General features: G+C 65.2%; 52 protein-coding genes and 1 riboswitch (2 of these 53 only partly in view). Of the genes, 29 read left to right on the top strand and 23 right to left on the bottom strand.

The features are described from left to right. On the bottom strand, positions 1–356 hold the 5' portion of the coding sequence (locus M1D93_RS06015) for a DUF4383 domain-containing protein (protein WP_461174241.1). The gene continues 106 nt to the left of window position 1, outside the view; the window shows 356 of its 462 coding nt (coding positions 1–356); its start codon is at positions 354–356; its stop codon lies beyond the left edge, outside the window. 149 nt (positions 357–505) lie between these two features. On the opposite strand from M1D93_RS06015, the gene M1D93_RS06020 reads away from it, so the two are divergent. Then, positions 506–1819: a cell division protein PerM gene (locus M1D93_RS06020; RefSeq protein ID WP_461174242.1), complete on the top strand. Its 1314-nt coding sequence runs from the start codon at positions 506–508 to the stop codon at positions 1817–1819. A gap of 34 nt (positions 1820–1853) precedes the next feature. On the opposite strand, the gene M1D93_RS06025 is transcribed toward M1D93_RS06020, so the two are convergent. After that, positions 1854–2285 carry a hypothetical protein gene (locus M1D93_RS06025; protein ID WP_461174243.1) on the bottom strand — a complete coding sequence of 144 codons (432 nt, stop codon included), beginning with the start codon at positions 2283–2285 and terminating at the stop codon, positions 1854–1856. A gap of 39 nt (positions 2286–2324) precedes the next feature. Between M1D93_RS06025 and purN the strand changes: the two genes are divergently transcribed. Next, positions 2325–2903, top strand: coding sequence for a phosphoribosylglycinamide formyltransferase (gene purN, locus M1D93_RS06030; RefSeq protein ID WP_461174244.1), 579 nt, complete (start codon positions 2325–2327; stop codon positions 2901–2903). A gap of 274 nt (positions 2904–3177) precedes the next feature. Further along, complete coding sequence (locus M1D93_RS06035) at positions 3178–4032, top strand: endonuclease domain-containing protein (protein ID WP_461174245.1); 855 nt, start codon at positions 3178–3180, stop codon at positions 4030–4032. 27 nt (positions 4033–4059) lie between these two features. Here the strand turns inward: M1D93_RS06035 and M1D93_RS06040 are convergent, their stop codons facing one another. Further along, on the bottom strand, positions 4060–5412 hold the full coding sequence (locus M1D93_RS06040; protein WP_461174246.1) for an MFS transporter: 1353 nt from the start codon (positions 5410–5412) through the stop codon (positions 4060–4062). 142 nt (positions 5413–5554) lie between these two features. Here M1D93_RS06040 and purH point away from each other — a divergent pair, with 142 nt between their 5' ends. Further along, positions 5555–7240 carry a bifunctional phosphoribosylaminoimidazolecarboxamide formyltransferase/IMP cyclohydrolase gene (gene purH, locus M1D93_RS06045; RefSeq protein WP_461174247.1) on the top strand — a complete coding sequence of 562 codons (1686 nt, stop codon included), beginning with the start codon at positions 5555–5557 and terminating at the stop codon, positions 7238–7240. 235 nt (positions 7241–7475) lie between these two features. Here purH and M1D93_RS06050 read toward each other — a convergent pair whose 3' ends face one another. Together M1D93_RS06050 and M1D93_RS06055 are read right to left on the bottom strand one after the other, a co-directional pair. After that, a complete protein-coding gene (locus M1D93_RS06050) occupies positions 7476–7670 on the bottom strand; it encodes a hypothetical protein (RefSeq protein WP_461174248.1) in 195 nt (64 codons plus the stop codon). A gap of 4 nt (positions 7671–7674) precedes the next feature. Then, on the bottom strand, positions 7675–8640 hold the full coding sequence (locus tag M1D93_RS06055) for a trypsin-like serine peptidase (RefSeq protein ID WP_461174249.1): 966 nt from the start codon (positions 8638–8640) through the stop codon (positions 7675–7677). 332 nt (positions 8641–8972) lie between these two features. Here M1D93_RS06055 and M1D93_RS06060 point away from each other — a divergent pair, with 332 nt between their 5' ends. Further along, on the top strand, positions 8973–11192 hold the full coding sequence (locus tag M1D93_RS06060) for an NADP-dependent isocitrate dehydrogenase (protein ID WP_461174250.1): 2220 nt from the start codon (positions 8973–8975) through the stop codon (positions 11190–11192). Between the two features lie 147 nt (positions 11193–11339). Here the strand turns inward: M1D93_RS06060 and M1D93_RS06065 are convergent, their stop codons facing one another. The 9 genes from M1D93_RS06065 to M1D93_RS06105 all read right to left on the bottom strand — a co-directional run bounded on the left by M1D93_RS06065 (position 11340) and on the right by M1D93_RS06105 (position 22944). Continuing rightward, positions 11340–11861: a hypothetical protein gene (locus tag M1D93_RS06065; RefSeq protein ID WP_461174251.1), complete on the bottom strand. Its 522-nt coding sequence runs from the start codon at positions 11859–11861 to the stop codon at positions 11340–11342. Continuing rightward, positions 11858–13081, bottom strand: coding sequence for a serine/threonine-protein kinase (locus M1D93_RS06070; RefSeq protein WP_461174252.1), 1224 nt, complete (start codon positions 13079–13081; stop codon positions 11858–11860). The genes M1D93_RS06065 and M1D93_RS06070 overlap by 4 nt, the downstream gene beginning before the upstream one ends. Before the next feature lie 295 nt (positions 13082–13376). Continuing rightward, positions 13377–15017 carry a beta strand repeat-containing protein gene (locus tag M1D93_RS06075; protein WP_461174253.1) on the bottom strand — a complete coding sequence of 547 codons (1641 nt, stop codon included), beginning with the start codon at positions 15015–15017 and terminating at the stop codon, positions 13377–13379. An 88-nt stretch (positions 15018–15105) separates the two neighbouring features. Further along, positions 15106–15819 (bottom strand): hypothetical protein, encoded by a 714-nt coding sequence (locus M1D93_RS06080; RefSeq protein WP_461174254.1) that lies wholly within the window; start codon positions 15817–15819, stop codon positions 15106–15108. Between the two features lie 415 nt (positions 15820–16234). Continuing rightward, the gene (locus tag M1D93_RS06085) at positions 16235–17329 is read right to left on the bottom strand and encodes a Gfo/Idh/MocA family protein (RefSeq protein WP_461174255.1); all 1095 of its coding nucleotides are present in this window, start codon (positions 17327–17329) and stop codon (positions 16235–16237) included. Between the two features lie 252 nt (positions 17330–17581). Next, complete coding sequence (locus tag M1D93_RS06090; RefSeq protein ID WP_461174256.1) at positions 17582–18679, bottom strand: substrate-binding domain-containing protein; 1098 nt, start codon at positions 18677–18679, stop codon at positions 17582–17584. Positions 18680–18729: 50 nt separating this feature from the next. Further along, positions 18730–20016: a multiple monosaccharide ABC transporter permease gene (gene mmsB, locus M1D93_RS06095; RefSeq protein ID WP_461174257.1), complete on the bottom strand. Its 1287-nt coding sequence runs from the start codon at positions 20014–20016 to the stop codon at positions 18730–18732. A gap of 44 nt (positions 20017–20060) precedes the next feature. Next, positions 20061–21623 carry a multiple monosaccharide ABC transporter ATP-binding protein gene (gene mmsA / locus M1D93_RS06100; protein WP_461174258.1) on the bottom strand — a complete coding sequence of 521 codons (1563 nt, stop codon included), beginning with the start codon at positions 21621–21623 and terminating at the stop codon, positions 20061–20063. A 130-nt stretch (positions 21624–21753) separates the two neighbouring features. After that, complete coding sequence (locus tag M1D93_RS06105; protein WP_461174259.1) at positions 21754–22944, bottom strand: ROK family transcriptional regulator; 1191 nt, start codon at positions 22942–22944, stop codon at positions 21754–21756. 203 nt (positions 22945–23147) lie between these two features. Between M1D93_RS06105 and M1D93_RS06110 the strand changes: the two genes are divergently transcribed. Continuing rightward, the gene (locus tag M1D93_RS06110; RefSeq protein WP_461174260.1) at positions 23148–23942 is read left to right on the top strand and encodes a nitrilase-related carbon-nitrogen hydrolase; all 795 of its coding nucleotides are present in this window, start codon (positions 23148–23150) and stop codon (positions 23940–23942) included. Here M1D93_RS06110 and M1D93_RS06115 read toward each other — a convergent pair. Beyond that, a complete protein-coding gene (locus M1D93_RS06115) occupies positions 23921–25561 on the bottom strand; it encodes a PucR family transcriptional regulator (RefSeq protein ID WP_461174261.1) in 1641 nt (546 codons plus the stop codon). The genes M1D93_RS06110 and M1D93_RS06115 overlap by 22 nt on opposite strands. Positions 25562–25670: 109 nt before the next feature. Here M1D93_RS06115 and M1D93_RS06120 point away from each other — a divergent pair, with 109 nt between their 5' ends. After that, a complete protein-coding gene (locus M1D93_RS06120; RefSeq protein WP_461174262.1) occupies positions 25671–27194 on the top strand; it encodes an amino acid permease in 1524 nt (507 codons plus the stop codon). A gap of 20 nt (positions 27195–27214) precedes the next feature. Next, positions 27215–28942, top strand: coding sequence for a flavin monoamine oxidase family protein (locus M1D93_RS06125; RefSeq protein ID WP_461174263.1), 1728 nt, complete (start codon positions 27215–27217; stop codon positions 28940–28942). Here the strand turns inward: M1D93_RS06125 and M1D93_RS06130 are convergent. From M1D93_RS06130 to purU, 3 genes are all read right to left on the bottom strand, one after another. Next, positions 28931–29458, bottom strand: coding sequence for a gamma carbonic anhydrase family protein (locus M1D93_RS06130; RefSeq protein WP_461174264.1), 528 nt, complete (start codon positions 29456–29458; stop codon positions 28931–28933). The two genes, M1D93_RS06125 and M1D93_RS06130, sit on opposite strands and share 12 nt — an antisense overlap. An 85-nt stretch (positions 29459–29543) precedes the next feature. After that, on the bottom strand, positions 29544–30203 hold the full coding sequence (locus M1D93_RS06135; RefSeq protein WP_461174265.1) for a class I SAM-dependent methyltransferase: 660 nt from the start codon (positions 30201–30203) through the stop codon (positions 29544–29546). Positions 30204–30242: 39 nt separating this feature from the next. Then, on the bottom strand, positions 30243–31103 hold the full coding sequence (purU, locus tag M1D93_RS06140) for a formyltetrahydrofolate deformylase (RefSeq protein ID WP_461174266.1): 861 nt from the start codon (positions 31101–31103) through the stop codon (positions 30243–30245). Positions 31104–31146: 43 nt separating this feature from the next. After that, a riboswitch (ZMP/ZTP riboswitch) is annotated at positions 31147–31232 on the top strand. A gap of 146 nt (positions 31233–31378) precedes the next feature. Here purU and glyA point away from each other — a divergent pair. The 10 genes from glyA (at position 31379) to M1D93_RS06190 (ending at position 40740) form a co-directional block, all read left to right on the top strand. Further along, complete coding sequence (gene glyA, locus M1D93_RS06145) at positions 31379–32677, top strand: serine hydroxymethyltransferase (protein ID WP_461174267.1); 1299 nt, start codon at positions 31379–31381, stop codon at positions 32675–32677. Between the two features lie 4 nt (positions 32678–32681). Continuing rightward, positions 32682–33587 (top strand): bifunctional methylenetetrahydrofolate dehydrogenase/methenyltetrahydrofolate cyclohydrolase, encoded by a 906-nt coding sequence (locus M1D93_RS06150; RefSeq protein WP_461174268.1) that lies wholly within the window; start codon positions 32682–32684, stop codon positions 33585–33587. A gap of 207 nt (positions 33588–33794) precedes the next feature. Further along, entirely contained in the window at positions 33795–34712 is a 918-nt protein-coding gene (locus M1D93_RS06155) for an ABC transporter ATP-binding protein (RefSeq protein WP_461174942.1), read from the top strand. 28 nt (positions 34713–34740) lie between these two features. Continuing rightward, a complete protein-coding gene (locus M1D93_RS06160; protein WP_461174943.1) occupies positions 34741–35592 on the top strand; it encodes an ABC transporter permease in 852 nt (283 codons plus the stop codon). Next, positions 35589–36422, top strand: a complete 834-nt coding sequence (locus tag M1D93_RS06165; protein WP_461174269.1) for an ABC transporter permease — start codon at positions 35589–35591, stop codon at positions 36420–36422. The genes M1D93_RS06160 and M1D93_RS06165 overlap by 4 nt, the downstream gene beginning before the upstream one ends. Before the next feature lie 62 nt (positions 36423–36484). Then, positions 36485–37045, top strand: coding sequence for a hypothetical protein (locus M1D93_RS06170; protein ID WP_461174270.1), 561 nt, complete (start codon positions 36485–36487; stop codon positions 37043–37045). Positions 37046–37055: 10 nt separating this feature from the next. Next, the gene (locus tag M1D93_RS06175; protein ID WP_461174271.1) at positions 37056–37889 is read left to right on the top strand and encodes an exodeoxyribonuclease III; all 834 of its coding nucleotides are present in this window, start codon (positions 37056–37058) and stop codon (positions 37887–37889) included. 20 nt (positions 37890–37909) lie between these two features. Beyond that, a complete protein-coding gene (trpS, locus tag M1D93_RS06180) occupies positions 37910–38953 on the top strand; it encodes a tryptophan--tRNA ligase (RefSeq protein ID WP_461174272.1) in 1044 nt (347 codons plus the stop codon). A 61-nt stretch (positions 38954–39014) separates the two neighbouring features. Further along, positions 39015–39650 (top strand): 2'-5' RNA ligase family protein, encoded by a 636-nt coding sequence (locus tag M1D93_RS06185; RefSeq protein ID WP_461174944.1) that lies wholly within the window; start codon positions 39015–39017, stop codon positions 39648–39650. Between the two features lie 37 nt (positions 39651–39687). Further along, positions 39688–40740 (top strand): YihY/virulence factor BrkB family protein, encoded by a 1053-nt coding sequence (locus tag M1D93_RS06190; RefSeq protein ID WP_461174945.1) that lies wholly within the window; start codon positions 39688–39690, stop codon positions 40738–40740. 39 nt (positions 40741–40779) lie between these two features. On the opposite strand, the gene M1D93_RS06195 is transcribed toward M1D93_RS06190, so the two are convergent. The 5 genes from M1D93_RS06195 to sdhC all read right to left on the bottom strand — a co-directional run bounded on the left by M1D93_RS06195 (position 40780) and on the right by sdhC (position 45213). Then, on the bottom strand, positions 40780–41556 hold the full coding sequence (locus M1D93_RS06195; protein ID WP_461174273.1) for an alpha/beta hydrolase family protein: 777 nt from the start codon (positions 41554–41556) through the stop codon (positions 40780–40782). Between the two features lie 164 nt (positions 41557–41720). Next, the gene (locus tag M1D93_RS06200; RefSeq protein ID WP_163164230.1) at positions 41721–42503 is read right to left on the bottom strand and encodes a succinate dehydrogenase iron-sulfur subunit; all 783 of its coding nucleotides are present in this window, start codon (positions 42501–42503) and stop codon (positions 41721–41723) included. A 1-nt stretch (position 42504) separates the two neighbouring features. Next, positions 42505–44304, bottom strand: a complete 1800-nt coding sequence (gene sdhA, locus M1D93_RS06205; RefSeq protein WP_461174274.1) for a succinate dehydrogenase flavoprotein subunit — start codon at positions 44302–44304, stop codon at positions 42505–42507. Positions 44305–44412: 108 nt separating this feature from the next. Then, the gene (locus M1D93_RS06210) at positions 44413–44874 is read right to left on the bottom strand and encodes a succinate dehydrogenase hydrophobic membrane anchor subunit (protein ID WP_050055919.1); all 462 of its coding nucleotides are present in this window, start codon (positions 44872–44874) and stop codon (positions 44413–44415) included. A 3-nt stretch (positions 44875–44877) separates the two neighbouring features. Further along, positions 44878–45213, bottom strand: coding sequence for a succinate dehydrogenase, cytochrome b556 subunit (gene sdhC / locus M1D93_RS06215; RefSeq protein ID WP_043794536.1), 336 nt, complete (start codon positions 45211–45213; stop codon positions 44878–44880). 311 nt (positions 45214–45524) lie between these two features. Between sdhC and M1D93_RS06220 the strand changes: the two genes are divergently transcribed. From M1D93_RS06220 to M1D93_RS06270, 11 genes are all read left to right on the top strand, one after another. Then, complete coding sequence (locus tag M1D93_RS06220; RefSeq protein ID WP_461174275.1) at positions 45525–46658, top strand: mannose-1-phosphate guanylyltransferase; 1134 nt, start codon at positions 45525–45527, stop codon at positions 46656–46658. A 74-nt stretch (positions 46659–46732) separates the two neighbouring features. Beyond that, positions 46733–47932 (top strand): amidohydrolase, encoded by a 1200-nt coding sequence (locus M1D93_RS06225; RefSeq protein ID WP_461174276.1) that lies wholly within the window; start codon positions 46733–46735, stop codon positions 47930–47932. A gap of 106 nt (positions 47933–48038) precedes the next feature. Then, positions 48039–48473 carry a MarR family winged helix-turn-helix transcriptional regulator gene (locus tag M1D93_RS06230; RefSeq protein ID WP_461174277.1) on the top strand — a complete coding sequence of 145 codons (435 nt, stop codon included), beginning with the start codon at positions 48039–48041 and terminating at the stop codon, positions 48471–48473. Positions 48474–48523: 50 nt separating this feature from the next. Beyond that, positions 48524–48952: an organic hydroperoxide resistance protein gene (locus tag M1D93_RS06235; RefSeq protein ID WP_461174278.1), complete on the top strand. Its 429-nt coding sequence runs from the start codon at positions 48524–48526 to the stop codon at positions 48950–48952. After that, complete coding sequence (locus tag M1D93_RS06240; RefSeq protein ID WP_461174279.1) at positions 48949–49968, top strand: NADP-dependent oxidoreductase; 1020 nt, start codon at positions 48949–48951, stop codon at positions 49966–49968. The genes M1D93_RS06235 and M1D93_RS06240 overlap by 4 nt, the downstream gene beginning before the upstream one ends. Positions 49969–50224: 256 nt before the next feature. Then, complete coding sequence (locus M1D93_RS06245) at positions 50225–51334, top strand: BMP family lipoprotein (protein ID WP_461174280.1); 1110 nt, start codon at positions 50225–50227, stop codon at positions 51332–51334. A gap of 178 nt (positions 51335–51512) precedes the next feature. Beyond that, positions 51513–53093 carry an ABC transporter ATP-binding protein gene (locus M1D93_RS06250; protein ID WP_461174281.1) on the top strand — a complete coding sequence of 527 codons (1581 nt, stop codon included), beginning with the start codon at positions 51513–51515 and terminating at the stop codon, positions 53091–53093. Further along, the gene (locus M1D93_RS06255) at positions 53086–54459 is read left to right on the top strand and encodes an ABC transporter permease (RefSeq protein WP_461174282.1); all 1374 of its coding nucleotides are present in this window, start codon (positions 53086–53088) and stop codon (positions 54457–54459) included. Before M1D93_RS06250 ends, M1D93_RS06255 begins: the two co-directional genes overlap by 8 nt. Then, positions 54456–55781, top strand: coding sequence for an ABC transporter permease (locus M1D93_RS06260; RefSeq protein WP_461174283.1), 1326 nt, complete (start codon positions 54456–54458; stop codon positions 55779–55781). Before M1D93_RS06255 ends, M1D93_RS06260 begins: the two co-directional genes overlap by 4 nt. Beyond that, positions 55768–56193, top strand: a complete 426-nt coding sequence (locus M1D93_RS06265) for a cytidine deaminase (RefSeq protein WP_461174284.1) — start codon at positions 55768–55770, stop codon at positions 56191–56193. The genes M1D93_RS06260 and M1D93_RS06265 overlap by 14 nt, the downstream gene beginning before the upstream one ends. Next, on the top strand, positions 56190–57457 hold the 5' portion of the coding sequence (locus M1D93_RS06270; protein WP_461174285.1) for a thymidine phosphorylase. The gene runs 61 nt beyond the window's last position; 1268 of the gene's 1329 nt are visible here — the first part of the coding sequence; its start codon is at positions 56190–56192; its stop codon lies beyond the right edge, outside the window. Before M1D93_RS06265 ends, M1D93_RS06270 begins: the two co-directional genes overlap by 4 nt.

The raw sequence follows: 57457 nt of genomic DNA on the forward strand, positions 1-57457 counted from the left end.
AAATTCGCCGCTGAGTCCACTCCGACAATGAGCCCGAAGATAGCCAGGACGATGTACAGCGCGCCTGCCCCCATCAGGAAATTCCGTGCTCCATGTTCTGTGCGGGACATAGCCCAGCCGGTTGCGCCGACGGCCAGCTGGACAATGTTGAGCAGCATGGACACCTGGAACAGCCCCAGGAACATGGCGTGCGAAGCCGGTCCGAGGAACATCAGCTCGCTGTATTGCATAGTGACGCCTGGGATAAAGCCCAGGACTCCCACCAGCATCAAAACAATTCCCACTCCCATGCCCACGTTCTGGACGTCTGCCCGTCCAAAGTGAGCGCCGTGCGCATGGTGGGATGCGGTAGTCATTTCTTGCCTCCAACCACTAATTGTGGACGGTTAAATTTTACGGCTGGTGGAGGTGAAAAGCGCCGGTGCCAGGCTCCTGGAGCTATAGCTCCGGGTTGGCGCCTGTCGGTCCCGGACCGCGCGGTGCCGCCGTGACACCATGGAAAACGATGAAACTGCGCGCTGATCAGACCGGAGACCGTGGCCTTCCCATGCCCTTGTGGCTGCAGGGAGCCTTGGAGACGGCCCAGGCCGCCATCATCTCGGCGCTGGTGGTGCTTGCTCCGATCCTTGCTGTCTGGGCTACCGCCGGGTTCCAGGACGGCGCCGTCGATTTTCTGGCGCGCCTGGCCGGGCAGTCCTGGCTGCTGGTCCACGGGGTGCCACTGGAACTCGTTGCTGCAGGCTCCGGCACTGCCGCCAATCCTGGGTCCGGACTGCTCACGCTCATTCCGCTTGGCCTGACCTTGATCCCTTTCCTGCTCGCCTGGCGCGCAGGCCGCCGGCTGGCCCGGGCCTCCTATACGGACCAGTTGTGGCAGGCGCTCCTCGGTTCCTGGCTGGTGTATTCGGCCTTCGGAGCGGCAACAGGCTTCATCTGCCGGACGCCCGACGTCGGCATTAATCCTTGGCACGCGATGTTCATCCCGCTCATTCCCTACGCCCTCGGCATGGTGATCGGCGCCCGCCGGGAGGCCGGATCCTGGAGCCGGTTGATCGGGGTCGACGCCGTGGACTGGATTTCCCGCACCAGCCAGCATTCGCGCTGGGCCGGGTCCTACCTCGCCTCCGCCGCCAAGGCCGGATTCGTGGCGGTGATGTCATTCCTGGCGCTGGCCGCGCTGCTGCTGGCTGTTGACCTGTTCATCCACTGGAACCTGGTGGTGGCGGTCTATGAAGCGCTCGACGCCGGGGCGGTGGGAGGTGCCGCCCTCACCATTGCGCAACTCGGGTTCCTGCCCAACCTTGTCGTCTTTGCCCTGGCCTGGACATCCGGCTCCGGCTTCGCCCTGGGCTTGGGTTCCCAGGCGGGCCCGCTGGGCACTGCTGTTGGCCCACTGCCTTCCATACCGGTGCTGGCCGCGATCCCGTCCGGACCCCTGGATTATGCCTTTGTTGCCTTGATCGTCCCGGTTTTGGCCGGTGTCCTGGCCGGCTGGTGGTTCCTCCGCGAAGGGGAAAACCACTTCGATGAGTGGCTTGCCATCAAAATCCGCGCGCGCTGGTTCACGGCAACCGTTTCAACGCTGGTGCTTGGGGTCCTGTGCGGGCTGGCTGCTGGGCTGCTGACCGCCGGCCTGGCCTGGCTGGCGCGCGGCTCTGCCGGGATCGGGCGCCTCACGGACATCGGTCCCGACCCGCTCTGGACCGGAGTCTGGGTGGCGGCAGAGGTGGGTGCCGGCGTCGTGATGGGGTACGCGGCAGGACCCTGGCTCGAACGCGAGCAGGCACCAACGGAAGCGGATGCCGAACTGGTCCGGTAGTTTGGGCGGCTGCCGCCTGCACGGGTCGGGCCGGCTAGGGGAGCTGCGAGGGCAACGATCCTTCCAGCTGCACCCGGCATGCCGACTGCGCCTGGTCCGTCAGCGCCCGGCCAACACACGCCTGGTAATCCCGCACTACGTCGAAGAACAGTGCTGTGACCAGGATCAGCAGCACCATGATCGCGGACACTACCAGCCCCGAGATGGTGCCGATGAGGACGAGCGGCGACTCTTTGAGCCGTGCTGCCCGGACCAGCAACACCACGCCGAGAGCAATGCCGGCGGCTGCCAGGACTGCGGAGAGCCAGAGGTAGCTGACGTCCAGCTGATAGACGAAGAAGGCGCCCAGCACCGCCACCACGAAGATCCGGAACAGGGTGTGGGTCTTGGCGAGCGAGGCCTTTGCTGCCTCGCTGAGCGGCTGTTTTGTGCGCTGCTGCCCCGCCGGTTCCGGTGTTGTGTTCATGTTTTCCAGCCTACGCGAGGCTGCCCATAAGCTAGTGCCATGCGTATCGTCGTCCTCGTCTCCGGAACCGGGTCAAATCTTCAGGCAGTTATCGACGCGGTTAAGTCAGGGGAACTGGATGTCGAAATCGCCGCGGTGGGGGCCGACCGGCCCGGTACCTTCGGGGTGGAACGCTCCGCAGCAGCCGGCATCCCGACTTTTGTGGTCGACTTCAAGGCCTACCCGGACCGGGCAGAGTGGAATGCCGCGCTGACCCAGGCCGTAGCCGCGTTCGAGCCGGACGTGGTGGTTTCCTCCGGCTTCATGCGGATCGTCAGCCCGGAATTCATCGACGCGTTCAACGGCAAATACCTCAACACCCATCCTGCGCTGCTCCCGGCCTTCCCGGGCGCGCACGGGGTGCGGGACGCGATGGCCTACGGCGTGAAGGTCACAGGCTGCACCGTTCACTGGGCCGACGCCGGCGTGGACACCGGGCCCATCATCGCGCAGGAAGCCGTGGCCGTCGAGGAATCCGACACCGAGGAAACCCTGCACGAGCGCATCAAGGTGGTGGAACGCAGGCTCCTGGTGTCCACACTGGCGGCCCTCGCCGCCACCCTGCGCTCCCACGCCTGATCCCTCCTCCCGACCCAACTAAGTAGCGCTAAGTGTCGTTTTCAGCCCTCATAACGACACTTAGCGCTACCCAGTTGGGCATGGGCGGGCAAGGCTGTGGATAACCTCTGCGGCATTCCGCCACGCCTGCCACGATGGGCGGATGAAGGTTCCAAGCCAACTGCCTGACCCTCTGGCATCTTTGCCTTTCACCTTCCAGGAAGCGGTCGACGCCGGGATCAGCCGACGACGTCTGCGTCACCATGGCTTGCTTTGGCCAAGCCGGGGAATCCGGGTGCCGGATGCCAGCGACGCGTCACACCTCGCCCCGCGCATCCGTCCCTATACTTTGGTCACTGAATTTGCGGCCGCTTCACACGCCTCGGCCTTTCTCCTGTGGGAGTTTCCGGGCTTCCTCCCGGGCAGTGATGAGCCACTGCTGCATATCTCGCGGCCTGACACCGTTGCCATCATGCGTCGGCCCGGTGTGAAGGGACACCGCGGGCAGTTTTTCGCTGACGAGATCGTCAATCATGCCGGGCTGCTGGTCACTTCGCGGGTGAGGACTTGGCTGGACTGCTCCCGCAAGATGAGCATCGAAGAGCTGACCGTGGTCGCGGACCACTTGCTTCGCGTTCCACGGCGGGACTTCGAGGGCAGGTCAGGACCCCATGCAACGCGGGAGGATCTCGACGACATGCTCGACCGGCACAAGGGGACGCCCGGAATCAGGAAGGCCCGGGTTGCCCTCGACCGGGCGCGGGTGGGATCGGATTCCGCCCCTGAAACCAGGCTGCGGCTGGCACTGGAGGACGCGGGCCTGCCCGAACCTTGGCTGAACATGCCCACCGAGCTGGGTGCCGGCGTCGTGCGCCAGCCTGACTTGAGCTATCCGGAACAGAAGGTGGCGGTGGAGTACGACGGCGAGGGCCACTCCGAGGCGGTGCAGATCGTCCGCGATATTGCCCGTGAAGAGGACTTCGCCCGTGCCGGCTGGTTGGTCGTGAGGATTTCGAAGCGGCACATGGAGAGGGATGCCCGGCCGGCGGTGGCCAAGGTCCGTTCAGCGCTGCTGCTCCGGGGCTGGTTACCCGGCAAGGAAAACCAGGTAGCGCTAAGTGTCGTTACGAGGGTTGAAAACGACATTTAGCGCTACCTAGTTGGGAGGGGGAGGGGCTTATTCGAGGCGGCGCTGCTTGGTTTCGGGGGAGAAGAACGCCATCCACAGCACTGCAAGGAGCACCAGCCCGCCGGCCAGGGCGAAGGACGTCGCCAGGCCGAGCTCGGGCCAGAAGTAGTTCGCGAAGATCAGGGGCCCGAAGCCTGCGCCGAGCCGGGAGAACGTGGAGGCCCACCCGAAACCGGTCCCGCGCAGCTCGGTGGGGTAAAGCTCAGAGACATAGGCATACAGCACCGGGATGGCCACCTGCACGACGAACCCGAACACCAGGAGCCAGAACACGGCAGCGGTGGGGATATCCACCACGATCGCCACGATCACCAGGGTCAGCGCCGACAACGGTCCGGTGATGGCAAGGATCCACTTGCGGCCCACCCGTTCCACCAGCAGCGCCGCCACAATAACGCCCAAAAGCCCGACGGCCGCCATGGATGCGGTGGTGACGAACGCCTTGTACTCGGCGAACCCGGCCCCAATCAGGATCCGCGGCATCCACGTCAGGGACAGGTAATAGACCAGCAGGATCGAGAAGAACAGGGACCAGGCCGTGGCCGTGATCTTCCAGTTGAACTGCCACACCAGGCGCAGCTGGTGCCACGCGCTGCCGGCGGAGAGCCGTGGCACTTCCTTGGCATCGGGCAGGCTGTAGGCGCGGGCTTCCGCCCCCGTTGCTGCCACCAGGCCATCGATGACTTTGGCCGCTTCCTCGCGCCGGCCCTTGCGAATCAGGAACAGCGGGGACTCCGGGACGCTCCGGCGGACCCAGAACACCAGCAGTGCCGGCAGGACCATCACCAGCATGGTCAGCCGCCAGTCTCCGTACAGGGCAACGAGCCCGGCCGACACAAAACCTGCCAGGGCTGCTCCCACCGGCCACCAGCCGTCCATCGCGGTGAGAACCTTGCCGCGCTGCTTTCGGGGAGTGAACTCACCTACCAGGGCGTAGTCCACGGGGATGCAGCCGCCCAGGCCGAAGCCCGCCATGAACCGGAACACACAGAACCAGATGAAGTCGGGCGAGAAGGCCCCCAGCACGGTGAAGAGGGAGAAGATCAGGAGCGTGGCCGTGAACGCTTTCTTGCGCCCGATCGTGTCCGCGATGGTGCCCCAGATAAAAGCCCCAAGGGCCATCCCGATCAGGTTGGACGTGCCCACCCAGGCCGCCTCGCCGGGGGTAAGGGCCCAGTGCGTGGAGAGCAGCGGAATGAGGATGCCGTTCAGGGCCACGTCCCAGGCATCAAACATAAAACCAAGGCCGCCGATCACAAAGATCCTGCCCTGGACTTTCCATCGCCAGGGCAGTTCCTGGACCACCTGCTCGCCGCTCGGCACAGTGGTGTAAGTATTCATCGCAGCCTCCTGAAAGAACTCTAGCGGGGGCCCGCCGGCCTTCACACTTCGGCCTTCACCGGGGGCAAACTGCACTTCGCGATAAACTGGCCCTATCCCCACCAACCGCGGTACTGTTCCGCGACATAAGACGGAGACATTTGTGAGCTTCACGCAGCATGAGCGCGTAACCATCGACCGTGTTCCCATCCGCCGGGCCCTGATCTCGGTTTACGACAAGACCGGTCTGGAGGAGCTCGCCCAGGGCCTGCATGCAGCGGGAGTGAAGCTGGTGTCCACCGGTTCCACGGCCAAGAAGATCGCCGCCGCCGGCATCCCCGTCCAGGAGGTCGAGGAAGTCACCGGTTCGCCGGAAATGCTGGACGGCCGCGTCAAAACGCTGCACCCGCGGGTTCACGGCGGCATCCTTGCCGACCGCCGCGTCCCGGCGCACATGGACACGCTCACCAAGATGGAGATCGAACCTTTCGATCTGGTGGTGGTGAACCTCTACCCGTTCGTGGAAACCGTCAAGTCCGGCGCGACCCAGGACGACGTCGTGGAACAGATCGACATCGGAGGCCCCGCCATGGTGCGCTCCGCCGCCAAGAACCACGCCGCCGTCGCCATTGTGGTGGATCCATCCTTCTACGGCCAGGTTGTCACCGCGGCCGCCGAGGGCGGCTTTGACCTGAACACCCGACGGCGGCTGGCCGCCAAGGCGTTCGCGCACACGGCCTCGTACGACAATGCAGTGGCCACCTGGACCGCGAGCCAGTTCCTGGATGAAGACGGCGACGGCGTCATCGACTGGCCCGCCTACGCCGGCCTCTCGCTGGAACGCTCCGAGGTGCTGCGCTACGGCGAGAACCCCCACCAGCAGGCAGCCCTTTACGTGGACAAGGCCGCTCCGGCCGGCATCGCGCAGGCTGACCAGCTGCACGGCAAGGCCATGAGCTACAACAACTTTGTGGACGCCGACGCCGCGCTTCGCGCCGCCTACGACTTCAGCGAACCTGCCGTGGCCATCATCAAGCATGCCAACCCCTGCGGCGTGGCCGTGGGCTCCGCGGATGCCGCTGATCCCATCGCCGACGCACACGCCAAGGCCCACGCCTGCGATCCCGTCTCCGCATTCGGCGGCGTCATCGCAGCCAACCGCACCGTGACCGCCGGCATGGCAAACACCGTCAAGGACATCTTCACCGAGGTTGTCATCGCCCCGGGCTTCGAACCTGAGGCGGTGGAGATCCTGTCCCAAAAGAAGAACATCCGCCTGCTTGCCCTGCCTGAAGGTTATGGCCGCTACCCGTCGGAGATCCGCCAGGTTTCCGGCGGCGTCCTGGTCCAGGTCAGCGACAAGGTGGACGCCGACGGCGACAACCCCGCCAACTGGACCCTTGCTGCCGGCGAAGCCGCCGACGAAAAGACCCTCGCGGACCTGGCCTTCGCCTGGACCGCCTGCCGTGCGGCCAAGTCCAACGCCATCCTCCTTGCCCAGGACGGCGCCGCCGTGGGCATCGGCATGGGCCAGGTCAACCGCCTGGACTCCTGCCGGCTGGCCGTGGAGCGGGCCAACACGCTTGGCGTGAAGGTGGAGTCCGACGTCGAAGGTGCCGGCGGTGCCTCGAACGCCGACGCGAGCGGGGCACCCCAGCGGGCCCAGGGCGCCGTGGCAGCGTCGGACGCTTTCTTCCCGTTTGCTGACGGCCTGCAGATCCTGGTCGACGCCGGCGTCCGCGCCGTCGTCCAGCCCGGCGGTTCCGTCCGCGACGAGGAAGTCATCGCTGCAGCGAACGCCGCCGGCGTGACAATGTACTTCACGGGCGCGCGCCACTTCTTCCACTGATCCCCACCGGCCCCCTAACCTCGCAAGCTCGGCCAGGGAACCCTGCCGGCGTGGGCCCAACCGGCCCCCTAACCTCGCTGCGCTCGGCCAGGGAACCCTGCCGGCGTGGGCCCAACCGGCCCCCTAACCTCGCAAGCTCGGCCAGGGAATCCTGCCGACGTGGGCCCTAAAAGGGACTTAACGACGACGGCGCCAGCCCCCGCGAAGGGGACGGGCGCCGTCGTTGTTGGGAGGCTTAGTCCTGGTCAGGAGTTGCGGACTCCGGTTCGCCGGTGTCCGCACCCTTCTGCTCGGGCCGTGGACCCTTCTCGGGAAGCCGCAACTCCCGGGGCTTGGCCTCCGCCATCCGCTGCTCTGTCCAGTACTCGAGGATCTCGTCGTGCGTCTGGTTCACATCGCTGCGGCTGACCGGATCCTCTCCGGTTGGCACGCTGTCAGGACTTGGCTGCACTGTTGTACGTTGCCTCGATGACGCTGCCCCAGTACGGGCCGTACATCACTGCGGAGTTTTTGTAGCCGTAGCTGTTGACCGAGTTCTGGACGCCCGAGGAACTGGTGCCGATGAACCACGGACCGCCTGATGATCCACCGGTCATGTCGCAGGGAATTCCCTGGGTGCCGAACTGCGGGTTGTTCGGATCGTTGTTGGCCGTACCGGTGCAGCTCTTCAGGGTCTCTCCATTGAACGGCGAGGCAGCGGGGTAACCGAACGACTTGTAGGTCAAGCCGCGTTCCTGGTTGAAGGCCACGCCGGAACCTCCCACAACGTCCGTCAGGTTCTTCTTGTTGAGCCGGTTCATCACGGCGAAGCCGGTGTCGTAGGCCATGTCCCCGCCGGCAACCCACTGCGTGGGGGCGAGGTAAGCGCGGGCCGTCCATTTGCCGTAAGGAGCGGCACCGTTCTCATATGCCGGGACGAAGATGAAGTTGGTGGCGTAGGCGCCCGGACCCTCGTTCAGGCAGTGCCCGGCCGTGGCAACAGTGCTCTCGTTGGTTGAGGACACGGCGTTGCCGGAGCAGACGTAATTGGAACCGCCCAAGGTGAAGAACACCTTGCCGACGTGCTTGACCGGAGTTTCACTGGCCCCGATCAACGCCTTGCCCTTGGTGGCCTTGACCTCGCTGCCCTTGCCCTTCTCCACGATGGAGGCGCTCGAGCGGTTGCCGCGGTTCAGCGCCTTGCCGGCCAGGACATCGCCGGGGATGGCGTTTTTCATCTTCTCCGCCGTCCAGTATTCGGCCACTCCGGTGCTGTCAACGGTGATGCTGACAACAGAAGGGTCCTTTTTTGTGTCCTCGGCGGCAGGTGCGGCGGTAGCTCCGCCGGCCGCGCTCAGTACCAGAACGGCAGCTGCCGAGAGGCTCAGGAAGCCATGGGCCAGAGACCTGGTGGTTGTCATTGTTGTCCTGTCTGAAACGGAGTGCGGCCCCCAGTACGGGCCAGAAGTGACCTAGCGAATTTATCGTTATATGACAAGTATGTAAATAGTAGTGACGTATCATGTACGGCTTGCCTGAGCCTCTAGTCACTGGCCGGGACCCAAAGCACCCGCCGCGGCAGGGCACCGGGGCGAGTGCCGCCGTCGGCCGTTCTCCATCGCTGTAATCCTGCTCACCGCACGGTAATCCAACGGAGCCGGTAGGGTTCAACCCCGCGTCCTCGGGTAAGTTGTACATGGTGAAATAGACCGAATTTTCACAACCAAGCCGACCCACAGGGAGACGCCCGCGCATGTCCAAGATTATCTACACCCACACCGACGAAGCGCCGATGCTGGCTACCTATTCGTTCCTGCCGATCATCGAGGCGTTCGCCTCGACAGCAGGTGTGGAGGTGGAGACCCGCGACATTTCGCTCGCCGGCCGCATCATCGCCGTGTTCGGTGACTACCTCACCCCGGAACAGCAGATCGGTGACGCGCTTGCTGAACTGGGTGAACTGGCGAAGACGCCGGAAGCCAACATCATCAAGCTGCCCAACATCAGCGCCTCCATCCCGCAGCTGAAGGCTGCCATTTCAGAGCTGCAGCGCCAGGGCTACGCGCTGCCGGACTACCCGGACAACCCGTCCTCCGACGAGGAAACGGCCGTCCGTTCCCGCTACGACAAGATCAAGGGCTCGGCAGTGAACCCGGTCCTGCGTGAGGGCAACTCGGACCGCCGCGCACCCCTGTCGGTCAAGAACTACGCCCGCCAGAACCCGCACTCCATGGGCGCCTGGACCGCCGATTCAAAGACGAACGTCGCCACGATGGGCCAGGACGACTTCCGCTCAAACGAGAAGTCGGTTGTCATCGAGTCCGAGGGCACCATCGCCATCCAGCTGGTCCGTGAAGACGGCTCGGTGAAGGTCCTGAAGAAGGCGTTCCCTGTGCTGGCCGGCGAGGTCATCGACGGCACCGTAATGCGGGCCGCAGCGCTGGACGAGTTCCTGAAGGCACAGGTTGCCCGCGCCAAGGAAGAAGGCGTGCTCTTCTCCGCCCACCTGAAGGCCACCATGATGAAGGTCTCCGACCCCATCATCTTCGGCCACGTGGTCAAGGCCTACTTCTCGGAACTCTTCGAGACCTACGGCAAGCAGCTCGCCGCCGCCGGCATCAGCCCCAACAACGGCCTCGCCGCCATCCTGAGCAGCCTCGAGGACCTTCCCGAGGACGTGCGCGAAGGCGTGCAGAACCTCATCAAGAAGGGCCTCGAAGAAGGTCCCGCGCTGGCCATGGTGGATTCCGACAAGGGCATCACCACGCTGAACGTTCCCTCCGACGTCATCGTGGACGCATCCATGCCCGCCATGATCCGCAGCTCGGGCCACATGTGGGGCCCGGACGGCAAGGAAGCCGACACCCTGGCCGTCCTGCCAGACAGCTCCTACGCAGGCATCTACCAGGTGGTCCTCGACGACTGCCGTGCGAACGGCGCCTACGACCCCACCACCATGGGAACCGTCCCGAACGTGGGCCTGATGGCGCAGGCCGCCGAAGAATACGGCAGCCACGACAAGACCTTCGAACTCCAGGAAGCCGGCACTGTTCAGATCGTGGATGGCTCCGGCAACGTCCTGATCGAACACCAGGTCTCCGAGGGAGATATCTGGCGCGCCTGCCAGACCAAGGACCTGCCCATCCGCGACTGGGTCAAGCTGGCCGTAACCCGTGCCCGCGCCTCCCAGACCCCGGCCGTGTTCTGGCTGGATGAGGAACGCGCCCACGACGCCAACCTCATCGCCAAGGTCAACGAGTACCTGAAGGACCACGACACCGAGGGCCTCGACATCCGGATCATGTCCCCGGTCAAGGCCATCGCCTTCACCCTGGACCGCATCCGCAAGGGCGAGGACACCATCTCGGTTTCCGGCAACGTCCTCCGCGACTACCTCACGGACCTGTTCCCCATCCTCGAACTGGGCACCAGCGCCAAGATGCTCTCCGTTGTTCCGCTGATGAACGGCGGCGGACTGTTCGAGACCGGCGCCGGCGGATCCGCCCCGAAGCACGTCCAGCAGCTGCTCAAGGAAAACCACCTCCGCTGGGACAGCCTCGGTGAGTTCCTTGCCCTGGCCGTCAGCTTCGAGCACCTTGCCACCACCACGGGCAACGCCCGCGCCCAGGTCCTGGCCGACACCCTGGACCGGGCCACCGGTACCTTCCTGCTGGAGAACAAGTCACCCAGCCGCCGCGCCGGGGAGCTGGACAACCGCGGCAGCCACTACTTCCTGGCCCGTTACTGGGCCGAGGAACTGGCCAAGCAGACGGACGACGCCGAGCTGGCCGCCTCGTTCAGCTCCGTCGCCGGGGAGCTCTCCTCCAAGGAGGAGACCATCGTGGGCGAGCTGGCCGAGGTCCAGGGCTCGCCGGTGGACATCGGAGGCTACTACAACCCGGACGACGCGAAGGCCTCGGCCGTGATGCGCCCGTCCGCCACGCTGAATAAGGTCCTCGCCACCCTGAGCTAGGGGAGTGCTGCGGCAGCAGCTGAACCGGCAGTGCGAAAGAGGCGGTGCCCCGGGTTTGTTCCCGGGGCACCGCCTCTTTGCTGTTTGGCTGGGACTTCGGCGTCGCGCACTGCTGAAGGGGCCGTCGTCGTGCGTTTATGGCCGGGTTTAGTCTTTGCCTTTGCCCTTGCCTTCGTTGCCGTTCTTGTCGTCGTTGTTCCCGGTTTCCGGCGCGGGGGCCGGAGCCGGCTCGGGAGCGGGTGCCGGCTCGGGAGCCGGCGTACCGGTCGAAGGTGGAGGTGTCTGCGCCGCCGCCTGGTCCGCTGTAGGTTTCGCGTCTTCTGCTGCCTGCGCTGCCGCCGCAACAGCCTCTTCCAGGTCTGCCCGGACGGCCGCCGCGATGGTGGTGATGGTCCTGCGCCGCTCCTCGGTAATCTGGCCTTTATCCTGGGCCGCAGCCAGCTCAGCCTCAAGACCTTCGAGGGCCTCCATGGCTGTAGCGGGATCGTTCCTTGCGGAAGCCTCGCTAACTTCCAGAACCCGCGCCTGGAGTTGCCGTGCAGCGGATGGCTGCAGGCCTGCATCGCTGGGACCGCAGCCGGCCAACAGTCCGGCCGCCAGCACCGCAGCCGTCCACGTTATGAACCGCTGCTGCCTGCCACCCGGGTTACGCGCCAAATGCAACCTCACGGTTCCACGCTCTTCTGAAGCTCCTCAAGGTGGTCGCCAAGGACGCCTGTCACCGTGGGGTAGGGTACGACGTCGGGCGTGGACTGGGTGGACAGGCTCGCCAGCACGGCCGCTACGGCCGCGGATATCAGCACGACCGCCAGAAGCACTGCCAGCCACAGGCGGCTGCGCCGGGATCCAGCGGGCCGCTCCTTGGTGCGCTGTTTGCCCTTGGGCTTTTGTTCAGGGGAGACAGACGAAGCCACGTCCCCTGAACCTGCTGCCTCGCGCAGTTCCTCCACCGACTCCTCGGCTGTGATGGAAGGCGGGTGGAACGGCATTGCCGGCAGGACCCTCGTAGTCTCCGGAGCGAGCTCTCCCGGCGTTGACGCCGGCGAAACCAATGCCTGCCTGAGGGCGGTCTCAATGTCCGCGGCGGCGGGACGCTCCAGCGGTTCGATGGCTGTCATGGAGCGGATCAGGTCAGACCATTCGGACGGCAAGTCCTCCGGAATTTCCGGCGCACGATGAAGCCGGGCGACGGCAGATTCCACAGCGCCGCCGGGATATTCGATGGTGCCCTTGATGCACTCAAGCAGCACAAGGCCGAAGGAGTAGATGTCTGAGGCCGAGGACAGCGGCTGGCCCAGGGCTTGTTCGGGGCTGAGATACGCGGCAGTACCAACCATGGTTCCCGTAGCCGTCAGCCGGGTCGAGTCCGCGATCCGGGCAATGCCGAAGTCCGTGAGCTTCGGGCGCAGTGGCTCGCCGGGGCGGATCTGCACCAGCAGGATGTTTGCCGGCTTTATGTCGCGGTGGATGATTCCAAGACCGTGAACATAAGCCAGGGCATCAGCGATACCGGCACCAATCACTGCGAGTTCCTCAAGCGGGACCCGGCTGTGCCGGATCCTGGTGCGCAGGTCCTGCCCGTCCACGAGTTCCATGGTGAGGAATGGTCTCGGCTCGTCAGGGACGCGGGTGTCGATCCCGGCGTCGAACAGCGTCACCAATCCCGGATGATTCAGGGTGGCCAGAAGCTGGATCTCTGCTTCCTGGCGCTTCAATTCATCAGCGTCCGGTGCCTGCGGGGCAAAGAGCTTCAGGGCAACGTCCCGGCCCAGATTTTCGTCCCGGGCGCAGTAAACGGAGGACATTCCACCGCGGCCAATAACTTCACCCAACCGATAACGTCCGCCGACCACTTCATTCTTGATGGAGCTAGGCGATTCCGCCACCATGACCCGTTCCTCCCGGTGCGCTGCGGCACTGTCGTACAACAAATTATACGGGCGGTGGTGTAAACGGAAGATTGGCCGCGGCCTCCGTTCTGTGACACGCCGACGGTCCGGCGGCGAACCCTGTTACTCTTTCGCCGCCGGACCACCGGCCACAAGGACATGTGTGCTGAAGACATGTTTGCGTGATTTTGTGTTGTTGATTCTTGTGTTTTGCAGGCCCTCCTTCCGCTCAGCCTGCTTGCTGCTGCCGCTTCAGGCGCATGCTGCAGGCGCGGTCAACAACTGGTCAGGTGTCCTAGGAAACCTCGCGCTTGCGGAGGAGGACGATGATCCCTGCCGCCAGGAGCAGCAGGGCCAGCGGAACCAGGGAGGTGTCCACACCCGTGTTGGCTAGAGCGTTGGCACCCTGGGTAGCGACTCCCCGGGCAGGAGTGCTGCGAGGGGTGGTGTCGACGGCGATCGCGCCGCCAACTGCGGTGGAGCCGGCAGGTGCTGCTGAGAAGCCGCCGGCACCTGCAGTGCCGGTGCTGGAACCGTTGTTCGAGCCGGTGGTGTCGGTGCCATTGCCGGCCCCGTTATCGGTGCCAGGGGTGTTCGTGCCGGGAGCGTTAGTCCCGGGGTCAATGGCTCCGGTGCCTCCCGTGTTGCCGTCACCCGGAGTGCCGGTGCCGGTGCCGGGGTTCTCCGTGCCATTGCCGTCACTGCCCAGCCCCGAGCCGAGGTGCAGCCCCAAATCGACGACGGCGCCCAGTCCACCCGTGCTACCGGTGCCGCCGGTGCCAATACCCACCACTGCATCTACGACGGCGTCGAGTCCGCCGGTGGTGGTGCCGTCGGTAGCGTTGCCGCCGAGGTTGACGTCGACCAGGGCGTCTACGAGGGTGCCGCTGGTTCCATCTGTGCCGCCGAGGTTGACGTCGACGAGGGCGTCGAGTCCGCCGGTGGTGGCGCCGTCGGTACCGTTGCCGCCGAGGTTGACGTCGACGAGGGCGTCGAGTCCGCCGGTGGTGATGCCGTTGGTACCGTTGCCGCCGAGGTTCACGTCGACCAGGGCGTCTACGAGGGTGCCGGTGCTGGTGCCGTTGGTACCGTTGCCGCCGAGGTTCACGTCGACCAGGGCGTCTACGAGGGTGCCGGTGCTGGTGCCGTTGGTACCGTTGCCGCCGAGGTTCACGTCCACGACTGCGTCAAGTCCACCGGTGCTGGTGCCGCTGGTTCCATCTGCACCGCCCAGGTTGACGTCGACGAGGGCGCCGTGTCCGCCGGTGGTGGTACCGTTGCCGCCGAGGTTGACGTCCACGACTGCGTCAAGTGCACCGGTGCTGGTGCCGCTGGTTCCATCTGCACCGGCCAGGTCGACGTCGACGACTGCATCCACAGCGGCGACGGGTCCGCCGGTGGTCCCGTTAATTCCTGCGCCTGTCCCAAGGTCAACCGCTGCGTCTGCTGCGACGGCAAGATCGGCGGCGGCCGGCGTAGTGCCGCCGGTGACGGAATTGCCGAGGCCGAGGTCGACGACGGCCGCTGCGGCGAGGTCGGGGCCGCTGGTTTGGCCGGTTCCGTTTCCAAGGTCAACCGCTACGTCTGCTGCGAGTGCGAGATCGGTAGCGGCCGGCGTAGTGCCGCCGGTGACGGAATTGCCGAGGCCGAGGTCGACGACGGCCGCCGCGGCGAGTCCGGAACCATTCGCTCCGGTGCCAGTGACGCCGTCGAGCGCCACATCGACTACGGCGGCGACGGCCGTTGACTCTGACGGCGTTGGGCCACCCAGCAGGCCCAACGACGCCTCGTCAGCGGACGCCGCCGAGATGAGGGCAGATGCGGAAAGATCCGATCCACTGGTGGTATCCGCGGCGTTCGCCGCGGTGCATCCGAAGGCTAAAAGCCCGCCGGCAAAGAGGGTGCCGAGCATCCCCCTGCGAAGGTTGGAACTCATGATGATGTCTCCTGAAAAGTTGAGGTAAGGGTGCGTGTCAGCAACCTGGAACACCGTGTTCTGCCGGAAAGGAGCAGACGGGTCTCAACTAGTCAGGAGAGGAACCGGGGTCGAACGACACCGGCGCGGGGACGTGTTCAGGGGTTTCACCGGCAGGGACAGCACCGGGAAGAGGAAGATCAAAATCGAAGGAGCTTAGCCATGCCGCAGAACCCGAGGAGCCGCCTGCGGAGGTGCCGCTTCCGACACCGGAACCCGGGGCAGCTGGAGCCAGGGTAGGGACGGGCGAAGGGCCCGCCGTGTCCTGCTGCCCGGCCTCACCGCCGGATGCTGCGACTGCAGCCGACAGGGCGGTAGAAGTACCCGCAAGGGCAACCGCACCGACAGGGGAGGTGGCCAAACCCTGTCCTTCGAAAGCCTCCGTAACGGGAATGCCCGAACGGGTTGGGCTTTCGAAAGTTGCGCCCAAATCCTCGGCAGCAGCCTGGCCTACTGTCGGGTCGGATGTGGCGCCCTCGAAGGGATACGCATCAACCGAAACGACGGGCAGGTCAGGAACCGCCACGGGAAGGGGCACGGTGCCTGTCACCAGGTCAGAGACGGGCTGCAGAACGGGTTCAAGAACCGGAACGGCGTCGACAACAGGAGGAACCACAGCGTCAACAACGGCCGTGGTTGCTCCGCCGGCGACTCCAGCGATCGGAACCGAGACCGCCGTGACGGCATCGGCGGGAACCACCTGGTTCACCACCGGTACTGCTGAGACGATGTTGTCTGCGAGCCCTGACAGCTGACCTGCCACTGGCTGAAGCAGCCCGCTAGAGGGCGCCGCAGCAGGGTGTGTGGCAGGAGCCGCGGGTGCCGGGCCGGAAAGTTTGTCGGTGACCGAAGACACCGAACTGGTAACGCCGCCCAAGAGGGAAGTTGTGTCAGAAAGCGCGTCTGCAGAAGCGGCTGAAGATGAGAACGTCAGCCAGGTAAGGGTCGCTGCGCCGGCGAGGAGCACAGGACGCAGGGCACGCCACGGAGAACGAGCCTTAGCCATGCGTACCACCCCCAGTACCGTTGCAATCGACGGATGCCTACAGGGTAAGTCCAAATGTTTCTGAAAGTCTAGGAAATTAACAAACCAGGTTGACTAAATGCGGCTGTTCTTCTTAGCCCAAATGACAGCCTCCGGGAAGCCTGTCACGGCTATGACTTTCCTGCTGCGCACTTTATGGTTGTGTCACCTTCGTCGTTTGCCGCTCATCGTTTGGATAGCTGACCCCGAGCTGCGCCCGCACTCCGTCAAAGAGGCGCATTGTGTTCAACGTGTCCTCGAGGGGCATCACCGGGCTCTCCGTAAGGCCCTGTTGAATGCACCGCGTCACCTCACGCAGCTCGTACGTGTATCCGCGGCCCACCACGTTGAAGGTTTCGACCCGGCGTTCGTCCCACCCCGTTCCGATGATCAGTTCCCGCGGGTTGTTGATGGATCCGATACTCTGCAGGAAACCCTTGCTGCCGGCGACAGTGGCCGTGCGCGGGCCATGTGCCAGCAGCGAGGACGTGAGCTGCACCTGCGCTCCGTGGTTGTAGCCGAGGGTCATCGCATTCTGGGCGTCGACGCCGTCGTCATTGACATGGCCTGTGGCACTGACCGTTTGGGGAAAGCCGAGGGTTCCCAGCGCCCAGAGCAGGGGGTAGACCGAAAGATCCAGCAGTGCGCCGCCGCCGTCCTGCCTGGCCCAGAGCCTGGCCGTGGGCGAGTACGGGGCGGGGAAGCCCAGGTCTGCGGTCACCCAGTGGATGTCCCCGATCTCGCCGGAGGCGGCAATTTCGAACGCCCGCTGCATGCCCGGCAGGAACCGGCTCCAGACTGCCTCCATCAGGAAAAGCTTGTGGGACCGGGCAAGGTCAATGAGCTCGGCAGCTTCCCTGGCGTTGACGGTGAAGGCCTTCTCACAGAGGACGTGTTTACCCGCGTTGAGCGCCGCCAACACGATTTCATGGTGCTGGGCGTGAGGCGTCGCAACGTACACCACGTCCACCCCTTCATCGGCGAGCAACCGCTCGTAGCCGCGGGCGCCGCCGTCGTCCCCGTAGGCCTTTGCAAAGTCATACGCCACGGCAAAGGCATCCGCTGTGTCTTGCGCCCGGGAGCTGACGGCATAGAGTTCTGCATCCGCCAGCAGAGCCAAGTCCTGTGAGACCGAGCGGGCTATTCCGCCGGTGGCGATGATGCCCCATCGGAGGGAAGTTCCCGTGGCGGAACGGGGATCCGGATCGGGCTGGCTGGACAACCATGGCTTGGCGATAGGCGCACTCATGGTGCCCATCTTCTCACTGCAGTGCGAGGGCGTTTGGATATTGCCTACAGGAGGTGATGGGGGGTTTGTGGAATGGGCGTATCAGGTGATGGGGGGATTGGTGGAATGGGCGCGGGAGGTGATGGGGGGCTGGTGGGAAGGGCGCGTCAGGTGATGGGGGTTTGTGGGAAGGGCGCGTCAGGCGATGGGGCGTTGGGAGGCACGGAAAAGCCCGGCCCCCGCAACGGGACCGGGCTTTCCTGAATCAGAGTGTTACTTGGTGATCGGGCCGAGTATGGGATCGTCCACGTAGGCCGTCTTCACGTTTGCAGAGGTCACGATGACCGGCTCCAGCAGGTAGGCCGGGACGGTCTTGACGCCGTTCTTGTAGGAGTCCTTGTCGTTGATTTCCAGTTCCTTGCCGGCCTGGAGATCCTTTGCCATGGTGATCGCGTGCTCAACGAGCTTGCGGGTGTCCTTGTTAATGGTGGAGTACTGCTCACCAGCCAGGATCGACTTGACCGACTCTACTTCGGAGTCCTGGCCGGTGATCACGGGGGTCGGCTTGCCGGCGGCCTTGACGGACGTCAGAATTGAGCGGGCCAGGAGATCATTGGGTGACAGGACGCCGTCCAGGGATTCTGTGGTGTAGTTGCCGCTGAGCAGGGTGTCAGCGCGGCGCTGGGCGTTCTCGCCCTTCCATGCTTGAGTAACGGCCTGTTCGAAGTTGGTCTGGCCGGAGAGAACCTTGAGGGTGCCATCGTCGATCTTCGGCTTCAGGACGCTCATGGCGCCGTCAAAGAAGACCTTGGCGTTGGCATCGTCGGGGGAGCCGGCGAACAGTTCGATGTTGTAGGGGCCGTCCGGCTTCTTGGCCTTGAGGCCTTCCAGCAGTGCCTGGCCCTGCAGTTCGCCCACTTTGAAGTTATCGTAGGCAACGTAGTAGTCCACGTTCTCGGTGTTCAGCAGCAGGCGGTCGTACGCGATGATGGTGGCGCCGGCATCCTTGGCCTGCTTCAGCTGGGTGCCCAGCTGCGTGCCGTCGACAGCGCCCACGATGAGGACCTTGGGGTTCTTGGTGATCATGGCGCTGATCTGGTTCTGCTGTTCGGAAACACCGGCATTGGCGAACTGGACGTCAGGCTCAAACCCGGCTTCGCTGAGGCCGTCATTGAACAGCTTTTCGGCGAGGACCCAGTTTTCACTGGTCTTCTGCGGAAGTGCGACTGCGATTGCGGCGTCCTGTTCGAACCCGCCGGCGCCTTCGGTCCCGCCACCCGTGGTGGGCTCGGAGCGGCCGCAGCCCGTCAGCGCCAGTGCTGCGATGGCAGTTACCGCTGCTGCCTTTCCTGCTTTACCAAACATTCTCATTGTTGGTTCTCTTTCTTTGTGGTGGTGTAACGCTGTTCAGGCTGCAAGGCTCAGGCTTCCCTGGCGATCGCTTCCTTGGTGGAGGTGGTCTCATCGGGCTGGAGCGGGTTGCTGGGTCCGCCGCCGGAGGGGCGGCTGAAGTTCTGGGTCAGCAGGCCGATGATGGACCTCTTGCCCTGGCTCTTGTTGTAGACGTCGAAGGCGACCGCGATCAGGAGCACCAGGCCCTTGATGATCTGGGTGAGGTCGGCTCCGATGCCGAGGAGCTGCAGGCCGTTGTTCAGCACAGCCATCACCAGGCCACCAATAATGGACCCCACTACGGTGCCCACGCCGCCGGTGACGGCGGCGCCGCCGATGAAGACTGCGGCGATGGCGTCCAGTTCCCAGCCGACGCCGTCGAATGGGCCCGATGCGGTGGAGCGGCCTACGAAGATCATGCCAGCCAGGCCGGCCAGAATGGACATGTTCATCATGACCAGGAAGTTGACCTTTTTGGACTGGACACCGGACAGTTCGGCCGCGTGGCGGTTGCCACCGACGGCGTAGACGTGCCGGCCGAGGATGGTGCGGGAAGAGATGAAGCCGTAGATCAACACCAGGACGGCCAGGATGAGCCCGGGAATCGGGAACGAGGTGCCCGGTCTGCCGGTGGCGAACAGGTACGTGGCGTAGAGGATGGCGCCACCGATCAGGACCAGCTTCAGGGCGGTGACCCACATTTCCGGGACCTCCGCGCCGAGTGCCTTGGCGCGGGCACGGGAGCGGAGCTCGCCCCACACCACAAAAGCAACTGCGGCGATGCCCAGCAGCAAGGTGAGGTTGTTGAACCCGGTGTCCGGCCCCACCTCGGGGAGGTAGCCTGCGCCCAAGTACTGGAAATCGTTGGGAACAGGGATGGTGTTGGACTTGCCGACGAACTGGTTGAAGCCGCGGAACAGGAGCATGCCGGCCAGGGTGACAATGAACGCGGGTATCCCCACGTACGCTGTCCACCACCCTTGCCATGCCCCAATGACGGCGCCGAGCACCAGCCCCAGCAGGACGCCGGCATACCAGGGAATGCCCCAGTCGCGGATGGCCAGGGCAACGGTGACGCCCACGAATGCTGCCACGGAACCTACCGAGAGGTCGATGTGGCCGGCAATGATGACCAGGACCATGCCGATGGCGAGGATCAGGATGTAGGAGTTGCCGTTGAAGAGGTTGATGACGTTGCCGGGGGTGAGGGTCCGGCCGTCGGTGGCGATCTGGAAGAAGATGATCAGTGCCACCAGGGCGAAGATCATGCCGAATTGGCGGGTGTTGCCGCCAAACAGCTTCTTGAGGGCGTTCATGGTGTCAGTCCTTGTGTCCGGAAGGTTCTGGATAATCCAGAGGGTCAGGCGGCTTCGGCTTTGCGGGCGGAGGTCATCAGTTTCATCAGGCTTTCCTGGCTGGCCTCGTCTTTGTTCAGGACACCGGTGATGGCGCCTTCGAAGATGGTGTAGATACGGTCGGACAGGCCCAGGAGTTCGGGGAGCTCCGAGGAGATGACGATGACTCCCTTGCCCTGGTTGGCGAGCTGCTGGATGATGCCGTAGATCTCGTATTTGGCACCGACATCGATGCCGCGGGTCGGTTCATCCAGGATCAGCAGGTCAGGATCGGTGAACATCCACTTCGCGAGGACCACCTTTTGCTGGTTGCCGCCGGAGAGTTTGGCAACGCCCTCCTCCACTGATGGGGTTTTGGTCCGCAGCGACTTGCGGTACTGCTCCGCCACCGTGAACTCCTGGTTCGGGTCCACCACCGAATTGCGGCTGATCTTCCGCAGGTTTGCGGCCACAGTGGTGGTCTTGATGTCGTCCAGCAGGTTCAACCCCAGGGATTTGCGGTCCTCGGTGACGTAGCCCAGGCCGGCATCGATGGCCTGGCGGACGTTCTTGAGGACAACTTCCTTGCCGTCCTTGTAGATATGCCCGTTGATGAATCGGCCATAGGACCTGCCGAACACGGACCGGGCCAACTCGGTGCGGCCGGCTCCCATAAGCCCGGCGAAGCCCACGATTTCTCCGCGGCGGACAAAGAAGTTGGAGTTCTTGCACACCAGGCGGTCCTGGACCTGGGGGTGGCCCACTGTCCAGTCCTTGACTTCGAAGAAGACCTCGCCGATTTTCGGCGTGTGGTCCGGGAAGCGGGATTCCAATGTCCGGCCCACCATGCCTTTGATGATGCGGTCCTCGTCCACGCCGTCGGCTTTGACGTCAAGGGTCTCAATGGACTTGCCGTCGCGGATGATGGTGATGGAGTCGGCGATCTGCTCAATTTCGTTGAGCTTGTGCGAAATGATGATGGACGTGATGCCCTTGGCCTTCAGACCGAGCATCAGGTCCAGCAGGTGCTGGGAATCGGACTCGTTCAGGGCGGCCGTGGGTTCGTCCAGGATGAGGATCTTCACGGACTTGTTCAGCGCCTTGGCAATTTCCACCAGCTGCTGCTTGCCGACGCCGATTTCCTTGATGGGCGTGTCCGGGTCCTCTTGCAGCCCAACGCGGGCCAGCAGGTCCAGGGAACGCAGCCGGGCCTCAGCCCAGTCGATGACGCCGCGCTTGGTGGGTTCGTTCCCCAGGAAGATGTTCTCCATGATGGAGAGCTCCGGGATCAGCGCGAGTTCCTGGTGGATGATCACGATGCCGGCGTGTTCGCTGGCCCGGATGTCCTTGAACTGCTGGATCTGGCCCTGGTAGACGATGTCGCCGTCGTAGCTGCCGTAGGGGTAAACGCCTGAGAGAACCTTCATCAGCGTGGACTTGCCGGCGCCGTTCTCTCCGCAGATGGCGTGGATCTCACCGGCCTTCACCCGCAGGCTCACGTTATCCAACGCTTTAACGCCGGGGAATTCCTTGGTGATGGACCGCATCTCAAGGATGATCGGGTCGGTCTGCGTGGTCTGGGACGTCATGTGCCCTAACCCTCCAATGCAATGACTTCTTTGTCCGGCCGGCAAAGCGCGGGGCCGTCTGATGAAAAAGTAAACTTGACCCGGCCTTTGTCGTCAAGTCTTTAACGCAAATGCCGGATAACAAAACGGTCTAGGTTTCCCTTATTCCGGCATGCTGGAACACCAAAGCGGCGGCTCCGAGCGCCTCCGCACGGTCGCCCAGGGACGACATGGTGATAGTTGTTGTCTCGCCGATAACCGGAACCGCGTGCCGTACCAGGCCCCTCTTGATGGGGTCCAGAAGAAGGTCGCCGAGCCCGGCCAGCGGTCCTCCCACCACGATCACTTCAGGGTTGATGAGGTTGGCGACGTTGCCGAGGGCCCGGCCGACGGCGAGTCCCGCGTCATCGAGCACCCGGAGGGTTGCCGAGTCGCGGGCCAGGGCCTTGCGCACGATGTCCGCAGGTGTCAGGGGCCGGTCCTCCCCGCGGCCCAGGAGTTCGATCATGGTGGTGGTCGAGGCGATGGTTTCCAGGCAGCCCCGGTTGCCGCAGCGGCACACCAGCCCCTGTTCGTGGATGGTGGCATGGCCGATTTCGCCCGTGATCCCCACGTTGCCGTAATAGGGCGCCCCGTTGAGGATCAGGCCGGCACCAATGCCGGACCCGATCTTGAGGAACAGCAGGTTTCTGACCCCGGTGTGCTGGCCCCAAGTCACCTCCGACCACGCGCCCAGGTTGGCGTCGTTGTCAACGAAGACAGGGATTTTGAGCCTTTCCTCCATGTGCTGGAGGATGCTGATGCCCACCCATTCGGGGAGGATGGCCCCTTGGGCCACAGTGCCGGTGCGCCGGTCAATGGGTCCTGGTATTCCGACGCCGGCACCCACCACTGCGGTACGTGCAATCCCGTTTTCGTCCAGCAGTTTCTCCAGCAGCACCACCGCTGCCTGGATGCCTTCCTCGGCCTGGTGGCCCAGCGGCAGCGCGACTGATTCCTCGGCAATGACGTGGAAGCTCAGCGAGGCCAGGACCACCCGCAGATGCCTTCGGCCGAAGTCGATTCCGACTGCCACTGCGCCGTTGCTGTTAAGCCGCACGTTGAGCGCCCGCCGGCCGGAGCTGGTAATCGGCTCCGTGGACGCGAGGCCGGAGTCGAGCATGATCTTCACGATATTGGAGACCGTCGCGGTGGACAGCCCGGTCTGCCGGGCCAGTTCTGCCTGCGTGGAAGGCCCGCCCATCAGAGACTCGATGATCCGTTGCTGGTTCAGTTGCCTGAGCGCGGATTGCGAGCCGGGATTTTTAGGTTTGCTCCTCGTTGAGCGCGAAGTTGCGGGCATGCTTGAAAGATTGCCTCATCCGAAGTCTTGTAGTCAAGAAGTTAACGCAATGAGGCTGATGGAGGGCCTTGCCACTGCCGGGATGATCTGTCCTCAGGAGCTGGGGGAGAGGTGCAAAAGACCCCGCCTGTCCAGCGCGGCCGTCGCTAGTCTGATGTCAGGCCTTCCTTTGAGGCCTGTTCCGACGATGGAAGGTGGCTGCCGTGCTGCTGGCACTCCTGCAGGCGAACGCTGTTGTGATGGACGTGGACGCCAACTGCGCCGCCATTGACGCAGCGGCAGAGGCCGCTGCTGCCGCCGGGGCCGCAGTCCTGGTGACACCCGAACTCTTTCCCCTGGGCTACGCGCCCCGCCGGGTCCGCGCGGAGCTGGATCCCGCCTGCCTGCCCGGGCTGCACGGGAAGCTTGCCGCCATCGCCCGCCGCCACCACATCGGACTGGTGTACAGCCTTCCCGAACTCACGGTGCAGGGGGAGTGGCACATCAGCGCCACCCTTCTTGATGCCGGCGGCAATACGCTCCTCAGCTACGCCAAGGTCCATCTTTTCGGCCCGGACGAACGTGCTGCCTTCAGCCCGGCGGCCCGGCCTCCCGCCGTCGTGGATTTCAATGGCGTCCGCACCTCGATGGTGATCTGCTACGACGTCGAATTCCCCGAGGCAGTCCGGGCTGCCGCCGTCGCCGGAGCCGAGCTGCTCCTGGTGCCGACTGCGCTGGCCCACGGCTATGACGACGTTCCGCAGGTATTGCTGCGGGCGCGGGCGCTGGAAAGCCAGCTGTCCATTGCCTACGCCAACCACGCAGGCGTCGAGGAGGACTGCAGGTTCCTCGGCGGCAGTGTCATCGCCGGGCCGGACGGCAGGTTGCTGGCCGCGGCAGATGAGGAACCGCAGCTCCTTTTCGCGGAGCTGGACGAAGGCGCCGCCGCCAGGGCCCGCGGCGATGTGCCGTACCTCAACGAACGCCGGCCGGACGTTTACCGCTCCTGGGGCGGCTGAGCGCTTTCCCGCACCAGGCCATCCGCATACTGCAGTGCGATCCAAAGCTCTGCCCGGGACTGGGCCTGGCCAAGATCCATCTCCAGCAGTTCCGCGATGGCGTTCACCTGCCGGCGGACGCTGTTCCGGTGCAGCCCCAAATCCTTTGCTGTGGCGTCCCAGCTTCCGTTCGCTGCCAGCCAGGACCGGAGGACGCGGAGCTGGACGTCACGGCGTTCGGGCTCCAGCTCCAGTACCGGTGCCAGGAGCTTTGCCGCAAGAAGTGTCCCGGCCTCACTGCCCAGCAGGCCCGTCACGGACCAGGTCACCTCTTCCACCCGGGCGCTTTTCCCGGTGGCCAGAACGCGGGGCCGGAGCGACGTGGCGCGCCGGTAGGTTTCCGGCAAGCCGGACAGTTCAGTCGGCTCACCCACCACCAGCCGCCAGCCAAGCTGCTCCACCTCGGCCATCAGCTGGTCATCCACCTTGAGCCGGGTCACTGCCGCGAATCCGTAATCAGTCAGCTCCACCATCTTGCTGTCGAAGATCCGGCGCCACTGCAGCAGCTCCCGCACCGGCCCATCTTCCGCGGCGAAGGCCCCGGCGGCCCGTACACCCTGGACCACACGAACGGGGCCGGACCGGGTTCCCGAGACGCTTTGTGCCAACAGGTCCTTCAGCATGTTCTGTTGCCGGGTGTTGCCGGCGGTGAGGATTCCGGGGTGCAAAAGGAGGGCGGTTGCCAATTGGCTGGGCGCCAGGGACCCGCTGGTGCGTTGGCGGACCAGGAGTTCAAGAAGCCCCACGACAGACGAGACCACACTGTTCTGCGCGGGTGTCAGTGCTTTCTCCGCGCCCAGCACCAGGCTGCCCAGGGTCGCGTCCTTGGTGCTGCGGAGCGGGTGGCCGAACACCAGCGCCGAGCCCGGGGCGTGGAAGGTTTCCGTTTCCACGCGGGGCCCGCTCCCGGTGAGGAGTTTCCTGAGGAGCGGCTGGAGTTGGGCGGTGTCGACGGCGGCGCCTCCACGCGCGCGGACGCGGCCGTCCGCTCCAAAGAGGACGGCCCACACTGGAACGCGCTGGATCAGTGCTGCCAGGAGCTCGTGCTCCGGCCGCGCCGAAAGAACTGCCCGCATGAGGTGGCGGTTGGTTTCCGCCAACTGCCGGAACACCTGGGCGTTGCCGGACTCGAGGAGCTTGGAGAATTCCAGGCCGAGCGCGGCAAACGGCACGCTGGCGGGCACCTCGACCAACGTGAGCCCGTGCTGCCGGCATGCGGCCGCCACCTGGTCCGGCACGGCGTCGTAATAAGGCTGCAGGCCAAAGCCCAGGGCAGCCACTCCTGCATCGACCAGCCGGCGGACATACTCCTGCACCCGGGAGTCGCTTTCGGTCCCGTCCGCGCCGGCGTATCCGCCGTCCCGGAACGGTAAACCGGCCGTCAGGACAAACTCGCCGTCCAGCAGATAGGGGGTAGGGTCTTCCAACTCGCTTGGCTCCACCCAGCGCAGGGGCACCTGGCCGTTCCCGGCGTCGTGCACCACCCTCACCTCGGCAGGCAGTGCTGCGAGGAACTGTCCCAGCGTGACCGCGTCCAGTTGGTCGGGACTACCATCGATGGCTGGTGCATTACGTCTCATGGGTGAACACTATAGGTCACTTTGCACCCTTTGAGATGCGGCTCACAGCCCTACTGTGGGTGAGGGGAAAACCAGTTCAACCAGCCAACGACACGAACGGACGTCAACGATGACTGTGCCCACACTCTCCGGCCCGGCCCCGGACGGCGCGACCGGAACAACGGTCCGTCCCGCCCTGGGCGCGCAGCTGCTGCGCCGCAAGCCAATCGCCCAGATGGTCAAGGAGGCGGACAGCAACAACGGCGGTCCCCGCCTGGTCCGCAGCTTCGGTGTCCTGCAGCTGACCATGATCTCCGTAGGGGCGACCCTCGGCACAGGCATCCTGGTGATCCTGGGTGAATCCGTTCCGCTCGCCGGGCCCGCCATCTGGATTTCGTTCGCGATCGCCGGCCTGGCAGCGCTGCTGTCCGCGGTGTCCTACGCCGAGATGGCCGGATTGGTGCCGGTCGCCGGCTCCAGCTATTCCTACACCTACGCCACCATGGGGGAGGGGATGGCGTGGATCTGCGGCTGGTGCCTGGTGCTGGAGTACGCAGTATCAGTGGCCGCAGTGGCTGTGGGTGCCGGACAATACGTCAATGAAGCGCTCGCCGTTTTCGGCTCCGTCCTCCCCGATGCAGTGTCGCAACCGCCCGGCGACGGCGGCGTGGTCAACATCCCGGCCATGGTGATTGTGGTGCTCGCAACCATCCTCCTGGTGCGCGGCGCCAAGGAGAGCGCCTGGATCAACACCTCCATCGTGGTGGTAAAGGTGGGCATCCTGCTGTTCTTCTGCGCCGTGGCCTTCACCGCCTTCAACGCCGGCAACTTTGAACCCCTGCTGCCCATGGGCGCCGCGGGTGTCTCCGCCGCAGCCTCCCGCGTCTTCTTCTCCTACATCGGCTTCGATGCGGCCTCCACCGCAGGCGAGGAAGCCCGCAATCCCAAACGCGACCTGCCCAGGGCCATCATGCTCTCCATGCTGATCGTGACCACCATCTACGTCCTGGTGGCAGTCGCCGCCATCGGCGCGAGGCCGTGGGGCTGGTTCGACGGAACCGAGGCCGCACTGGTCAAAATCCTTGAGGAAACCACCGGCCAGCCCTGGATCGCACTGGTCTTCGCGGTGGGCGCCGTCCTGGCGATCGCCAGCATCGTCCTAACTGTCCTCTACGGCCAGACCCGAATCCTGCTGTCGATGTCCCGCGACGGACTCATCCCCAAGGTCTTCGGCCGCGTTTCCCGCCGCACCGGCACCCCCGTGGCCGGGACGCTCCTCGTAGGGGCCGCCGTCGCCCTGACCGCAGGGCTGGTGCCGCTGGGCGCGCTCGCGGACGCCACCAGCATCGGCACCTTGTTTGCCTTCGCCCTGGTCAACGTCGCCGTCATCTACCTCCGCCGCACCCGGCCGGAGCTGGAGCGGACCTTCCGTGTGCCCCTGTTCCCGCTCACGCCCATCCTCGGCGCGGCCATGTGCGCCTACCTGATGGCCAACCTCGGGGCTGACACCTGGGTGGTCTTCGCCATCTGGATGCTCGTGGGCGTCGCCGCCTACTTCGGCTACGGACGCCGGAACTCCCGGGTGGCTGCCCTCAGCAACGAGGAATACCGCGAGCTGTCCGGACCACAACTCTCAACCCAGCAAACCTCTTAACCGACGAAGGCAGAACCTCCATGACCATCGCCACCGAACTGCCGGCCTCAGACCCGTCCAGCACCTCGGCCACTTCCGCTGCAGCGCCAGGCGGCGCGGCCGCAGGTCCCATCACCATGCTGAACCCGGACTTTCCGTTCAGCTACGACCATTACCTGGCCCACCCGGACGGCCTGGGAAGCGTGCCGGCCGAGCTGCTGGGCACGGAAGTTGCCGTCATCGGAGCAGGGCTTTCGGGCCTGGTCACCGCCTATGAGCTGATGAAACTGGGGCTGCGGCCAGTGGTTTACGAGGCCGACCGGATCGGCGGCCGCCTGCGTACTGCCTCTTTCCCGGCGGCCCCCGGCGTCGTGGCGGACCTTGGTGGCATGCGCTTCCCGGAATCCGGCAAGGCGTTCTACCACTACGTGGACCTGCTGGGCCTGGAAACCCAGGAGTTCCCCAACCCGCTGTCCCCGGCCACCTCCAGCACCGTGATCGAGCTGGCCGGCCAGAAACACTACGCGGAAAAGCCGGGCGACCTTCCGCCGTTCTTCCGTGAAGTGGCGGACGCTTGGAAGGCCGCCGTTAACGACGGCGCCGCGTTCGTTGAGATGCAGGCCGCAATCCGGTCCCGGGACACCGGCCGGATCAAGGAGCTGTGGAACGAACTGCTGCCACTGATGGACGAGCAGACCTTCTACGGCTTCATCGCGGCCAGCGAGTCGTTCAAGAAGGCCGGCTTCGCCCACCGGGAAGCCTTCGGCCAGGTGGGCTTCGGTACCGGCGGCTGGGACACCGACTTCCCCAACTCCATCCTGGAGATCCTCCGCGTGGTCTATACGGACGCGGATGACCAGCACCGGCTCATCAGCGGGGGCGCCCAGCGGCTGCCCGAGGCACTCTGGCAGCACGCGCCGTCGGGCATGGCGCACTGGCCGGAAGGAACCTCGCTGTCGTCACTGCACGCCGGTTCGCCGCGCGGCGCGGTGGGCAGGATCAGCCGCGATCCGGACGGCAACCTGCGGATCCGCGAACGCTGGGGCCGGGAAGCCAGCTATCCCGCTGTGGTCACCACCTGCCAGTCCTGGCTGCTGTCCACCCGGATCCACACCGAGGAGGCCCTGTTCCCGGCCGAACTGTGGACGGCCATCGAGCGCTCGCACTACATGCAGTCCTCCAAGACGTTTGTGATGGTGGACCGGCCCTTCTGGAAGGACATCGACCCGGACACCGGCAACGAGGTCCTCTCGATGACGCTCACGGACCGGCTCAACCGCGCCACCTACCTGCTGGACAACGGGCCGGACCAGCCCGCCGTCATCCTGCTCTCCTACACCTGGAACGACGACGCGCTGAAGTGGCTGGCGCTGGACGCGGACGAGCGCGTGGAGCTGATGCTGCATTCGCTCGAGCAGATCTACCCCGGGGTGGACATCGCCGGGCACATCGTGGGCCAGCCCATCACCGTGTCCTGGGAGGCCGACCCCAACTTCATGGGTGCCTTCAAAGCGAACCTGCCGGGGCACTACCGCTACCAGCAGCGCCTGTTCACCCACTTCAAGCAGGACGCCCTGCCGGAAGCACAACGCGGCATCTTCCTGGCCGGCGACGACGTCTCCTTTACCGCAGGCTGGGCCGAAGGCGCCGTCACCACGGGGCTGAACGCGGTGTGGGGCGTGGTCAACCACCTGGGCGGCTCCTCGGCCCCGGGCAACCCCGGACCGGGTGAACTCCTGGACGAGATCGGCCCTATCTCACTGGACTGAGGCGTGCATTTCCCGGTGCGCCTGGGCCAGCTCGATGTAGCGGGCGGCGTTGGCCCGGACGCCGTCGTACTCCTCGTCGGTGAGCTCGCGGCGGACCTTGCCGGGGACGCCCGCCACCAGTGACCGCGGCGGGACGACCGTTCCCTCCAGGACGACGGCGCCGGCTGCCACCAGCGAGCCGGCGCCGATCACCGCCCCGTTAAGGATGGTGGCGCCCATGCCCACCAGGCAGTCATCCTCCACTGTGCAGCCATGGACGACGGCGGCGTGCCCGACACTGACCCGTTCGCCCACCGTGCAGGGGAAGCCAGGGTCCGCGTGCAGCACCACGTTGTCCTGCAGGTTGCTGCCGGCGCCCACGGTTATTGCGGCGGTGTCGGCGCGCACGGAGACTCCGTAGAAGGCGCTGGAGTCCTGGGCCAGGGTCGCGTTGCCGATGATCGAGGCCGAGGGCGCAACAAACGCGGATTCGTGGACGGCCGGGGTGTTCCCGGCGAAGGGGTAAAGAGGAGCCATGGGCCAAGCCTAGGACATCCGCCCCGGGCCCAACTAGGTAGCACTAAGTGTCGTTTTGGAGGCTCAAAACGGCACTTAGTGCTACTTACTTGGGCGCAGGGGTGCGGAGGACCAGGAACTGGTAGTGCTGCCCCCAGTGGCCGGCACCGGGGCCGGACCAGGTGCCGGTATCCTCTGGCCAGGTGACAAAGTCCTCTATGGCGCAGTGGCGCCCAAAGACTTTCCGGACCGTTGCGTCGGTGCGCCTGCAGGAAAAGCGGGGTACGACGTCGTCCTCCGGGCTCAGTTCCTCTTCATCATTCCCGGACCGCAGGCCGACGGCGATCAGCGCGTCCGGCGCGCACACCCGCACCAGCTCGGCCAGCACGGCGTCGATGTCGTGGGCGGGAACGTGCAGCAAGGTACTCATGCACCACATGGCCGGGAATGAACCGTCCGGGAACGGCAATTGCCGGGCGTCCGCAACCGATACCTCCAAACCCCTGGCCTGGGCGCGCCGGACCTGACCCTCCGCAAGGTCCACGCCCATGTAGTGGATCCCGGCCTGCACGAACTGCAACCCGTCCAGGCCGGTTCCGGTCCCAATCTCCAGGACGGAGTGCCGCCCTTCGGACTTCAGCAGGGCGATGAAGCGCCGGCGCTGCTCCATACGGTGGGGCGACGGCGGAGAGCCGGCGCCGGAAGCGGCCCGCCGGTTGGAGAAATCGGCCAGGCGGCGCCCGCCGTCCTCCGCCCCCGCTTCCATCGCGCCTCCCTGAGGCTCAGTTCGGTCAGTTAAACACGGTCAGTTAAAGACCACAGTCCTGTTGCCGTCCAGCAGGACCCGGTGCTCCGCGTGCCACTGCACCGCCTGGACCAGGGTGCGGCCTTCCACGTCCCGGCCCATCTGGACAAACTGCTCCGGCGTGCGGGCATGGTCCACGCGGATGACTTCCTGCTCGATGATGGGGCCCTCATCCAGTGCCGCCGTCACGTAATGGGCAGTGGCGCCGATCAGCTTTACACCGCGTGCATGGGCCTGGTGGTACGGCTTGGCGCCTTTGAAGGACGGCAGGAACGAGTGGTGGATGTTGATGGCCTTGCCGGTGAGCTCGGTGCAGAGCTCGTCGGAAAGGATCTGCATGTAGCGGGCCAGGACCGTGAGTTCGATAGCGTGTTCGGCCATGATGGCACGGAGCTTGTCTTCCGCCTGGGCCTTGGTGTCCTTCGTGACGGGGATGTGGTGGAACGGAATCCCGTAGAACTCGGCCAGTCCCGCGAGGTCCTGGTGGTTGGACACAATGGCGGGGATCTCGATGGGCAGGGTTCCGGACCGCTGCTGGAACAGCAGGTCGTTGAGGCAGTGGGCGGAGGTGCTGGCCATCACCAGGGTCCGGACCTTTTGCCCCACGCCGCTGAGGCTCCACTGCATGCCGAAGGCCTGCGTTACCGGCTCCAGGGCTGCCCGCAGCTCCGATGCAGCGGCCGGCGTGGTCACCTCTACCCGCATAAAGAAGTTGCCTGTGGCCGGGCTGCCGTACTGCTGCGAATCAGTGATATTGCACCCCGCCACCAGCAGGGCGCCCGTCACCGCATGGACGATTCCCGGGCGGTCGGGGCAGGACAGGGTCACTACGTACGCTTGGTTCAGCTGCTCTTCACTCACGCCTATAAGCCTACCCGCGCAGCAGCGCCCGGATTTGGTAGGCTGGGAGCGTCGCAACTGGCGTTGGGTGGCTAACCACCAGGGAGCGGCAATCACGAAGACCACGGATCGTACGCCTGGGCCGAGGGTCATGTCTTGCCGGAATTGGGGCTGCACCCTGCGTCAGTACTGCAGCGCCATCCTGCGCTTTCACGCCCTGTCAAAAAGCGGTGTGAAAGTGCGCCAGCCGGTAGCCTGACCTAAGCAGTGCCCGTATCCCTAGCCAGGAGTTCTTCGTGACTACTACAGCCACCTCAACAACCGCCGTCAGCAACCAGCCGCTGGCCGAGCTCGACCCCGAAATCGCAGCAGTCCTGGACCAGGAACTCGGCCGCCAGCGCGGCACCCTGGAAATGATTGCCTCCGAAAACTTCGCCCCCCGCGCCGTGATGGAAGCCCAGGGCTCCGTCCTGACCAACAAGTACGCCGAGGGCTACCCGGGCCGCCGCTACTACGGCGGCTGCGAGTACGTCGACGTCGCAGAGCAGCTGGCCATCGACCGGGTCAAGGCACTCTTCGGCGCCGAATACGCCAACGTCCAGCCGCACTCCGGTGCCCAGGCCAACGCCGCCGCGCTGTCCGCGATGATCACTCCCGGCGACAAGATCCTCGGCCTGTCCCTGGCCCACGGCGGCCACCTCACCCACGGCATGAAGCTGAACTTCTCCGGCAAGCTCTACAACGTGGCTGCGTACCAGGTGGAGGAAGACAACTTCCGCGTCGACATGGACAAGCTCCGCGAGCAGGCCATCGCCGAGAAGCCCCAGGTCATCATCGCCGGCTGGTCCGCCTACCCGCGCCACCTGGACTTCGCGGCCTTCCGCTCCATCGCCGATGAGGTTGGCGCGCTGCTCTGGACCGACATGGCGCACTTCGCCGGCCTGGTTGCCGCCGGACTGCACCCGAGCCCGGTGCCGTACTCCGACGTCGTCACCTCCACCGTGCACAAGACCCTCGCCGGTCCGCGCTCCGGTGTGATCCTGGCGAAGCAGGAGTGGGCCAAGAAGCTGAACTCCAACGTCTTCCCGGGCCAGCAGGGCGGGCCGCTGATGCACGTCATCGCAGCCAAGGCCGTGGCCTTCAAGATCGCCGGCACCGAGGAATTCAAGGAGCGCCAGGAGCGCGTCCTCGAAGGCGCCAAGATCATCGCCGACCGCCTCAACCAGGCCGACGTCGCCGAAGCCGGCGTCTCCGTCCTCACCGGCGGCACCGACGTTCACCTGGTCCTCGTTGACCTCCGCAACTCCCAGCTGGACGGCCAGCAGGCCGAAGACCTCCTGCACTCCGTGGGCATCACGGTCAACCGCAACGCCGTTCCGTTCGACCCCCGCCCGCCGATGGTCACCTCCGGCCTGCGCATCGGCACCCCGGCCCTGGCCACCCGCGGCTTCGGTGCCGCCGAGTTCACCGAGGTGGCAGAGATCATCGCCACCGCCATGAAGGCCGGCAACAGCGCCGACGTCGAGGCCCTGCAGGCCCGCGTGGACAAGCTCGCCGCCGACTTCCCGCTGTACCCGCAGCACGAGCAGTGGTGATTTCATGACTGAAACGAAACAGACCGCGAAGATCCTTGACGGCAGGGCAGCCGCTGCCGCCATCAAGTCCGAGCTCACCGAGCGGGTCGCGGCACTGAAAGCCCAGGGCACTACCCCCGGCATTGCCACAGTGCTCGTGGGCGCGGACCCTGCCTCGCAGCTGTATGTGTCCATGAAGCACAAGCAGTCCGTGGAGATCGGGATGAACTCGATCCAGCGCGAGCTCCCGGCCGATGCCACCCAGGCCCAGGTGGAGGCCCTCATTGACGAACTCAATGCGGACCTCGCCTGCCACGGCTACATCGTGCAGCTGCCGCTGCCCAAGCACCTGGACACCGATGCCATCCTCGAGCGCATCGACCCCGCCAAGGATGCCGACGGCCTGCACCCCACCAACCTTGGCCGGCTGGTGCTCAACGTCAGCGGCGAGATTACCTCACCGCTGCCGTGCACGCCCCGCGGCGTCATCGAGCTGTTGGAACGCAACGGCTACAGCCTCGCGGGCAAGCATGTTGTGGTGGTTGGCCGCGGCGTGACGATCGGCCGCTCCATCGGGCTGCTGCTCACGCGGCGGGCCGTGAACGCCACCGTGACCCTGACGCACACCGGTACCGAGAACCTTTCGGAGCTGCTGCGCCAGGCGGACGTCATCGTAGGGGCAGCGGGTGCCAAGCACATCGTCAAGGCTGCCGACGTGAAACCGGGCGCGGCCCTGCTCGACGTCGGCGTTACCCGCGAGACGGACCCCGAGACGGGCAAGAGCAAGGTCCACGGTGACATCGAACCCGCCGCGGCCGAGGTGGCAGGCTGGATCTCACCGAACCCCGGGGGTGTGGGTCCCATGACCGTGGCGCTGCTGATGACCAATGTTGTCGAAGCCGCTGAACGCCAGGCTGGAATCGCCCGGTAGGTCCTTCTTCACGTCCGACGGCGGCCCGCCCCTTGCGCACGAGGGGCGGGCCGCCGTCGGACTTTAAGCACTGAACTGAAAGTCCTCTTCCACCTGCCCGGCGGCTCCACTAGTCTGCGGAGGGTGCATAACAAAGCCACCGTGTCCTCCGGCGCCGAAGCCGGCGCCGTCCAGCCGGCCGAAGAGCCCCACACCGACCCTCCCCGGATTGTCATCACGGCCGAAAACCTGACCAAGACCTACGGCGACGTTGCCGCCGTCGACGGCATCTCCTTCAGCGTCCCCGCCGGGGAGTCCTTTGGCCTGCTGGGGCCCAACGGTGCCGGCAAGTCCACCACCATGAAGATGATCGGCGGCGTTACCCGGCGCACCTCCGGCAACCTCCACATCATGGGCCTGGACCCTGACGCGCACGGGCCGGAGGTACGTGCGCACCTTGGTGTGGTGCCGCAGCAGGACAACCTGGACGAGGAACTGCGGGTCCGTGACAACCTCCTGGTGTACGGCCGGTACTTCGGCCTGCCCATGAGTTACCTGAAGCCAAAGGCTGACGAACTGCTGGAGTTTGCCCAGCTGACGGACAAGGCAAAGTCCAAGGTGGACGCGCTGTCCGGCGGCATGAAGCGGCGGCTGACCATCGCCCGTTCGCTGATCAACGAACCCCGGATCCTGCTGCTGGACGAACCCACTACCGGGCTTGATCCCCAGGCGCGGCACATCCTCTGGGACCGCCTTTTCCGGCTCAAGGAGCAGGGCGTCACGCTGATCCTGACCACGCACTACATGGACGAGGCCGAGCAGCTGTGCGACCGGCTGATCGTGGTGGACAAGGGCCGGATCATGGCCGAGGGGTCGCCGGCGCAACTGATCCGCGAGCATTCCACACGGGAGGTGATTGAGCTGCGCTTCGGCTCCGAACGGAACACCACCATCGCCGCGGAACTGGACGGCATTGGGGAGCGCCTGGAGGTCCTGCCGGACCGGGTGCTGATTTACGCGTACGACGGCGAGGCGGCCCTTGAGCAGGTGGCGTCCCGCGGCCTGCGGCCGCTGACCTCGCTGGTACGGAGGTCCTCGCTGGAAGATGTGTTCCTCCGGCTGACCGGCAGGAGCCTCGTTGAGTGAGAAGGCGGGGTTGGGCCCGGGCGCGGGCCTGGCTGGGAGGACGGACGTGGCCGGGGCGCCTGCGCGGGCGCACAGCCCCGAAGTAGCGGCCGCCAAGGCGAGGCGCTGGGGCGCCTTCTACTACGCCGAGCAGGTGCTCCGGGTGATGAAGGGGTACAGCTGGTCCATCATCATGTACAGCGTGGGCCACCCGGTGGCCTACCTGTTTGCCATGGGCGTGGGCCTGGCAAGCCTGGTTGACTCGCAGGGCGGGGGAGCTTTCGGGGGAGTGGGTTACGTAACGTTCGTGGCGCCGGCGCTGCTGGTCTCCGCGGCAGTCATGACCGCCGCGAACGAATTCACCTTCCCTGTGATGGACGGCTTCAAGTGGCGCCGGACCTACTACGGGCCCCACGCCTCCCCGCTGACGCCCCAGCAGATCGCGGCCGGCCACATCATGGCCGTGACCCTGCGCTTCCTGCTGCAGTCCGCCGTCTATTTTGCGGCTGTTGCACTTTTTGGCGCGGTGGCCGGCGGCTGGGGCTGGGTGACCATCCTGGTGGCCACGCTGGCGGGGCTCGCCTTTGGCCTGCCGCTGATGGCGTACTCCGCGTCCATTACTGAGGACAAGGGCCAGTTCGCCCTGGTGATGCGCTTCATCGTGATGCCGCTGTTCCTGTTCTCCGGCACGTTCTTTCCCCTGGACAGCCTCCCGCTGGCGGTGCGCTGGATCGGATGGATCTCACCCATCTGGCACGGTACAGAGCTGGGGCGGGTCTTTAGCTACGGGTACCGGGAACCTCCGCTGCTGACCGTCCTGCACGTCGTAGTGCTGGTGGGACTGGCCGTGCTGGGCTGGTTCCTGACCCGGAAACAGTTCGCCGCGAGGATGGGCCGATGAGCGCTCTGTTGCCCCCGACACGCGCGGCCGACGCGGCCCGCAACAGGACCTTCGGCCCGTTGTATTCGCGCAACGCCAGGGCCGTGATTTCCCGTGGGCTGCTCGCCACGAAGAGCACCAACTGGCTGGTGATGCTCTCCGGATTTTTTGAACCAGTCCTGTTCCTGATTTCCATGGGAGTGGGGCTGGGCGCGATTGTGGGTTCGGTGCAGGGCCCGGGTGGCGGGGAGATCAGTTACGCCGCCTACATCGCCCCGGCACTGCTGGCTGTCTCCGCGATGAACGGAGCTGTTTACGACTCCACCTGGAACGTGTTTTTCAAAATGAACTTCGCGAAGCTGTACCAGGGCATGCTGTACACGTCGCTGGGGCCGCTGGACGTTGCCTTGGGGGAGATCTTCCTCGCCCTCCTGCGGGGACTGCTCTACGCCATGGGGTTCACGGCAGTGATGGCTGTTATGGGTTTGATCACCACGCCCTGGGCGCTGCTGATGATCCCCGCTTCGGTGCTGATCGCCTTCGGGTTCGCGAGCATCGGGATGGGGATCACCAGCTTCCTGAAGACCTTCCAGCAGATGGACTGGATCAACTTCATCATGCTGCCCATGTTCCTGTTCAGCGCCACGTTTTACCCGCTCAGCGTGTACCCGCAGGCCATCCAGTGGCTCATCCAGGCCATGCCTCTGTGGCACGGGGTGGAGCTGCTCCGCCAGATCAGCGTGGGCACCTTCACCGCGGCCACTCCTATCCACATCGGCTACTACTTGGTGATGACGGCGGTGGGAATGCTGCTCACCACCGTGCGGCTGCGGCAGCTCTTCCTGAAGTAGTCCCTGTTCGCCCCGGGTGGAAGGCGGCGGGAGCACACTCCGGCATTTGAGACAATGGGTGCATGCAATCTTTGGGCAGCTCCAGGTCATCCTCCAAACCCGCCCGGGGCGGATTCTCCCTGTTCCGCATCAGCGGGCCTGGATTGATGGTCCTCGTGACCGCATTCGTTGTGGCAGTCATTTTCGCCGCCAACCAGAACGACGTGGTGGGCTGGGTTGTTGCCGTCATCGCCGCCTTCTGGCTCGCCCTCGCCTGCTTTGTTGTCTTCAGCATTCAGAAGGCAGCCAAGAAAGCGGGAGCCAAGCTGACTGAGGCCCAGAATGCCTTCACCACAGCTGCAGGCCGCGGTCCCTACGCTTCCTCTGACCAGGGCGGAACCCGGGTGGTTGCCGAGCGCAGCCAGGCGGACGAGGTGCGGGACCTCAAGCTGGACCACTCCTTCAAAATCGTCCAGGTGCAGATCCGCGTGGTGGAGGAGGAGCGTGCCAAGGGTGCTGCAGCCAACCAGGACACCATCAACCGCGCCCTGGAAACCATCGAGATCACAGCCACGAATGCAAGGGACATGATCAAGTCCTCCGGCGGCAGCGGAGAGCCGGTCACCGGAACCATCATCGACTAGAGTGGAGCGGGTGATCTCGGCATTGAAGAAGGACCACCTTCGCATCGCATCCGTTAATGTCAACGGCCTTCGGGCTGCCTACAAAAACGGCATGGCGGCGTGGCTTGAGCCGCGCGAAGTGGACATCCTTTGCCTGCAGGAGGTCCGCGCCCCTGACGCCATCGTCCGGCAGCTGCTGGGGGAGGGCTGGCACATCCTGCACGCCGAGGCTGAAGCCAAGGGCCGCGCCGGCGTCGCGATAGCTTCACGTGAAGAACCGCTGGCAACCCGGAACGGCATCGGGGACGATTATTTCGCCACCGCCGGCCGCTGGGTGGAGGCTGATTTCCGGTTTGCCGACGCAGCCGGACACCCTGTCCAGCTCACCGTGGCAAGCGCCTACGTTCACTCGGGTGAGGTGGGCACGCCCAAGCAGGACGACAAGTTCCGGTTCCTGGATGCCATGAGCACCCGCCTCCCGGAACTGACCAAGCACAGCGACCATGCCCTGGTGGTGGGCGACCTCAACGTGGCCCACGCGCCCCTGGACATCCGGAACTCGAAGGGCAACGTCAAGAAGGCGGGCCACCTGCCGGAGGAACGTGCCTACTTCGACCGGTTCTTCGGCGAGGACATTGGCTGGCAGGATGTCCACCGCAACCTGTCGGGCGAGGTTGACGGACCGTATACGTGGTGGTCCCAGCGCGGGAAGGCGTTCGACAACGACACCGGCTGGCGCATTGACTACCACCTGGCCACCCCGGCACTTGCTTCCGCCGCCATCTCGGCGGTTGTGGACCGGGCGGCCTCGTGGGACACCCGCTTCTCCGACCATGCCCCGCTGGTAGTGGACTACCAGCTTTGAGCCCCGAAGGTTTCCTCCCCATGACTAGCCAGACTTCCCCGGCAACCAAGAAGCGCCTCCTCTCCGGCGCCAAGCCCACTGCCGACTCCCTGCACCTGGGCAACTACATCGGCGCTGTCCGCAACTGGGTGGACATGCAGGCGGAGTACGACGCCGTTTTCTTTATCCCTGACCTGCACGCCATCACCGTGGACTTTGACCCGACTGAGCTGGCCAAGCGCACCCGCATCGTGGCTGCCCAGTACATTGCCGCCGGCATCGACCCGGACAAGAGCATCTTCTTCGTCCAGTCCCACGTTCCGGAGCACGCGCAGCTGGCCTGGGCCCTGAACTGCATCACCGGTTTCGGTGAGGCTTCCCGCATGACGCAGTTCAAGGACAAGACCCAGAAGTCCGGCGCCGACGCCGCCACCCTGGGGTTGTTCGCCTACCCCACGCTGATGGCCGCGGACATCCTGCTGTACCAGACGGACCTGGTGCCGGTGGGGGAGGACCAGCGCCAGCACCTGGAGCTGACGCGGAACCTGGCCCAGCGCTTCAACACGAGGTTCGGCCCCACGTTCACCGTTCCGGAGGCCACCATCGTCAAGGAACGCGCCAAGATCTACGACCTCCAGAACCCCAGCGCCAAGATGTCCAAAACCGGCGAATCACCCAACGGCGCCATCCAGCTGCTGGAGGACCCCAAGATCGCGGCCAAGCGCATCAAGTCCGCAGTGACCGATGCCGGCACCGACATCCGGTTCGACTCCGAGGAAAAGCCGGGCGTTTCGAACCTGCTGACCATCTACTCGTCCCTGACCGGAAAATCCGTGGCGGAACTCGAAGCCGAGTACCAGGGCAAGATGTATGGCCACCTGAAGGTGGACCTTGCGGAGGTGGTGGTGGAGTTCGTCACGCCGCTGCGGAACCGCACCAACGAGCTGATGGCGGACCCAGCGGAACTGGACCGGCTGCTGGCGCACGGCGCCGAGCGGGCCCGCGAGATCGCTTCGGTGACCCTCGGCCAGGTGTACGAGCGCATGGGGTTCCTTCCGTCCTTCTCCCTTGCAGGAGTCCGCTAGCGCCATGCCATCCAGCAAAGTCACCGCAAGGGAAGGCTCCCGCTCCACCCAGGTGGCGGGAATGTCCGGTAACCCCCAAGGCGACCCGGCGGAGGCCACCGGCAGGGACGGCGCCGCGCCCCGCACGGAAGACATCAGTGTGGGCGTCATCCTGGGCTTTCCGCCGGAAGTCGCTGAAGAACTGCAGCGCTGGCGGGCTTCCTTCGGTGACCCGCTCGCGGACGTGGTTCCCGCCCACATCACGCTGGTGACCACCACCCCCACCCAGGACTGGGAGGCGACCAGGGAGCACGTGCGGGACGTCGCACGCCGCCAAAGCCCGTTTATGGTCACCATCGCCGGGACCGGGACGTTCCGTCCGGTTTCCCCCGTGGTGTTCATCAATGTGGAGGACGGCTTCACGGAGTGCGTCGACCTGCACGAAAAGCTCCAGCAGGGCCCCCTGCAGCGGGACCTGCCTTTCGCTTACCACCCGCATGTCACCATCGCCCATGATGTGGCCCCTGAAAGCCTCGATGAAGCCGAAACGGTGCTGGAAAGCTACAGGGCCACCTTCCCCGTGGTTAGCATGGGACTTTACGAGCACGATGCTGACGGCATCTGGCAGCTACGGGAAGAGCTGGACTTTGGGAACGAAACTGACCACCATGCCGGGACCCGGTCCGCGGACGCCGGCGGAGCCTCCGCTTCCCACTGATCGGGCACAACTGAAGCTCGCCGTCATCCAGAAGCGGATGGACTGGGGCAAGGCCAGAAGGTCCGACGGCGGCGCGCTGCCCACCCTGCTGGCCATGGTCCAATGGCTGCTCGCCCGGCTCAACACCCTCCGGCCCCTGCGGGCCTTCCAGCACTACAATCTCCAGCGCGGCCCGCTGATGAGCGCCGGCATCGGTTTCAGGATGTTCTTCTCCATCACCGGCCTCCTTGCCACCGGTTTCTCCATTGCAGGCCTGGTCCTCCGGAGCCAGCCGGCACTGCTGGACACCGTCATCGCGAGTGTTGGCCAGAGCGCACCCGGGCTGTTGAAGGTCGGCGGCGGAGAAGGGCTGGTGGATCCCAAGGACCTGCTGAACCCTGACGGACTGGGCTGGACCGCCCTGATCGCTGCGGTGGTTACGGTTTTTACAGCGCTGGGTTGGATTGCGGGCCTGCGTGATGGCCTTCGCGGAGTCCTGCAGCTCCCGCCGCTGAGGACCAACCCGGTCCTCCTCAAGCTGCGCGACGCCGGCACCCTGCTGCTGCTGGGCGTGGCCTTGGTGATCAGCGCCGGCGCCTCCTTGTTGTTCGGCACAGCGGCAGGCTGGGTGGCAGACTTCCTAAGGCTTGACGATGCCGTGGCCGGGCCACTGACAACGTCGGTGAAGATCGCGGTCCCGCTGGTCCTGAGCTGGGTCACGGCCATCATTATGTTCCGGCTGGGGGGAAGCCTGAAGCTTTCCCGCCGGGCACTGCTGGAAGGCACTGTCCTCGCGGCGCTGGGCACCACGGTGTTGCAGGTCTTCAGTACGGAGCTGCTTGCCGGTGCCGGACGGAATCCCCTCCTTGCGCCGTTCGCCATCATCATCGGCCTGCTGATCTGGTTCAACCTGGTCAGCCAGGTGTACCTGGTTGCAGCGGGCTGGGCGGCGGTCCGGGAAGCCGACCTGAACAACACCATGAACGGACACGAGAAGGGAACCCTGGGTGCACGCCAGGTGCAGCCGGGAAAGGTGCCTGTCCACACGGACAATGGCGGCGCGGCTGCTACTGAGCGGCGTCGAGGTCTTGGCCGGCCCCGGCGGCGCTAAAGCCGTCCGGGCAGCGCTAAACCCGGCCCGCCTGCGGCGTCAGGAGGGGTTCCCGGCGTCGAGGTACTGGTCCGCCCAGGCGGCGATGATCCTGGCGGCCCGCGCCGCCTGGCCCTTTCCGGTCAGCAGGTGGTCGCTGCCTTCAAGGGACACGAAGTTCCGCGGATGCCGGGCCGTCTGGAAGATGGTGCTGGCATTCTCGATTCCTACGGTGTTGTCCGTGGGGGAGTGAAGCACCATAAGGGGCTTGTGCAGTTGCTTGATGCAGTCTGTCAGGTCGGCGTTTTCCAGGTCCTCCACAAAATGCTTGCGGATCTCCACCCGCTTCCCGCCAAGGTCCACCTCGGCGCTGCCTTCGCTCAGGATCTTGTCCAGCGCAGCGTCGAACACGTGCGCCACGTGCTTGGGTGAGAAGGGCGCCCCAACGGTAGCGACGGCGTCGAGCTCGGGAATCTCCCGTGCGGCGGCGAGCACAGCAGCGCCGCCGAAGGAATGGCCCACCAGCAGGGAAATCTGCTTCCCTTCGCTGCGCATAAACTCCGCCGCCTTCACCGTGTCCGCGACCTTGTGGCTGAAGGACCCCGCGGACCACTCACCGGCGGAGCCGCCCAGGCCCAGGTTGTCGAACCGGAGCATGCCCACGCCGCTGTCCGCCAGCGCCTTGCACATCCGCGACGCGGAGGGCGCATCCTTACCGAGCGTAAACCCGTGGGAGAAGACGCCCCACCCCTTCACCGGGCCCTCGGGGACGTCGATGATGCCGGAGAGCATCTCGCCGGTGGAACCTGCAAAGGAGACTTTTTCAGAGCGGGACACGGCGTCCCCTTTCGTTCGTTGCGGATGCCCTATCAGTTGTGGTGGCCAAACCGGAGTTTTGGGGACTGGACCTGATAGCGCAACTGGCGGTGCCTCAGTGGTGGAACGACGACGGCGCCGATCCCCTTGAGTGGGGACGGCGCCGTCGTGTGCTTGATCCTTTGTCAGATCTTGCGGGAAAGAATTGCCTGCTTGACCTCTTGGATGGCCTGGGTCACCTGGATGCCGCGAGGGCATGCTTCCGAGCAGTTGAAGGTGGTGCGGCAGCGCCACACGCCTTCCTTGTCGTTGAGGATCTCCAGGCGCATGTCGCCTGCGTCGTCGCGTGAATCAAAGATGAAACGGTGCGCGTTGACGATCGCTGCCGGGCCGAAGTACTGGCCGTCGGTCCAGAAGACCGGGCAGGACGACGTGCAGGCAGCGCACAGGATGCACTTGGTGGTGTCGTCGAAGCGCTCCCGGTCCTCGGCGGACTGAAGGCGTTCCCGGGTGGGCTCGTGGCCCTTGTTGATAAGGAACGGCATGACCTCGCGGTAGGACTGGAAGAACGGCTCCATGTCCACGATGAGGTCCTTCTCCACCGGCAGGCCCTTGATGGGCTCCACGGTGATGGGCTTGGACGTGTCCAGGTCCTTCAGGAGCGTCTTGCAGGCGAGGCGGTTGCGGCCGTTGATGCGCATGGCGTCGGAGCCGCAGACGCCGTGGGCGCAGGAGCGGCGGAACGAGAGGCTGCCGTCCGTTTCCCACTTGACCTTGTGCAGGGCGTCCAGGACACGGTCCGTGCCGTACATCGTAAGGTGGAAGTCATCCCAGGTGGCTTCTTCCGAAACCTCCGGGTTGTACCGGCGGACGCGCAGGTGCACATCGAACGTGGGGATTTCTCCGCCACCGCCGACGCCGGCAGGCAGTTCAATCTTTGAGGCTGGCTCAGCCGTTTCAGCAGTCATCCTAGTACTTCCTCACCATCGGCTCGTAGCGGGTAAAGACAACCGGCTTGGTGGCCAGGCGGATGCCGGCGATTGATTCCGCCGATCCGTCCGCCGGGGCGTGGTCGTCCTTGTACGCCATGGAGTGCTTCATGAATTTCTCGTCGTTGCGTTCCGGGAAGTCCTCGCGGAAGTGTCCGCCGCGGGATTCCTCGCGGTGCAGGGCCGCTACGGTCATCACCTTGGCCAGTTCCAGCAGGAAGCCCAGTTCAACGGCCTCGAGCAGGTCAAGGTTGAAACGCTTGCCCTTGTCCTGGACGTTGATGCGCTTGTACCGCTCCTCGAAGGATGCGATGTCGCGCAGCACCTGGTCCAGGGTCTCCGCGGTGCGGAACACCTGCATGTTGGCGTCCATGGTGTCCTGCAGTTCCTTGCGGATCACAGCCACCTTTTCATCGCCGACGCCGTTGCGGGCAATGTCCAGCAGTTCGGTGGTGTATGCCACCGGGTTCTCCGGCAGCTCCACGAAATCGGCCGTCTTGGCGTACTCTGCCGCTGCGATACCGGCCCGCTTGCCGAACACGTTGATGTCAAGCAGTGAGTTGGTGCCCAAACGGTTGGAACCGTGGACGGAGACGCACGCAACCTCGCCGGCTGCATAGAGGCCGGGGACCACGGTGTCGTTGTCCTGCAGGACCTCCGTGGTGATGTTGGTGGGGATGCCGCCCATGGCGTAGTGCGCCGTCGGGAAAACAGGCACGGGCTCCGTGTACGGCTCCACACCAAGGTAGGTACGGGCAAACTCGGTGATGTCCGGGAGCTTGGCATCGATGTGCGCGGGCTCCAGGTGGGTGAGGTCCAGGAGGACGTAGTCCTTGTTCGGGCCGCAGCCGCGTCCTTCGCGGACCTCGTTGGCCATGGAGCGGGCCACGATGTCACGCGGCGCCAGGTCCTTGATGGTGGGGGCGTAGCGCTCCATGAAGCGCTCACCTTCAGAGTTGCGCAGGATGGCGCCTTCGCCGCGGGCGGCCTCGGAAAGGAGGATGCCCAGGCCGGCCAGGCCGGTCGGGTGGAACTGGAAGAACTCCATGTCTTCCAGGGGAATGCCGCGGCGGAACGCGATGCCCATGCCGTCACCGGTGAGGGTGTGGGCGTTGGAGGTGGTCTTGAAGACCTTGCCGGCGCCGCCGGAGGCAAATACCACGGACTTGGCCTGGAACACGTGGAGCTCACCCGATGCGAGGTCGTAGGAGACCACGCCGGCCACGCGCTTCTGCTTGTACGGCGTGCCGTCTTCGCGGACTGCGTCCTCTTCGACCGTCAGCAGGTCCAGCACGTAGTACTCGTTGTAGAACTCGACGTTGTGCTTGACGCAGTTCTGGTACAGGGTCTGCAGGATCATGTGGCCGGTGCGGTCCGCGGCGTAGCAGGCACGGCGGACGGGAGCCTTGCCGTGGTCGCGGGTGTGGCCGCCGAACCTGCGCTGGTCGATCCGGCCTTCGGGCGTGCGGTTGAACGGCAGGCCCATCTTTTCCAGGTCCAGCACGGCGTCGATGGCCTCTTTGGCCATGACCTCGGCGGCGTCCTGGTCCACCAGGTAGTCGCCGCCCTTGACGGTGTCGAACGTGTGCCACTCCCAGTTGTCTTCCTCGACGTTGGCAAGGGCTGCACACATGCCACCCTGCGCCGCACCGGTGTGCGAGCGGGTGGGGTAGAGCTTGGTCAGTACTGCTGTGCGGGCGCGTTGACCGGACTCGATCGCGGCGCGCATGCCAGCGCCACCGGCACCGACGATGACGACGTCGTACTTATGGACCTGCATACCAGACGCTCTTTCTCTCAAAATTCGCAATAAAACAAGGGGCGGGCGTTGCCCGCTCCGCAAAACAAGGCCCGCGGTTGTACCCGCGGGCCCGGGATGCTGCCGGTGCTAGGCAGGGCAGAATCCGCCAGGCAGGGGAACGCCGTCCACCACTGGGCACGGGTCGAAGGTGAAGATCACCAGGGTGCCCAGGACGATGATGACGACGGTGGCCGAGTAGAGGACCGTCTTCAGCCAGCGGCGGGTTGAATCCTTTTCGGCGTAGTCGTTGATGATGGTGCGCACGCCGTTGGTCCCGTGCAGCATGGCCAGCCACAGCATGGTGAGGTCCCAGAACTGCCAGAACGGGTCGGCCCACTTGCCGGCCACGAAGCCGAAGTCGATGGCGTGGATACCTTCGCCCACCAGGAGGTTCACAAACAGGTGGCCGAAGATGAGGACCACCAGCACCACGCCGGAGAGCCGCATGAACAGCCAGGCAATCATCTCGAAGTTGCCCCGGCTTCCGCCGGTGCGGCGGTACTGGGGGGCGATCCGCCCGCTGCGCGGGCTCTCAATCGTTGCTGACATGGCTTAGTGACCTCCGAGTGCGAGGGACAGGTGGCGGATGGAGAAGGCAACCATGGTGACCACCCAGAGGCCCAGGACTGCCCAGAGCATCTGGCGCTGGTACTTGGCGCCCTTCTTCCAGAAGTCCACCGCGATGATGCGCAGGCCGTTGAAGGCGTGGAAAACGATGGCGGCAACAAGTCCGGTTTCACCCAGGGCCATCAGGGGGTTCTTGTAGGCACCGATCACCGCGGTGTAGGCCTCCGGTGACACCCGTACCAAGGAGGTGTCCAGGACGTGGACCAACAAGAAGAAAAAGATCACTACACCGGTAATCCGGTGTCCTACCCAGGACCACATGCCTTCACGGCCGCGGTACAAGGTGCCAGCTGGTTTTGTCGGCACTGATAAACCTCCCTGCAACACAGCGGCGCTGGCATGAGATCCACGCGGGGGGAACGCCTGCTGCGAGAGCACTCGTAGCTCAGGGCCTAAATCTAGGCTCCGCTAACAGCTTATTCAATTTAGGAACCCCTTGGTGCCCAGCAGTGGCAAGGATTCTGCCGATTAATGAGACAAACACCACAATCCGTGCGGTCCCGGCAGGATATGTTGCGGCCGAGGGGGTAAGCACGGGCCCCCCGGTACCGGGTCAGCTAAAGTAGGCCGTGATGAGTACAGACAAAGTGACAAGCCCGGTTTCACCCCTTGACCGCTTCATCGCGGTGATCCCGGCAGGCGGCGTGGGGACCCGCCTCTGGCCTCTGTCACGAGCCGCAGCTCCCAAGTTTCTTCACGACCTCACCGGTTCGGGCAGCACGCTGCTGCGCGCCACCTACGACCGGCTGCACCCGCTGGCCGGAACCAAGGTGCTGGTGGTTACCGGGAAAGCCCACCGGGATGCCGTCTGCCGGCAGCTCCCCGAGCTTCAGGATTCGGACCTGGTCCTGGAGTCGGAGCCGAAGGATTCCGCCGCGGCAATCGGCCTTGCCGCCGCCATCCTCCACGAGCGCGATCCTGACACCATCATGGGTTCCTTCGCCGCGGATCAGGTGATCAGCCCCGACCGGCTTTTCCAGAAGGCAGTCCGCGAGGCGATCCACACTGCCGCTGCCGGCAAGATCGTGACAATCGGCATCAAGCCCACCCACCCGTCCATCGGGTTCGGCTACATCCGCTCCGGGCGGGACCTGCACATTGAGGGGGCCCCCAGCGCCCAGGACGTGGTGGAGTTCGTGGAAAAGCCCAACGAGGAAGTGGCCCAGCAGTACGTGGACAGCGGCAACTACGTCTGGAACGCGGGCATGTTCGTGACACCGGTCGCGCTGCTGCTCAAGCACCTTGAAGCCAACCAGCCCGAGCTGTTCCAGGGCCTGCAGGAAATCGCGCGCGCCTGGGACACCCCCGCCCGTGACGAGGTCACGGCCCGGATCTGGCCCACGCTGCCCAAGATTGCCATCGACTACGCCGTTGCCGAACCTGCCGCCGAAGCCGGGGACGTCGCCGTCGTGCCCGGTTCCTTCCGCTGGGACGACGTCGGTGACTTTGCTTCCGTAGGCCGGCTCAACAGTGCCAAGGAAGTGGACGACGTCACGGTCCTGGGGGAGGGCGCGCGCGTCTTCACCGAGAACTCCAGCGGCGTGGTGGTCACCGACACCAAACGCGTCATCGCACTGATCGGAATCCAGGACGTTGTCATCGTGGACACCCCCGATGCCCTGCTGGTGACCACCATGGCCAACTCGCAGCGGGTCAAGGCGGCCGTGGATGCGCTGAAAGCCAGCGGCGATACCGACGTTCTGTGATGCGGGGCGGTCCCCGTATGTAACGCGGGGACCGCAATGGCCCGTATCACTGAGACCCTCGCTAGAGTGAAGCAGTGCGCAATTACACTACGGAAGCTGAGCCAACCGCCCTGGTGGCTCCATGGCTTGAGCCGCTCCTGCCGGAACTGATCGATTTCCGCCGGGACCTGCATGCGCATCCGGAACTGTCCTTCAAGGAATTCCGCACCACGGACAAGCTGGCTGACAGGCTGGAAGCTGCAGGCCTTCGCCCGCGTCGGCTTGACGGCACCGGGCTCACCGTGGACGTTGGCGAGGGTCCCGTCGCCACTGCCCTTCGCGGCGACATTGATGCCCTGCCCATCATCGAGGAAACGGGTTTGCCCTTCGCCTCGAAAAACCATGGTGTAACGCACGCGTGCGGCCACGACGTCCATACCACCACCATGCTGGGGATCGCCCTGGTGCTGCACCGGATGCACCAGGAGGAGCCGCTTGGTGCCACCGTCCGCATCATCTTCCAGCCTGCCGAGGAAACCATGCCGGGCGGCGCGCACTCGTGCATTGAGCAGGGCGTCCTGGACGGGGTGCCCAGGATCCTGGCACTGCATTGTGATCCGCGCATCGAGGTGGGCAAGATCGGCACACGCATCGGCGCCATCACCTCGGCCTCGGACACCATCCGGATCGAGCTTTCCGGCCGCGGCGGCCACACCTCCCGCCCGCACCTGACCGAGGACCTCGTGTTCGCCCTGGCGCAAATCGCCGTCAATGTTCCCGCCGTCCTGTCCCGCCGCGTGGACGTCCGCAGCGGCGTTTCGGTGGTGTGGGGCCAGATTTCGGCCGGCTCCGCACCCAACGCCATACCCGGAACCGGCTACATGGCCGGGACCATGCGCTGCCTGGACCGCGAGGCCTGGCACGCCGCCGGAGAACTGTTGGACGAGGTGGTCCACCAGGTGGCTGCACCGTACGGCGTTGACGTCCGCCTCGAACACACCAGGGGAGTGCCGCCGGTGGTGAACTCGGAGCACGAAACCGCCATCATCGAAGCATCCGCCCGCGCCGAAATTGGCGAAAGCGCAGTGGTGCTGACCCCGCAGTCCATGGGCGGAGAGGACTTTGCCTGGTTCCTCGCGGAGTTGCCGGGCGCCATGATGCGCCTGGGCACCAAGACCCCCGGGGGCGAGGAATACGACCTCCACCGCGGCGACTACATCCTGGATGAACGGGCCCTGGGCCTCGGTATCCGGGTCCTTACGGCTGCGGCGCTGCGCACCATCCGCGACCTTTAGTCCGGAAGGCGCGGGGCGCCGTCGTACTTCACCAAAGCGGGGCGGCAGCACCGGTGCGCGCCACAGTTAAGTTGTGCACAATTGAATTGCGCCTTACAGTGTTTACGTGACTGATGCTCCACGGCTTAACCGCCAGGTGTGCTTTGCCCTTTACTCGGCGTCCCGTGCCGCCACTGCCGTCTACCGGCCAGTGCTTGAAGAGCTCGGCCTGACGTATCCCCAGTACCTGGTGATGCTGGTGCTTTGGGAGAACGAGCCGCGCGGGGTGAAGGAACTGGGCGAGGAGCTCGGCCTTGATTCCGGCACGCTGTCACCCCTGCTGAAGCGGCTGGAGTCCCTGGGACTGGTGGAGCGCCGCCGGTCCGGTGAGGACGAGCGCCGCGTCGCCGTCCACCTGACGGCCGCCGGACGGAACCTGAGCAGCAGGGCCAACGCCCTCCCCACGCGGCTGGCCGAAGCTGCAGGACTTACGCCGGAAGAGCTCGACCAGCTGCACGACACCCTGGGACGGCTGACGGCCGCCCTGCACAACGCCCGCTGACGGCATTAGTCGGCAAATTTCCAATCCACCTACAGGACGGATACACCCCCGTGAAACCTCTTTACACTGCCGAGGCACTCGCCTCGGGCGAAGGACGCGACGGCAATGCGCGGACCAACGACGGCAAGCTGGACGTCACCCTTTCCAACCCCGTGGAGCTGGGCGGAAGCGGCCAGGGAACCAACCCGGAGCAGCTCTTCGCCGCCGGCTACGCGGCCTGCTTCCACTCCGCGCTCCGCCTGGTGGGCCGCAAGGAACGCGCCGACCTGACAGACTCGGCCGTGGCTGCCAAGGTCCACCTCGGCCAGCTGGACAATTCAGGTTTCGGGCTCGCCGCGGAACTGGAAATTGCGCTGCCTGCACTGGACCTGGCCACCGCCGAGGCGCTGGTCGCCAAAGCCCATCAAATCTGCCCCTACTCTAACGCCACGCGTGGAAACATCACGGTGGACATCAGGATCATGGAATTCGCCGCATGAGCCTCGGAACCCTTCCTGCCACCACCCGTGAAATCCGGCTGGCCTCCCGCCCGGTGGGGCGGCCCGCGCCGGAAAATTTCCGGCTTGCCGAATCCCCGCTGCCCGAACTTGTCTACGGCCAGATCCTGGTCCGGAACCTCTACATGTCAGTGGATCCCTACATGCGCGGACGCATGAACGACGTGAAGTCATACTCCGCGCCGTTTGCCCTGGACGCAGCGCTCGACGGCGGCGCGGTGGGGGAGGTGATCGCGTCCCGGTCCGCCGCGCACAAGGAGGGGGACGTCGTCGTGCACCCCCTCGGTTGGCGCGAATACTCAGTCGTCGATGCTGCTGCCGCCACGACCGCGCGGACTGACCTTGCCCCCGCTTCCGCTTTCCTGGGTGCACTGGGCATGACGGGCCTGACGGCGTACGCCGGGTTGCTCAAGGTGGCCGAGTTCGTGCCCGGCGAGGCAGTTTTTGTCTCAGGCGCGGCAGGTGCCGTGGGCTCCCTGGTTGGCCAGATAGCCAAAGCGATGGGTGCGTCCCGCGTCATCGGTTCCGCGGGCTCGCCCGCCAAGGTTGCCCGGCTCCTTGAACTCGGCTTCGACGCGGCGTTCGATTACCACGACGGCCCCGTGCGCGAACAGCTGAAGAAGGCTGCCGGTCCGGACGGCATCGATGTCTATTTCGATAATGTGGGCGGCGATCACCTCGAGGCAGCCCTGGCCACCCTGAACGTCGGGGGCCGGGTGGCCATGTGCGGGGCCATCGCGCAGTACAACTCCACCGAGCCGACGCCGGCACCGCACAACCTGATGTTGGCCATTGGCAAACAGCTCACCCTCCGAGGTTTCCTGGTGGGCGGCCAGCGGCAGCACGCGGCCGAGTTCGCTGCCCAAATGGCCGGCTGGCTGGCTGACGGCACCGTCCGTTACGACGAGACCATCGTCGATGGGCTCGAGAATGCCCCGCAGGCCTTTATGGATCTGCTGGACGGCGCCAACACCGGCAAGATGCTGGTCCGCCTCTGACGGCTGTCCGGCAGCTGAACAACAGTAAGGGGCCGCACGCAACTGCGGCCCCTTACTCGTTGGTAACAACTTGTAAACAATCTCCTCAATGGTGCCCGGGTGTGCTACGGAGACGTGTCGCAGGCCACTAAAATGGGTGCCATCAGTGCGCTCCGGCGCAGTGCTGCGGGCCCTCAGTGACAACAGAATTTCAGTGCAGAAACGGACACTCATTGAATTCGAGCCGTAGCGCCACTCTCTTCATCCTGGAGGAAAATTGAAGACATCACTGCGTGCACAATTCAAGCGCGGGTCCATGGCAGGCCTGGCTACCGTCAGCGCCTCAGCCCTTCTGTTGACCGCCTGCGGCGCAGCCCCTGAAGCCGGAAGCACCTCATCCGCCGGGGCCAGTGACTACACCGGCTGCATCGTCTCCGACTCCGGTGGATTCGACGACCAGTCCTTCAACCAGTCCTCCTACGAAGGGCTGAAGAAGAATGAGAAGGACCTGGGGATCAAAGTCAACCAGGCGGAGTCCAAAACCAACAACGACTTCGAACCGAACCTGCGCGCCATGGTCACCGCGGGCTGCGACCTTACCCTCACGGTGGGCTTCCTTCTCGGCGACGCCACCAAGCAGCAGGCAGAAGCCAACCCCGACAAGCATTTCGCCATCATCGACTTCGCATACGACACCCCGGTCGCGAACGTCAAGCCGATCATCTACGACACCGCACAGGCAGCCTTCCTCGCCGGCTACCTCGCGGCAGGCACCACCAAAACCGGGAAAGTGGCTACCTTCGGTGGCAAGAACATCCCCACGGTCACCATCTTCATGGATGGCTTCGCTGACGGCGTGAAGTACTACAACAAGCAGAAGGGCAAGGACGTCCAACTCCTTGGCTGGAACAAGGACACCCAGGACGGGACGTTCACCGGTGACTTCGAAAAGCAAGACGTCGGCAAGCAGGTCACCCAGAACTTCCTGGACCAGGGCGCCGACATTGTGCTGCCCGTCGCCGGGTCGACCAGCAAGGGAGCGGGGGCGGCGCTGAAGGATGCCAAGGCCGCCGGCAAGGACGTCAAGCTGATCTGGGTCGACTCCGACGGCTACCTGACCGCCCCTGACTACAAGGACATTATGCTGTCCTCCATCATAAAGACGATGGACAAGGCCGTAGAGGCCGTGGTCAAGGATGACACGGAAGGCAAGTTCAGCAACACGCCGTACGTCGGCACGCTGGCCAACGACGGTGTGCAGTTGGCCCCCTTCCACGATCTCGATTCGCAGGTCCCCGCCGAGCTCAAGTCCGAGCTGGAGCAGATCAAGAAGGACATCGTGGACGGCAAGCTCAAGGTTGAGTCCAAGGAAAGCCCCAAGTCCTGACCCATGCATGGAGCGCCGCCGCCCGGCTGGTCGATGACCGGCCGGGCGGCGGCGCTTTTTGCTGCTGCCTCTTTTGGGCCACCGCCCGCTCATCCCAGGACTGCAACCACTAGGCTGGTGCTGCAGCCACATATCCCGTCCGGTCGATCACTGGACGCTTCGAGATTGGTCTTCAGTTTTGAAACTTGAACTCAAAGGGATCACCAAACGCTTCGGGACTTTGCTTGCCAACGACCACATCGACGTGGTGGTTGAACCCGGCCAGATCCACTGCCTGCTGGGCGAGAACGGGGCCGGCAAATCCACCCTGATGAATGTGCTGTACGGCCTTTACGAGCCCTCCGAGGGTGAAATCCTCGTCGATGGCAGGGCCGTTTCCTTCCGTGGACCGGGCGACGCCATGGCGGCCGGGATCGGGATGGTGCACCAGCACTTTATGCTGGTCCCGGTGTTCACGGTTGCCGAGAATGTGGCCCTAGGTGCCGAACCCACCAAGGCTGCCGGCTTCCTGAACCTGGACGAGACCCGCCGCCGGATCAAGGAGATCTCGGACCAGTACGGCTTCGACGTGGATCCTGACGCCCTGGTGGAGGACCTGCCCGTGGGCGTCCAGCAACGCGTCGAAATCATCAAGGCACTGGTGCGCAATGCCAAGGTCCTGATCCTTGATGAACCCACTGCGGTGCTGACGCCCCAGGAAACCGACGAGCTGCTGGACATCATGCGCCAGCTCAAGTCCGGAGGCACCTCCATCGTCTTCATCTCCCACAAGCTGCGGGAAGTGAAGGAGGTCTCGGACACCATCACCGTGATCAGGCGCGGGAAGGTGGTGGGGGAAGCCAGTCCCACCACGCCCACTGCCGAACTCGCCTCCATGATGGTGGGACGCGCCGTCAGCCTCAACCTGGACAAAGCACCCGCCCAGCCGAAGGAAAAAACCTTCGAAATCCGGGACCTCACCGTCATCGCCCCCAATGGCCGGCACGTGGTGGACGGACTCAGCTTCGACATCGCGCGCGGCGAGATCCTGGCTGTAGCCGGCGTGCAGGGCAACGGCCAGACCGAACTTACCGAAGCCATCCTTGGCCTGCAGGACCGGGTGTCCGGATCCATCACGCTGGACGGCAAAGAGCTGCTTGGCCGGTCCGTGAAGGAAGTCCTGCACGCCGGCGTCGGATTCGTGCCGGAAGACCGCAAGGTGGACGGACTGGTGGGCACGTTCTCCGTGGCCGAGAACCTGGTCCTTGACCTCTATGACAAGCCTCCCTTCGCGAAGGGCATCAGCATGAGTCCGGCGAAAATCCTGGAGAACGCCAAGGCCCGCATCGGCGAATTCGATGTGCGGACGCCCTCGGCAGCAGCCGCCGCAGGTACGCTGTCCGGCGGCAACCAGCAGAAAGTGGTGATGGCGCGCGAACTCTCCCGCCCGCTGCGCCTGTTCATCGCCTCCCAGCCCACCCGCGGAGTGGACGTCGGGTCCATCGAGTTCCTGCACCGCCGGATTGTTGCCGAGCGCGACCAGGGGACGCCGGTGATGATCATCTCCACCGAGCTTGACGAGGTGATGGAACTGGCCGACCGGATCGCGGTGCTCTACAAAGGCAAGCTGGTGGGCATCGTCCCTGCCGGCACCGGCCGGGACGTCCTGGGCCTCATGATGGCGGGAATCCCGCCGGTGGAACACACCCATCCAACGGGGCAGGCGCCCGCCGCTGCCACGGCCTCCACTTCCGACGCCGAAGGAGGCGACCATGTCTGACAAGCATCCCCCCAAACACGCGGCCGGCGAACACAGCGGCAAAGCGCACGGGTCCACGCCCGCTGCGGAGGAGACGGCCGCCGTCGTATCCGTTGATACCGCCGGCGGCGCCATGGAGCCCTCCGCTGTTCCGGCCACGGCCCAAAGCGGGCTGCTTCCGGGCGGCCCGGACACCCTGCTGCGCAGGATCTTTACCGGGAGCGGCATGGTCTCGGTGCTGGCCGTACTGCTTGCGCTCCTCATCGGCGGCCTCCTGATTGCCAGTACCGACAAACAGGTGGCAACGACCTCCACCTACTTCTTCGCCCGTCCCACGGACTTCCTGTCAGCAGTGTGGAACGCCGCCACCCGCTCCTACGTGGCGTTGTTCCAGGGTTCGGTCTTCAACCCCCGCGGCAACAGTGTCGCGGCCCAGTTCGCACCGTTCATGGAGACGCTCACCATTGCCACGCCGCTTATCACGGCCGGCCTCGGCGTAGCACTTGCGTTCCGCGCCGGGCTCTTCAACATCGGCGCGCAGGGACAGATCATCGTGGCAGGCATCCTTGCAGCCTGGGTGGGCTTCGCGCTGCACCTGCCCCTGGGGCTGCACCTGCTGCTGGTCCTGGTGGCCGGCATCATCGGCGGCGCTTTCTGGGGCGGACTGGTGGGGCTCCTCAAAGCGCGGACGGGCGCCCACGAAGTCATCCTGACCATCATGTTCAACTACATCGCGCTGTACTTCCTGCGGTACCTGCTGAACACCCCGGCCTTCCAGCGGCCGGGGGAGACGAACCCCATCTCGCCCATCCTGGATCCCACGGCCGTATACCCGCAGATTTTTGGCACCCAGTACCGGTTGCACTTGGGCTTCCTCCTGGCCATCGCGGCCACTGTGCTGGTGTGGTGGCTCCTGAACCGCTCCACGGTTGGCTTTGAGTTCCGTGCTGTCGGTGCCAACCCCAAGGCTGCGCAGACCGCCGGCATCAATGTTTCCCGCTCCACCATCCTGGTGATGGCCCTTGCCGGCGGACTTGCCGGCATGTCCGGCGTCGCGCAGGTGGCGGGCACCGAGAAAGTCCTGACCGACGGCGTCGCCGCCACTTATGGATTCGACGCGATCACCGTTGCCCTGCTGGGACGTTCGACGCCGTGGGGTACCTTCGCTGCCGGCCTGCTGTTCGGCGCCTTCCGCGCCGGTGCCGTCCAGATGCAGATCCAAACCGGAACCCCCATCGACATCGTCCTGGTGGTCCAGTCCCTGATCGTCCTCTTCATTGCGGCTCCGCCGCTGGTCCGGGCCGTCTTCGGCCTGAACCCCCGCCGCAAGAAGCCGGCCCGCGCGGCCAAGTCCCGCCAGGCAGCCACCACCGGAGGTGCAGCATGAGCACAAAAGTATCCTCGCCCCTCCCGGGCAAGCCCCAGCCCGGTGACACCCAGACGCCTACCGGCTTCGCAGCCGTCTCCACCAAGCCGGTGACCTGGCGGACTCCGGTCCTGCTCACGGTCTTCGCACTGATCGCCCTGGTCTTCTTCGGATTGATGGCACCGAACCAGACCGCCAGTTTCGGCATCTCCACCGGCGAGGACTTTTTCCAGCTGCCCGCCCTGGCGGTGAACGCCTTCGCCGGGGGCATCGTGCTGTCCGCCCTCCTGGTGGGGCTCGCGGCCTATGCCGTATACCTCAAGACGAAGGACCGGCCCGCCCCCGGTTGGCTGACAGTCACCTTCATCGTCCTGTTCGTGGCCGCCTTCCTCATCTGGGTGGTGGGCGGTGCCCGCACCCCGAGCATTTCGCTGGCCGGGCTCATCGCCGGGTCGGTCACCCTTGCCGTCCCGCTGGTGTTCGGCTCACTGTCCGGCGTGCTGTGTGAGCGGGTGGGCGTGGTCAACATCGCCATCGAGGGCCAGCTCCTGGGCGGCGCATTTACCGCCGCCATTGTGGCAAGCATGACCCAGAACCCCTTCATCGGGCTGCTGGCCGCCGCCGTGGCGGGGGCCGTCGTGTCCATGGTGCTGGCCCTGTTCAGCATCAAGTACCTCGTGAACCAGATCATCGTGGGTGTGGTGCTGAACGTCCTGGTCTCCGGCGTCACCGGCTTCCTGTTCAGCACTGTGATGCAGGCCAACAAGGCCCAGTTCAACTCGCCTCCCGGGCTGGACGTCATCGAAATTCCCGTCCTGTCCAGCATCCCGATCATTGGGCCCATCCTTTTCCGCCAGTCCCTGGTGGGATACCTGATGTACATCGCGGTCCTGGTGGTCTGGGTGGGCCTCTTCAAGACCCGTTGGGGCCTGCGTGTACGTGCGGTCGGTGAGCACCCGCAGGCCGCCGACACCCTGGGCATCAACGTCAATGCCACCCGGTTCTGGAACGTCACCCTGGGCGGGGCCGTAGCCGGCATCGGCGGGTCCTTCTTCACGTTGGTGGCGATTGACAGCTTCACCAAGGAAATCTCCGGCGGCCGCGGCTTTATCGCGCTGGCTGCCCTGATCTTTGGCCGGTGGAATCCTATCGGTGCCTTCTTCGCCGCGCTGCTGTTCGGGTTCGCGGACAACCTGCAGAGCATCGTGACCATCATCGGCACCCCCGTGCCCAGCCAGTTCATGGCCATGCTGCCCTACCTGGTGACGGTTCTCGCCGTGGCCGGGCTGGTGGGCAAGTCGCGGGGCCCGGCAGCCAGCGGCATCCCGTATGTCAAGGGTTGACGGCGTGGCCGCCGGAGGGGACGTGAACTGGTCGGCGCTGGAAGCCGCCGCCGTCGAAGCCATGCGGAAGGCATATACGCCTTACTCGAAGTTCCCGGTGGGGGCGGCAGCCCTTACCGAGGACGGCAGGATCGTCAGCGGCTGCAACGTGGAGAACGCAAGCTATGGCCTGACCCTTTGCGCCGAATGCGCGCTGGTGGGCCACCTGCACATGACCGGCGGCGGCCTGCTCCGCGCGTTCTACTGCGTGGACGGCGCCGGCAACGTCCTGATGCCGTGCGGGCGCTGCCGCCAGCTGCTGTACGAATTCCGTGCCCCCGGCATGGAGCTGATGACCACCCAAGGCATCAAGACCATGGACCAGGTGCTGCCAGACGCCTTTGGTCCCGAACACCTGGAGGGAAACCGGTGACAGACACCCGCGCAGCGACTAAGGCCGAAGCGTTCGACGCCGTCGATATCATCCGCATCAAACGGGACAAGGGCACGCTGAGCCCGGAACAGATCGACTGGACCATCGATGCCTACACGCGGGGAGTGATCGCGGACGAGCAGATGGCCGCCCTCAACATGGCCATCCTGCTCAACGGCATGAACCGCAGCGAAATCGCCCGGTGGACGGCCGCAATGATCGCTTCCGGCGAGCGGATGGACTTCTCCAGCCTGCGCCGTCCCGACGGCGGGCTGAAGTACACCTCGGACAAGCACTCCACCGGGGGCGTGGGGGACAAGGTCACCCTGCCGCTGGCGCCATTGGTAGCCGTGTTCGGCGTCGCCGTTCCCCAGCTCTCCGGCCGGGGACTCGGGCATACCGGCGGCACGCTGGACAAGCTGGAGTCCATCCCCGGCTGGCGGGCCTCACTCACCAAGGAGGAGATGCTGGCCCAGCTCCAGGATGTGGGCGCCGTCATCTGCGCAGCCGGCGCAGGCCTGGCTCCGGCAGACAAGAAGCTCTACGCACTCCGGGACGTTACAGGAACCGTTGAGGCCATCCCGCTGATTGCATCGTCCATCATGAGCAAGAAGATTGCCGAGGGCACCGGCTCGCTGGTCCTGGACGTGAAGGTGGGCAGCGGCGCCTTTATGAAGGATGAGGCCAAGGCCCGCGAGCTGGCAGAGACCATGGTGGCGCTCGGTAAGGATGCCGGAGTCAACACCGTGGCCCTCCTCACCAACATGAATACGCCCCTGGGCCTGACGGCCGGCAACGCCATCGAGGTAGAGGAATCCATTGAGGTGCTGGCAGGCGGCGGCCCCGACGACGTGGTGGAGTTGACGGTCCGGCTCGCCGAGGAAATGCTCGCCGCTGCAGGAGTGCACGACGCCGATCCCGCCGCCGCCTTGAAAGACGGCCGTGCCATGGACGTCTGGAACCGGAAGGTCGAGGCTCAGGGCGGCGACCCGCGGGCCAAGCTGCCGGTGGCACGGGAGTCCGAGGTGGTTTACGCCCCGGCCGATGGAGTGCTGGTGGAACTCGACGCCCTTGCCGTGGGCGTGGCAGCCTGGCGGCTCGGCGCAGGGCGGGCACGGAAGGAGGACATCGTGCAGGCAGGCGCGGGAGTCCGGATGCATGCCAAGCCCGGTGCCGTGGTCCGGGCGGGAGAGCCCCTGATGACCCTGCTCACGGACACTCCGGAACGGTTTGCCCGGGCAAAGGAAGCGCTGGAGAATGCGGT

It is taken from the genome of Arthrobacter sp. Z1-9 (genome assembly GCF_054792695.1).

Excerpts from the sequence above, each read along its gene's own strand:
- M1D93_RS06150 (WP_461174268.1), top strand. The coding sequence starts at position 32,682 with ATGACTGAAACGAAACAGACCGCGAAGATCCTTGACGGCAGGGCAGCC.
- M1D93_RS06165 (WP_461174269.1), top strand. The coding sequence starts at position 35,589 with ATGAGCGCTCTGTTGCCCCCGACACGCGCGGCCGACGCGGCCCGCAAC.
- M1D93_RS06060 (WP_461174250.1), top strand. The coding sequence starts at position 8,973 with ATGTCCAAGATTATCTACACCCACACCGACGAAGCGCCGATGCTGGCT.
- M1D93_RS06120 (WP_461174262.1), top strand. The coding sequence starts at position 25,671 with ATGACTGTGCCCACACTCTCCGGCCCGGCCCCGGACGGCGCGACCGGA.
- M1D93_RS06070 (WP_461174252.1), bottom strand. The coding sequence starts at position 13,081 with ATGGTGGCGGAATCGCCTAGCTCCATCAAGAATGAAGTGGTCGGCGGA.
- M1D93_RS06135 (WP_461174265.1), bottom strand. The coding sequence starts at position 30,203 with ATGGAAGCGGGGGCGGAGGACGGCGGGCGCCGCCTGGCCGATTTCTCC.
- M1D93_RS06090 (WP_461174256.1), bottom strand. The coding sequence starts at position 18,679 with ATGAGAATGTTTGGTAAAGCAGGAAAGGCAGCAGCGGTAACTGCCATC.
- purN (WP_461174244.1), top strand. The coding sequence starts at position 2,325 with ATGCGTATCGTCGTCCTCGTCTCCGGAACCGGGTCAAATCTTCAGGCA.
- sdhA (WP_461174274.1), bottom strand. The coding sequence starts at position 44,304 with ATGCAGGTCCATAAGTACGACGTCGTCATCGTCGGTGCCGGTGGCGCT.
- mmsB (WP_461174257.1), bottom strand. The coding sequence starts at position 20,016 with ATGAACGCCCTCAAGAAGCTGTTTGGCGGCAACACCCGCCAATTCGGC.
- mmsA (WP_461174258.1), bottom strand. The coding sequence starts at position 21,623 with ATGACGTCCCAGACCACGCAGACCGACCCGATCATCCTTGAGATGCGG.
- M1D93_RS06105 (WP_461174259.1), bottom strand. The coding sequence starts at position 22,944 with ATGCCCGCAACTTCGCGCTCAACGAGGAGCAAACCTAAAAATCCCGGC.
- M1D93_RS06170 (WP_461174270.1), top strand. The coding sequence starts at position 36,485 with ATGCAATCTTTGGGCAGCTCCAGGTCATCCTCCAAACCCGCCCGGGGC.
- M1D93_RS06130 (WP_461174264.1), bottom strand. The coding sequence starts at position 29,458 with ATGGCTCCTCTTTACCCCTTCGCCGGGAACACCCCGGCCGTCCACGAA.
- M1D93_RS06185 (WP_461174944.1), top strand. The coding sequence starts at position 39,015 with ATGTCCGGTAACCCCCAAGGCGACCCGGCGGAGGCCACCGGCAGGGAC.
- M1D93_RS06210 (WP_050055919.1), bottom strand. The coding sequence starts at position 44,874 with ATGTCAGCAACGATTGAGAGCCCGCGCAGCGGGCGGATCGCCCCCCAG.
- M1D93_RS06200 (WP_163164230.1), bottom strand. The coding sequence starts at position 42,503 with ATGACTGCTGAAACGGCTGAGCCAGCCTCAAAGATTGAACTGCCTGCC.
- sdhC (WP_043794536.1), bottom strand. The coding sequence starts at position 45,213 with ATGTGGTCCTGGGTAGGACACCGGATTACCGGTGTAGTGATCTTTTTC.
- M1D93_RS06255 (WP_461174282.1), top strand. The coding sequence starts at position 53,086 with ATGTCTGACAAGCATCCCCCCAAACACGCGGCCGGCGAACACAGCGGC.
- M1D93_RS06025 (WP_461174243.1), bottom strand. The coding sequence starts at position 2,285 with ATGAACACAACACCGGAACCGGCGGGGCAGCAGCGCACAAAACAGCCG.
- M1D93_RS06020 (WP_461174242.1), top strand. The coding sequence starts at position 506 with ATGAAACTGCGCGCTGATCAGACCGGAGACCGTGGCCTTCCCATGCCC.
- M1D93_RS06265 (WP_461174284.1), top strand. The coding sequence starts at position 55,768 with ATGTCAAGGGTTGACGGCGTGGCCGCCGGAGGGGACGTGAACTGGTCG.
- M1D93_RS06190 (WP_461174945.1), top strand. The coding sequence starts at position 39,688 with ATGGACTGGGGCAAGGCCAGAAGGTCCGACGGCGGCGCGCTGCCCACC.
- M1D93_RS06240 (WP_461174279.1), top strand. The coding sequence starts at position 48,949 with ATGAGCCTCGGAACCCTTCCTGCCACCACCCGTGAAATCCGGCTGGCC.
- M1D93_RS06040 (WP_461174246.1), bottom strand. The coding sequence starts at position 5,412 with ATGAATACTTACACCACTGTGCCGAGCGGCGAGCAGGTGGTCCAGGAA.
- M1D93_RS06125 (WP_461174263.1), top strand. The coding sequence starts at position 27,215 with ATGACCATCGCCACCGAACTGCCGGCCTCAGACCCGTCCAGCACCTCG.
- M1D93_RS06115 (WP_461174261.1), bottom strand. The coding sequence starts at position 25,561 with ATGAGACGTAATGCACCAGCCATCGATGGTAGTCCCGACCAACTGGAC.
- M1D93_RS06085 (WP_461174255.1), bottom strand. The coding sequence starts at position 17,329 with ATGAGTGCGCCTATCGCCAAGCCATGGTTGTCCAGCCAGCCCGATCCG.
- M1D93_RS06075 (WP_461174253.1), bottom strand. The coding sequence starts at position 15,017 with ATGAGTTCCAACCTTCGCAGGGGGATGCTCGGCACCCTCTTTGCCGGC.
- trpS (WP_461174272.1), top strand. The coding sequence starts at position 37,910 with ATGACTAGCCAGACTTCCCCGGCAACCAAGAAGCGCCTCCTCTCCGGC.
- M1D93_RS06220 (WP_461174275.1), top strand. The coding sequence starts at position 45,525 with ATGAGTACAGACAAAGTGACAAGCCCGGTTTCACCCCTTGACCGCTTC.
- M1D93_RS06055 (WP_461174249.1), bottom strand. The coding sequence starts at position 8,640 with ATGACAACCACCAGGTCTCTGGCCCATGGCTTCCTGAGCCTCTCGGCA.
- M1D93_RS06260 (WP_461174283.1), top strand. The coding sequence starts at position 54,456 with ATGAGCACAAAAGTATCCTCGCCCCTCCCGGGCAAGCCCCAGCCCGGT.